Below are 43,567 nucleotides of genomic sequence, written 5' to 3'. Positions count from 1 at the left end.
GCCTATGTGCTGCGCGAAAGCGAAGGACCGGCGCAGGTAACCTTACTCGCCACCGGTTCCGAGGTGGAAATCGCGGTCGCGGCGCGCGACATATTGCAGCGCCAGAACATCGGCGCGCGGGTGGTTTCGATGCCGTGCTGGGAATTGTTCGAGCAACAGGACGCCGCCTATCGCGCAGGCGTGCTTGATTCTTCCAGCGTTAAGGTGGGAATCGAAGCGGCTTCGCCCTTTGGTTGGGACCGCTATCTGGGCGTTAAGGGTACTTTCATCGGGTTAGACCATTTCGGTGCAAGCGCCCCTTATAAGGAGCTATACAAAGCCTTCGGTATTACCGCGGAGGCTGCGGTTCAGGCCGCTCTCGCCCTTCTGAACAAGAAGGCCAATTAGAAGGATTGCGTTTTATGGCCGTTCGGGTGGCGATCAATGGGTTTGGTCGGATTGGGCGCCTGGTCCTGCGTTGCATCATCGAAACGGGTCGCAAAGACCTGCAAGTGGTCGCGATCAACGATCTGGGCCCGCCCGAAACCAACGCACACCTGCTGCGCTACGACAGCGTGCACGGCCGCTTCCCCGGAACCGTCACCGTGGACGGCGACACGATCGACGCCGGGATGGGCAAGATCAAGGTCACGGCGATCCGCAATCCCGCCGACCTGCCGCACAAGGACCTGGGCGTGGACATCGCCCTGGAGTGCACCGGCCTCTTCACCTCGCGCGACAAGGCTTCCGCCCACCTGGAAGCCGGCGCCCGGCGCGTGATCATCTCGGCCCCGGCCGACAACGTCGACAAGACCATCGTCTACGGCGTGAACCACGAGACCCTGACCCGCGACGACCTGGTCATCTCCAACGCCTCCTGCACCACCAACTGCCTGGCCCCGGTGGCCAAGGTCCTGCAGGAACTGTGCGGGATCGAGCGCGGCTACATGACCACGATCCACTCCTACACCGGCGACCAGCCGACCCTGGACACCCTGCACAAGGACCTCTACCGCGCCCGCGCCGCCGCCATGTCGATGATCCCGACCTCCACCGGCGCGGCCAAGGCGCTGGGCCTGGTGATCCCGGCGCTGGCCGGCAAGCTGGACGGCTCCTCGATCCGCGTGCCGACGCCCAACGTCTCGGTGGTGGACCTGAACTTCGTGCCGGGCCGCAAGGTGACGGTGGAGGAGATCAACGCCGCTCTCGAGGCCGCCGCCGCCGGCGCGCTGAAGGGCGTCCTGGCCGTGACCAGGGAGCCGCTGGTCTCGATGGACTTCAACCACGTGGCGGCCTCGTCCACCGTGGCGCTGCCGCAGACCCAGATGGTCGACGGCGGCCTCGGCCGGGTGCTCTCCTGGTACGACAACGAATGGGGCTTCTCGACCCGGATGAGCGACACCGCCGTCCACATGGCCAGCCTGATCTGAGCCCGACCGTGAACTTCCGCACGCTCGACGACGCCGACCTCGCCGGCAAGCGGGCGCTGGTCCGCGTGGACTTCAACGTGCCGGTAGCCGACGGGCGGGTGAGCGACGACACTCGCCTGCGCGCCGCCCTGCCGACCATCGCGAAGCTGAGGAAGGGCGGCGCCAGGACCATCCTCATCGCCCACTTCGACCGGCCGAGGGGCAAGCGCGTGCCCGAGATGAGCCTCAGGCCGCTGGTCGAGCCCCTGTCCGTGCTGCTGGGCGCGCCCGTCGCCTTCGCCGACGACTGCGTGGGCGAGGCGGCCGCCAAGGCGGTGGCGGCCATGAAGGACGGCGACGTGCTGCTCCTGGAGAACGTCCGCTTTCACGCAGGCGAAGAGAAGAACGACCCGGACTTCGTCAGGGCGCTGGCCGCCAACGGCGACCTCTACGTCAACGACGCCTTCTCCGCCGCCCACCGGGCGCACGCCTCCACCGAAGGCCTGGCGCACCTGCTGCCGGCTTATGCGGGCGAGCAGATGCGCCGCGAGCTGGAGGCGCTGGACGCCGCGCTGGGCAACCCGCAACGGCCGGTGATGGGCATCGTCGGCGGCGCCAAGGTCTCCACCAAGCTCGAGCTCCTCGACAACCTGGTGGACAAGCTGGACTACCTGGCCATCGGCGGCGGCATGGCCAACACCTTCCGCTTCGCCCAGGGCTATGGGATCGGCGGCTCGCTCTGCGAGAAGGACATGGCGGAGACCGCCCGCGGGATCCTGCAGAAGGCCGAGGCCAGGGGCTGCCGCCTGATCCTGCCGTCCGACGCGGTGGTGGCCAAGGCGCTCGTCCCCGGCGCGGCCGCGCGCACCACGACGCTGTCCGCGGGCGCAGGCCTGGCGGACGACGAGAAGATCTTCGACGTGGGGCCTGCGACCCTGAAGGAGATCCTGGACGCCGTGGCCGCGAGCAGGACCCTGGTCTGGAACGGGCCGCTGGGCGTCTTCGAGGTCCCGCCGTTCGACAAGGCGACCATGGAAGCGGCACATCGCGCGGCGGAACTCGCCAAAGCCGGGAAGCTGGTGGCGGTGGCGGGCGGGGGTGATACGGTGGCGGCCCTGAACGCGGCCGGCTGCGCGGACGACTTCACCTTCGTCTCGACGGCGGGCGGCGCGTTCCTGGAATGGATGGAGGGTAAGACGCTGCCCGGCGTGGCGGCGTTGGTCCAGTAACGGACGGATTGAAGGAGCTGAAGGCATGGCTCGCATCACCTTGCGGCAACTGCTCGACCACGCGGCGGAGCACAACTACGGCGTTCCGGCGTTCAACATCAACAACATGGAGCAAGGCCTGGCGATCCTGGAGGCGGCCGACGCGGCCGACGCCCCGGTGATCATCCAGGCCAGCCGCGGCGCGCGCTCCTACGCCAACGACATCGTGCTGAAGCACCTGATCGACGCCCTGGCCGAGATGTACCCGCACATCCCGATCTGCATGCATCAGGACCACGGCAACAACGAAGCCACCTGCGCCACCGCCATCCAGTACGGCTTCACCTCGGTGATGATGGACGGCTCGCTGAAGGCCGACGGCAAGACGCCGGCCGACTACGACTACAACGTCCGCGTCACCCGCGCGGTGGTGGACATGGCCCACTGGGTGGGCGCCAGCGTCGAGGGCGAACTGGGCGTGCTGGGCAGCCTCGAGACCGGCATGGGCGAGAAGGAGGACGGCCACGGCTTCGAAGGCAAGCTGGACCACGACCAGCTGCTGACCGATCCCGACCAGGCCGTGGACTTCGTCAAGGCCACCGAGGTGGACGCGCTGGCCATCGCCATGGGCACCAGCCACGGCGCCTACAAGTTCACCCGCAAGCCCGACGGGGCGGTGCTGGCCATGAACGTGATCGAGGAGATCCACCGGCGGCTGCCGAACACCCACCTGGTGATGCACGGCTCCTCCTCGGTGCCGCAGGACCTGCAGGACATCATCAACAGGTACGGCGGCGAGATGCCCCAGACCTGGGGCGTGCCGGTGGAGGAGATCCAGCGCGGCATCAAGCACGGCGTGCGCAAGATCAACATCGACACCGACAACCGGATGGCCATGACCGGCGCCATCCGCAAGGTGTTCGCCGAAAACCCCGGCGAGTTCGACCCGCGCAAGTACCTGAAGCCGGCCATGGAGGCCATGCGCGCGGTCTGCAAGCAGCGGTTCGAGGAGTTCGGAACCGCCGGCTGGGCCTGCAAGATCCGCCCGTTGCCGCTTTCGGCGATGGCCAAGCGCTATGCGGCGGGCGAACTGACGCCCAAGATGGGCCTCACTCGCGAAGCGGCGGAATAGCGCCCGGCGGGGCGCGCCAGGCCGGCAGCCACGTGGCGCAGCGGGCGGCCGCGGCTGTCGGCCAGGCTGTCGACGGCGTTCCTGACCGACTCGACCTGCATCTGACAGCCTCCTCGCTGGAACCGGAGTCCTGGAAATCTCCGCCGGTTCCCCTGGTTCCTAGCCCTCCAGCTCGCCGATGGCGCTTTGCAGGTAGTTCTGCTCGCCGACGGCCGCCAGCAGGGCGATCTGGGTTTCCAGGAAGTCGATGTGCTCTTCGGTGTCGTCGAGGATCTCCCGCAGGATCTGGCGCGAGACGTAGTCGGCGCCCTGCTCGCAGAGGCGGACGCCTTCCACCAGGGTGATGCGCCCGCCCGCCTCGATCGACAGGTCCGCCGCCAGGCCCTCGGAGACCGTCTCGCCGATCTTCAGCTTGTGCAGGTCCTGCAGGTTGGGCAGGCCCTCGAGGAACAGGATGCGCTTGATCAGCTTGTCGGCGTGCTTCATCTCGCCGATCGATTCCTCATAGGTGATCTTGCCGAGGCGCCTGAACCCCCAGTTCTCGTACATCCGGGCATGCAGGAAATACTGGTTCACCGCCGTCAGCTCGTTGGTGAGCACGGTGTTCAGGATGCGGATGATCGCGACGTCGCCTTGCATGGCGCACTCCTTTGGGAATCGCGTGTAGCGTCAGGCGCGCGAGGGGCCAAGTCAAAGTCTATGTGAGAGCGTCGGCTGCCCCGCCGCTTCCGCCGCGCGATCGGCCTATTCGGCGGCGAACCGCAGGGCTTCGCTCTGTGCGTCGAGCATCGCGCGCATGTCGCAGACGCAGCGGGCGCATTGGGGCCTGGCCCCGCAGGACTTGAACACTTCGGCCGGGCGCCGGGCGCCCGCGGCGATGGCGGCCCGCACCTGACGCTCGCGGATCCCGTTGCAGTTGCAGACGTACACGACCGGCCCACCCTCCCTGAGAGGCGTTTGAGAATTAATAGCAGGTACAGACGCCTTTGCAACTCGTTTGCAACTGAGCGCGCGGATTTCCTGTCGCAGGCCTGAATCCCGTTGCGCGCCGGCGCGTCCCGCCGTGAAGTGCGGCGCGGCTGGCCGGCCGGCGCCGGGGCCGGCAGAGGCCCGCCATGGACGCCCTGATCCTGTCTCGGCTGCAGTTCGCCTTCACTATCGCCTTCCACATCATCTTCCCCAGCTTCACCATCGGGCTGGCGAGCTTCCTGGCGGTGCTGGAGGGGTTGTGGCTGGCGACCGGGCGGCCGGCCTTCAAGACGCTCTACATGTTCTGGCTCAGGATCTTCGCCATCTCCTTCGGCATGGGCGTGGTGACCGGGGTGGTGCTGAGCTACGAACTGGGCGCCAACTGGAGCGCGTTTTCCGCCGCGGCCTCGCCGGTGATCGGGCCGCTGCTGGCCTTCGAGGTGCTGACCGCCTTCTTCCTGGAATCGAGCTTCCTGGGCGTCATGCTGTTCGGCTGGCGCAAGGTCGGGCCGGGCCTGCATTTCACCGCCACGGTGGTCGTGGCCCTGGGCACGCTGTTCTCCGCCTTCTGGATCGTCTCGGCCAACAGCTGGATGCAGCACCCGGCCGGCTTCACGCGACTGGCGGACGGATCGTTGCGCGCCGTCGACTGGCTGGCGGTGATCTTCTCGCCGACCTTCCCGGCCCGGTTCGCGCACATGACGCTCGGGGCCTACCTCACCACCGCCCTGGTGGTGGGCGCAGCCTCGGCCTGGCGGCTGCTGCGCGACGCCGACGAGGGCGAGGCGCGGTTGGGCTTGCGGATGGCGGTGGGGATGTTCGCGCTGGCGGCGCCGCTGCAACTCGCGGTGGGCGACCATTCCGGCAAGCTGGTGCTGCACTACCAGCCAGCGAAGCTCGCGGCCATCGAGGCCTTCTGGGAGACCAGGGCCGGCCAGGCCTTTCACATCGCCGCCTGGCCGGACCGCAGCGTCGCCGCCAACCGCTGGGAGATCTCGATCCCCAGGCTGGGCAGCCTGATCACCGCCGGCGACGCCGACGCCACCGTCAAGGGCCTGAAGGACTTCGCCCCCGCCGACCGGCCGCCGACGGCGGTGGTGTTCTGGGCCTTCCGGGTGATGGTGGGCCTGGGCCTGGCGATGATCGGCCTGGGGCTCTGGGGCGCCTGGCTCTGGTGGCGCAGGGGCGGGCCGGAGCGGTCGCGGCTGTTCCTGATGGCCTGCGTCGCCATGGGACCGGCGGGCTTCGTCGCGGTGATCTCCGGCTGGGTGGTGGCCGAGGTGGGGCGGCAGCCCTTCGTGATCTATGGCGTCATGCGCACGTCGCAAGGCGTGTCGCCGGTGGCGGCCGGGCCGGTCTCGGTCTCGCTGCTGGCGTTCATGGCGGTCTATGCGGTGATCTTCAGCGCGGGCCTGCTCTACATCCTGCGCCTGATCGGCCAGGGGCCAGGCACGGGCGCCCGGGAGCCGCCGCCCGACGTCGGCCGCGCCCCCGGCTCGGCGCTCGCCGCCGCGCCCGAGGACCCGGCGCCGGAGGCCGCGCCATGAACGGGCTCGACCTGCCGCTGATCTGGGCCGGGGTGATCGCGGGCGCGGTGCTGCTCTACGTGCTGCTGGACGGGTTCGACCTGGGGGTGGGCGTCCTGTTCCCCTTCGCAGGCTCGCCCGCCGCCCGCGACGTGATGATGGACTCCATCGCCCCGGTCTGGGACGGCAACGAGACCTGGCTGGTGCTGGGCGGAGCCGGGCTGATGGCGGCCTTCCCGGGCGCCTACGCCGTGGTGATGCCGGCGCTCTACGTGCCGGTGCTGACGATGCTGATGGGGCTGATCCTGCGCGGCGTCGCCTTCGAGTTCCGCCTGCACGGACGCCGGCGCAGCAAGGCCTTGTGGACCGCCGCCTTCGCCGGAGGCTCGCTGATCGCCACCCTGGCGCAGGGCTGCGTGCTGGGCGGGTTCATCCAGGGGATCAAGGTGAAGGACGGCGCGTTCGCCGGCGGCCCGTTCGACTGGCTGACGCCCTACGCGCTCACGGTCGCCGCGGGCCTGGTCGCCGGCTACGCCCTGCTGGGCGCCGCCTGGATCATCTGGCGGGCGGAGGACGACCTGCACCGGCGCGCCCGCCGCTGGGCCTGGATCGCGGCCATCGCCGCCGCCCTGCTGCTGGCCGTGGTCAGCGTCGCCACCCTCCACGTCGATCCCCGCGCCGCCGCGCGCTGGGGCCTGGCCGCAGGCCGGATCGACGTCGCGGCGCTGGCCCCGCGACTCGCCATCCCCGGCCTGGGCGCGGCAGGCTTCGCAGTGGTGGCGGCCGGCCTGGCCCGCCGGGCGCACGCGGCGCCGTTCGCGGGCGCGGCGCTGGTCTTCCTCTCCGGCTACCTCGGCCTGGCGGCGAGCTTCTTCCCCTACGTCGTGCCCTACAGCCTGACCTTCCGCCAGGCGGCGTCGGCGGAGAATGCGCTGGCCCTGATGCTGGCCGTGGCGGGTGTGCTGCTGCCGCTGATCCTGGGCTACACGGTCTGGGTCTACTGGCTGTTCCGCGGCAAGGTGGGCGCCGATGCGGGCTATCATTGAGCCGCCGCCGGACCCGGGGGCGCCGGCCACGCCGCTCTGGAAGCGGCTGGCCTGGTTCTTCGGCCTGGCGGCCGCCTCCATGCTGGCGGTCGCCGGCGCCGCCTACCTGCTCAAGGCGCTGTTGCGATAGGGGTCTCTGTTCTAGAAGCGCCGCATGTCTCCGCCACTCTGCCGCCTCTACCTGATAACTCCGCCGCGCCTCGACGACCTGGCCGCCTTCGGCCGCACCCTGGCCCATGCGCTGGACGCCGGCGACGTGGCCGCACTGCAGATCCGGCTGAAGGGCGCGCCCGACGACGTCGTGGCCGCCGCCGTCGACGCGCTGTCCCCCATCGCCCAGGCCCGCGGCGTGGCGGTGATCCTCAACGACCGGCCGGACCTGGCCGCGAAGCTCGGCTGCGACGGCGTGCACGTGGGCCAGTCGGACGCTTCCTACGCGGAAGCGAGGAAGGCCATGGGCCGCGACCGGATGGTCGGCGTCACCTGCCACGCCAGCCGCCACCTGGCGATGGAGGCGGCGGACGCGGGCGCGGACTATGTGGCCTTCGGCGCCTTCTTCCCGACGACCACCAAGGATGTCGCCGAGGAGCGTCCGGAGCCGGAGCTGCTGTCCGACTGGCAGGCGATCATGCAGACGCCCTGCGTGGCGATCGGCGGGATCACCGCGGAAACCGCCGCGAGCCTCGCGGCGGCCGGCGCCGACTTCCTGGCCGTCTGCGGGGGGGTCTGGACCCATCCGGAGGGACCGGCTGCGGCGGTCGAGGCGATCAATGCGGCCATCGCCGCGGGCGTGGCCGGGCGGACGACGGAGGGCTGAGGCGGCCCGCCTTGCCTTCCCGGGGCCGTCCCACTAGGTTCCGCCCCCGTTCCGCCGCCCCTCGGAAGACTAGATGTCCACCCAATCCGCGCTCCTGAAGGTCATGTCGGACGCCGCGCGCAAGGCCGCCCGGGGCCTGAACCGCGACTTCGGCGAGGTGGCCGAACTGCAGGTGTCCCGCAAGGGCGCCGCCGACTTCGTCTCCGCCGCCGACCTCAAGGCCGAGCAGACCCTGTTCGAAGCCCTCGAGAAGGCCCGCCCCGGCTACAGCTTCCTGGGCGAGGAGCGCGGGCTGATCGAGGGCACCGACAAGACCCACACCTGGATCGTCGACCCGCTGGACGGCACCACCAACTTCCTGCACGCCATCCCGCACTTCGCCATCAACATCGCCCTGCAGCGCGAGGGCGCGATCGTGGCGGCGGTGACCTACAATCCGATCACCAACGATCTCTACTGGGCCGAGAAGGGCAAGGGCGCCTTCGTCAACGACAAGCGCCTGCGGGTCGCCGCCCGCACCCGGCTGGACGACGCGATCATCGCCACCGGCATTCCGTTCCTGGGCCACGGCCAGCACGCGCGCTTCCTGAAGGAGCTGCACCAGGTGAGCCAGAAAGTGGCGGGCGTGCGCCGCTTCGGCTCGGCGGCGCTGGACCTGGCCTTCGTGGCCGCCGGCCGCTTCGACGCCTACTGGGAGCGGGACCTGAAGCCCTGGGACCTGGCGGCGGGCGTGCTGCTGGTCGCCGAAGCCGGCGGCCTGGTGCGCGACGCCGACGGCGGCGAGGCGGTGCTGGAGACCGGCACGATCTGCACCGGCTCGCAGGACATCCAGCCGCTGCTGGCCGACCGGCTGAGGGCCGCGGCGGCCTAAGCCGCCGCCCCGAACTGCAGGCTGGCCAGCCGGGCGTAGAGCCCGCCGCGGGCGACAAGCTGGGCGTGGGCGCCCTCCTCCACCACCTGGCCCTGGTCCATGACCACGATGCGGTCGGCCTTGAGCACGGTGGCCAGCCGGTGGGCGATGACCAGGGTGGTGCGGCCGATCATCGCCTCGTCCAGCGCCCGCTGCACCAGCCGCTCGTTCTCGGCGTCCAGCGCGCTGGTCGCCTCGTCGAGCAGCAGGATCGGCGCCTCGCGCACCAGCGCCCGGGCGATGGCCAGCCGCTGGCGCTGGCCGCCGGAGAGACTGCGGGCGCGCTCGCCGACGGCGGTGTCGAACCCCTCGGGCAAGGCCTCGAGGAAGGCCTCGGCCTGGGCGGCGCGGGCCGCGGCGCGCACCGCGTCGAGGTCGGCGTCCTCGCGCCCGAAGCGGATGTTGTCGACGGCCGAGCCGGAGAACAGCGGCGTATCCTGGCCCACCAGGGCCATGCGGGCGCGCACCTCGGCGGGGTCGGCCTCGCGCAGGTCGACGCCGTCCACCCGCACCACGCCGCTCTGCGGGTCGTAGAAACGCAGCAGCAGGCGGAAGACAGTGCTCTTGCCCGCCCCCGACGGCCCGACCAGGGCCACCCGCTCGCCGGGCCGCACCTGCAGGGTGAAGTCGCGCAGGGCCGGCAGGTCCGGACGGCCGGGATAGGCGAAGGTGACGTTCTCGAAGGCCGCCTCGCCCCGCGCCGGGACCGGCAGCGGCCGGGGCCGCGCCGGGGCGGCGATGCCGGGCCGGGCGTCCAGCAGGGCGCCCACGCGGTCCATGGCGCCGGCAGCCTTCTGCACGTCGCCCCAGGTCTCGCCCAGGGCGCCCACCGAGCCCGCCGCCATCACCGACAGGAAGGCGAACTGGAACAGCGCGCCCCAGCTCATGTCGCCACGCAGGCCCGCGTGCACCCCCAGCCAGAACACCGCCACCACGCCGCCGAACACCAGGGCGATGACCATCGCGGTCATCACCGCCCGGGCGCGCATGCGCTGCAGCGAGGTGCGGAAGGACTCCTCCACCGCCGCCCCGAACCGTCCCGCCGCCGAGGCCTCCCGCCCGAAGGCCTGCACGGTCTCCAGCGCGTCCAGGGATTCCGAGGCGTGGCCGATGGCGGCGGCGAAGGTGTCCTGGGTGCGCGCCGTCAGCTTGCGCACGCGGCGGCCGAACAGGAACAGCGGCGCCAGCACCACCGGGAAGATCAGCAGCACCAGGCCCGTGAGGCGCGGGCTGACCACCACCAGCAGCGCCAGGGCGCCGATCAGGGTCAGCAGGTTGCGCAGCGCCACCGAGATGGAGGCGGAGAGCAGGCTCTCGACGATCTGGATATCGGTGGTCAGGCGCGAGACCACCTCGCCGGTCTTGTTGACCAGGAAGAACAGCGGATCCAGCGTCAGGATGTGGGCGTAGGCCGCCTTGCGCAGGTCCGCCACCACCCGCTCGCCCAGCTTGGTGACGAAGAAGTAGCGAAGCGCCGTGGAGAAGGCGAGCAGCAGCGCCACCCCGCCGATCAGCAGGAACCAGCCGTCCACCGCGCCGGCCGGGGCCCTGGCGCCCTGCGCCTTGGTCAGGTGGTCGACCAGCAGGCGCACCGCCCCGGAGAGCCCGAGGGTCGCGCTGGTGGACAGCAGCAGGAACACGCCCGACGCCGCGGCGTCGCCCCAGTGGTTCCGCGCGAACGGGACCAGCCGGCCGAGCGAGGCCACGTTGCGGCTGCGCGGCCTGCGTCCGGCCGCGGCGCCGAGCGCCTCGGCCAGCTCCGCGCCCGCACCCGGCCGTCCCCGGACGGCGGCCTCGGCTGCTCCATCGGTCATGCCCGGCGCCCGTACACTTGATTTTTGACTGTCACTTCGCGTATACGCCCGGCTTCCTTTGCGCCCCCCTTCGGAGGCGCTGGCTTACGGCCGCTCCTTCTACGGCTGTTCGTTTACTTCAGGCGCCTCTGCGATGAAACCCGAGACCCATCCCGACTACCACTTCATCACCGTGGTGATGACGGACGGCAGCAGCTACCGCACCCGCTCGACCTACGGCAAGCCGGACGCGACCCTGAACCTGGACATCGATCCGAAGACCCACCCGGCCTGGACCGGCGGCAACCAGCAACTACTGGACCGCGGCGGCCGCGTCTCGCGCTTCAACGCCAAGTTCGGCGCCTTCACGCGCAAATAGGGCGCAGGAGCGACCGACCCTTACGTCGGTAAACACTTTTCGTACTGGCGGCCAACACCTCTGCGGGCGGTTGTCTGCGGCCGCGGTCTGATGATTCCTCTCATCATTTCATAGCCTTGCAAGGCGCCGGCAGCGGGTTCGCCCCGGCCCGAGGCGTTGACCGGGGGGTTGACCGGTAAACACCCCGCGCCCCTGACTCTTGGCGGTCCTCCCTTCCCCCCAGGGAAGAGAATCGGCGAGTTCGTGTCGGCGGGCTTGCGGCGAAGTCCGGCGTCATTAAAGGCCGGCCCGGCCAGCACCGGGTTTCCCCCAGGATAACGCGGCAGCGCCGGGGTGACAAGAACAAATATAGAACATTATGGGGCGCCATACGGACCGCTCGCCAGGCCCAGGCGGACGTTGCGAAGGAGGGTTCGGGGCGAAGGAGGGTTCGGGGGGAATGCGGCGGCCATAGGTCCTCGACGTCTGAGAGGAGGATGGGCCGGGGTGTCGAACGGGCTCAACCCGGAGACGCCGTGCTCTATTTCGGTGACGCTTCGGCCGGTAGCCCTATGCCCCGAAGGCCGTCCGCAGGCGGTCATACTGGGCCAGCACCGGATGGGCGCCTTCCGGCGCGGTCTCGACGTACATCCGGCGGTCGAGGTGGCGCACGCGGTCGTAGAGGCGCTCGGAGCGGTCCAGCAGCAGCAGCAGGCCCGAGGGCAGGTCCTCGCAGGATTCGGAGCCCGTCGCGCGGCAGACGTCCTCGGCGCCCAGGCGGTAGCGGTCCTCGCAGGCGGCCTCCGGCGGCATGTCGCCCTCGCGCACGGCGCGCTGCACCAGCAGCCAGGACGCCACCTGCATCAGCCGGGTGGTCAGCCGCATGCTTTCCGACGCATAGGCCAGGGCCGCATTGCGGGACAGCAGCTTGGATTCCTGACGTCCGCCGCCGTCCAGGTAGGTCGCGGTCTCCTCCACCAGCTCCATGCCCTCATGGAACGTGCGGTCGAACAGCTCGGAGCGCGCGAAGTCCTGAATCACATGCGCGCCTTGCGACGCGCCTGTGGCGATACCGTCGGTCATCATTCCCCAACCTTATCATGCCGTCCGCGGACGGCGGACTGAACTCGAGGTCGCAGGTGCAACCCCCGTGCCAGACGACGGAATTTCCCTCACATAGCCTCGGTTTCAGCCTTTCGGCCCCCCGAACAGCGCATCCGCAGCGGCCCGCCCCGCGCGCTTCCTGTCAATTTGCGCCCGAACCCTTTCGATTTCCGCCTCGAGGACGGCGATACGCCCTTCGAGTTCGGCGACGGCGTACAGCTCCAGATCCTCGCGCACGGCCTCGGCCAGGCGCTGGCCGCGCGAGGTGCGGATATCCGCGGGCTCATCCATGGCGTTCCGAGAGCATGCTTTGCCCAGTCCCCTGCCGCCCTGTATCTGATCGCGGACCATGACGGCGCGCAAGACGGGAGAATGCGGTGAGCGGATCAAACGGCGGTGAAACCATGCAGGCGGTCGCGGTGGAGGGCGGCAAGGGCGCGCCCGCCGAAGCCCTGCGCCTCGTCACCGCGCCGCGGCCCGCGCCGGGCCCCGGCCAGATCCTGATCCGCGTGCGCGCCGCCGGGCTGAACCGCGCCGACACGATGCAGCGCAAGGGCTTCTACCCGCCGCCGCCCGGCGTGCCGGCCACCCTGGGGCTGGAAGTCGCCGGCGAAGTCGCCGCGCCCGCCGGCCGCTGGAAGGCGGGCGACCGGGTCTGCGCGCTGCTGGGCGGCGGCGGCTACGCGGAATACGCCGTGGTGGACGCCCGCCACGCCCTGCCGATTCCCGAGGACATGGACTTCGTCCAGGCCGCCGCCCTGCCGGAGACGGTGCTCACGGTGTTCGCCAACGTCTTCGAGCACGCCGGCCTGAAGGCGGGGGAAACCCTGATGGTGCACGGCGCCACCTCCGGCATCGGGACGACCGCCATCCAGATGGCCAAGGCGGCGGGCGCCCGGGTGATCGGCACGGCGCGCGGCGCGGCCAAGGCCCGGGCGGCGCGCGAGCTGGGCTGCGACCTGGCGATCGACTCCACCGCCGAGGACTTCGCCGCCGTGGTCAAGGCGGCCGGCGGCTGCGACGTGGTGCTGGACATGGTGGGCGGCGACTATTTCGCCAAGAACCTCGATGTGCTGAAGACCGGCGGGCGGATCGTCCACGTCGCCGCCCAGGCCGGCGGGGAGGTCACGCTCAACATCAACAAGCTGATGATGAAGCGCGCCGTGGTCACCGGCTCCACCCTGCGGCCGCGCGACGCCGACGAGAAGGCGCGGATCACCCGCGCCGTGGAGGAGAAGGTCTGGCCCTGGGTCCGCTCCGGCCTGGTGCGCCCGCCGGTGGACCGCACCTTCCCGCTGGCCGAGGCCGGCAAGGCGCACGCCCTGATGGAGAGCGGCGACTTCGTGGGCAAGCTGATCCTGGTCGCGTGAGCGGCAGCTCAACCGGAGACGCCGGGTACTGTTTCCGGCGCCGCTGAAAAGCCCGGAGATTTTGGGTGGCGTGGGCCAGGCCGCCCCTGTAACCAGCGTGTGAATCCGGCCGCCGGACCCGTCCGGGCGCCGCCGCAAACCCCTTAGAGAGGATGCGCCGATGACCGCCGTAAATCCCGTCACCGACCTGACCCTCGAGGGCGACGTCGCGGTGGTCACCGTGAACTCCCCGCCGGTGAACGCCCTGTCCGCCACCGTGCGGGACGGCCTGCGCCAGGCGCTGAAGCAGGCCGGCGAGGATCCAGCCGCGAAGTCGGTGGTGCTGATCTGCGCCGGCCGCACCTTCATCGCCGGCGCCGACATCAGCGAGTTCGGCAAGCCGCCGAAGGGCGCCGCCATGGCCGAGGTGCAGGCCATGCTGGAGGGCGCGCCCAAGCCCACGGTGGCGGCGATCCACGGCACGGCGCTGGGCGGCGGGCTGGAGGTGGCGCTCTGCGCCCACTACCGCGTGGCCGTCCCGTCGGCCAAGCTCGGCCTGCCGGAAGTGAACATCGGCCTGCTGCCCGGCGCCGGCGGCACCCAGCGCCTGCCGCGCATCGTCGGCGTGGAGAAGGCGCTGCAGATGGTCACCTCCGGCGAGCACGTGCCGGCCAGGCAGGCCCTGGAGATGGGCCTGATCGACGAACTGGCGGAGGAAGGCAAGCTGCGCGAGGCGGCGATCGCCTTCGCCCGCAGGATGGCCGCCGAGAACCGCCCCCTGCGGAAGATCCGCGACCAGGACGAGAAGCTGCAGGCGGCCAGGGGCAAGCCCCAGATCTTCGCCGATTTCCGCAAGGCGGGCGCCCGGAAGTTCCGCGGCTTCGTGGCCCCGGAGAACAACATCAAGGCCGTCGAGGCGGCGGTGAACCTGCCCTTCGACGAGGGGATGAAGGAAGAGCGGCGGCTGTTCACCGAGCTGGTCGCCGGCCCGCAGTCGGCCGCCCAGCGCTACGCCTTCTTCGCCGAGCGGGCGGCCCAGAAGGTGGCCGACGTGCCGGACGACACGCCGCTGCGCCCGATCAGGCGCGTCGGAATCATCGGCGCCGGCACCATGGGCGGCGGCATCGCCATGAACTTCGCCAACGCCGGCGTGCCGGTGACGCTGGTGGAGGTGAAGCAGGACGCGCTCGACCGCGGCCTGGGCGTGATCCGCAAGAACTACGAACGCACCGCCTCGCGCGGCGGCGTCACCGCCGCCCAGGTCGAGGAGCGCATGGGCCGCATCGCCGGCACGCTGGACCTGGAGTCGCTGAAGGACGCCGACCTGGTGATCGAGGCGGTCTTCGAGCGGATGGACATCAAGAAGGACATCTTCAAGCGCCTGGACGCCGTCTGCAAACCGGGCGCGATCCTGGCCACCAACACCTCGCGCCTCGACGTCGACGAGATCGCCGGCGTCACCGGCCGGCCGCAGGACGTGATCGGCCTGCACTTCTTCTCGCCGGCCAACGTCATGAAGCTGCTGGAGGTGGTGCGCGGCGCGAAGACCGCCAAGGACGTCATCGCCACCGCGATGAAGCTCTCCAAGACCATCGGCAAGATCCCGGTGCTGGTGGGCGTCTGCCACGGCTTCGTCGGCAACCGCATCCTGGCCCAGCGGCAGGACGAGGGCCAGGCCATCGCCTTCGAGGGCGCCGCGCCCTGGGACGTGGACAAGGCCCTGACCGACTTCGGCTTCGCCATGGGCCCCTTCGCCATGAGCGACCTGGCCGGGCTGGACGTGAGCTGGGTGCGGGCGGAATCCACCGGCGCCACCCTGCGCGACATCCTCTGCGAGATGGACCGGCGGGGACAGAAGACCGGCGGCGGCTACTACGACTACGACGAGAAGCGCAACGCCACGCCCTCGCCCGTCACCGAGAAGATCCTGGCCGACATCCGCGCCAAGGCCGGGGTCAGGCCGCGGCAGGCGAGCCAGGAGGAAATCCTGGAACGCACCCTGTTCCTGATGGTCAACGAAGGCGCCAAGATCCTCGAGGAGGGCATAGCCCAGCGGGCCTCCGACATCGACGTGATCTGGGTCAACGGCTACGGCTGGCCGATCTACCGCGGCGGCCCCATGTACTACGCCGACCAGGTCGGTCTGGATAAGGTCCTGGCCCGGCTCAAGCACTACGAGACCGAGCTGGGGCCCCGCTTCAAGCCCGCGCCCCTGCTGGAAAAGCTGGCGGCCGAGGGCAAGACCTTCACCCAGTCCTGACGACACACCCGCCCCGCGAAGGGCGCACAACAAGGAACCGTTCATGCGCGAAGCCGTCATCGTCTCCACCGCCCGCACCCCCCTCGGCAAGTCGTTCCGGGGCGCGTTCAACAACACCTACGGCGCCACGCTCGGCGGCCACGCGATCCAGGCGGCGGTGGCGCGGGCCGGCGTCGACCCCGGCGAGATCGACGACGTGGTGATGGGCTGCGCCGCCCCGCAGGGCACGACCGGCAGCAACACCGCCCGCCAGGCGGCGCTGCGCGCCGGCCTGCCGCAGACCGTCTCCGGCATGAGCCTCGACCGGCAGTGCGCCTCGGGCCTGATGGCCATCGCCACGGCCGCCAAGGAGATCATCAACGACGGCGCGCCCATCGCGGTCGGCGGCGGGGTGGAGTCGATCAGCCTGGTGCAGAACGACAAGAAGAACACCTACATGAGCCAGGACCCGTGGCTGACGGAGCGGATCCCCCAACTCTACATGACCATGATCGAGACCGCCGAGATCGTCGCCGAGCGCTACGGGATCAGCCGCGACGCCCAGGACGAGTATTCGCTGCAATCGCAGCAGCGGACCGCCCTGGCCCAGTCGGAGGGCCGCTTCGACGCCGAAATCGCGCCGATGACCACGGTCATGAAGGTGACCAGCAAGGAGACGGGCGAGACCTCCGACCGGGAGATCACCATCCGCCAGGACGAGTGCAACCGCCCGCAGACCACCCTGGAGGACCTGAAGAAGCTGCCGCCGGTGTTCAAGAACGGGCTGCAGGTCAAGGAGGGCCGATTCATCACCGCCGGCAACGCCTCGCAGCTTTCCGACGGCTCGGCCGCCGTGGTGCTGATGGAGGCCAAGGAGGCCGAGCGCCGCGGGATGCAGCCGCTGGGCGTCTACCGCGCCATGGCGGTGGCCGGCTGCGGACCGGAGGAGATGGGCATCGGCCCGGTCTTCGCCATCCCGAAGCTGCTGGAGCGCACCGGCCTGAAGATGGACGACATCGGCATCTGGGAGCTGAACGAGGCCTTCGCCTGCCAGGTGCTCTACTGCCGCGACAAGCTGGGCATTCCCAACGAGCTGCTCAACGTCTCGGGCGGCTCGATCTCCATCGGCCACCCCTTCGGCATGACCGGCGCCCGCTGCACCGGCCACCTGCTGATCGAGGGCAAGCGCCGCGGGGCGAAGTACGGCGTCGTCACCATGTGCGTCGGCGGCGGCATGGGCGCGGCGGGGCTGTTCGAGATCTTCTGAGCCGATGCCGTTCCGGATCCGCCGGATGGACGTCCTCCACAAGGGGTGGTCGACGTTCTATCTGGCGACCCTGGCGGACGACGACGGCGTCGAGATCCGGCGTGAGATCGAGCACCACGGCAGCGCCGCCGCGGTGCTCCCTTACGACCCCGGGCGCCGCACGGCGCTGCTGGTGCGCCAGGGCCGCCCGCCGGTGATCTGGCAAGGCGGGCCGGACGAGTTGCTGGAGGCGCCGGCCGGCATGCTCGACGCCGACGACCCCGAGACCGCCGCCCGCCGCGAGGCGATGGAGGAGACCGGGGTGCGGCTGACCGACCTGGAGTTCGTGGGCCGGCCCTACGCCATGCCGGGGGTCTCCACCGAGCGCATCGACCTGTTCCTGGCCCCCTACGCGCTCGCCGACCGCATCGGCGCGGGCGGCGGGGTGGCGCACGAGCAGGAGGCGATCACCGTGGTGGAAACCCCGCTGGCCGAGCTCTGGCGGCAGGTGGAGTCCGGGGAGATCGAGGACATGAAGACGCTGGTCCTCACCCTGGCGCTCAAAGTCCGCCGGCCCGAGCTCTTCTGACGCCGACCGATTCGCAGCGTCTTTTCGGCCCCGATCAAACTCTTGCGCCGGGCGCCCGTTTTCATGGCGACAGGTTCATCCGCGCGCGGAGGACGCCCGATCTGGCAGCAGTAGCGTTTGTTGAGTGCTAGATATTTGAATTCATGAAGCATTCAGAGATGGAGGCGCTAGATTTCCAAACAGGCGGGTGATTCCCGCTCGCCAGGAGACGTAAGACCCCGAGGTCCTCGATGAGCGTTTCGTCCGGGTTCGTTAAGCAAATCCAAGGCTATGGCCTGACCACGGCCGAGATCGTCTACCGCATGCCGGACCATCCGGCCCTGCTGCAGAGCTACGTCTGGCAGGACTACGACCTGTTCCCCAAGTTCCCCGAGCTGCGCCGCTTCCTCGATTTCTGGACGCGGACGCTGGACGGCGCCCTGTTCTCCGTGCGGGTGGCGCACGACCGGCTGATCAAGCCGGCCGAGCTCAAGACCATGGGCGAGTTCCGCATCCACTGAGGCGCCGGTCGACAAGAGGGCGCACGGATGGGACTTATCCGCCCATCGTGTCGAATCTGGCCGCGTCTCTCCTCCGGATCGCATTTCAGCGCGCGGGCCTGGCCGTCGTGGCCTGCGCCGCCGTCCTCGCCGTCTGCGCCTGCCAGGGCAAGCCGGAGCGCCCGGCCTGCGCCGCCGGCCAGGTCTGCCTGGAGTACGGCAACAGCTCGGAGCCCTCGACCCTGGACCCCCAGACCAGCCAGCTGGTCGACGAGGCGGTGGTCATCGGCGACCTGATGATGGGGCTGACCACCGATGCGCCGGACGGCTCGGCGGTCCCCGGCATGGCGACCTCCTGGGAGACCAGCCCCGACGGCCTGGTCTGGACCTTCCACCTGCGCGAGGCCCGGTGGTCGGACGGCGCGCCGGTCACCGCCGGCGACTTCGTCTACGCCTACCGCCGCATCCTCGATCCCGCCACCGCCGCCACCTACGCCTACCTGGTGGCGGTGCTGAAGAACGGCCAGGCGGTGAACGCCGGCAAGGCGGCCCCCGAGACCCTGGGCGCCCGGGCGCTGGACGCGCGCACGCTGCAGCTCACCCTGGAGCATCCCGTCCCCTACCTGCCGCAGCTCGCCAAGCACCAGAGCTTCTTCCCCGTGCCCAGGCATGTGGTGCAGCGCTGGGGCGAGGGGTGGACGCAGCCCGGCCGCTACGTCTCCAACGGGGCCTACCGGCTGGTGAGCTGGCGGCTGGGCGACTACCTGCGCGTGGAGAAGAACCCGCGGTTCTGGGACGCCGCCCAGGTCTGCGTCGACCGCATCGACTACTACCCGACCACCGACTCCGTCGCCGCCGAGCGCCGCGTCGCCCGCGGCGAGCTGGACCTGAACACCTCGTTCCAGTCGAACCGCATCGGCCGGCTGAAGGCGACCCTGGGCGGCTATGTGCGCACCCACTCGACGCTGGCCACCGTCTACCTGATCTTCAACACCGCCGATTTCGCGCCGTTCAAGGACGTGCGGGTGCGCCGGGCGCTGTCCCTGGCGGTGGACCGCGAATTCATCACCGGCAAGCTGATGCGCGCCGGGCAGATCCCGGCCTACGCTTTCGTCCCGCCCGGCATCGCCAGCTATGCGCCCGTCGCGCCGCCGCCCTGGGCGGCCCTGCCCTTCGCCTCGCGGCAGGCCGAGGCGCGCCGGCTGCTGGCGGCGGCGGGCTATGGCCCCGGCCGGCCGCTGAAATTCGAGATCAAGGCCGCCAACAGCCCCGACACCCAGCTGATCGGCCAGGCGCTGCAGGCGGACTGGAAACTGGTCGGCGCCGAGGCCAGCCTGCTGCAGAACGAGGGGCAGATCGCCTTCGCCGCCTATACCGCCCGCGATTTCCAGGCGGCGCCGATCAGCTGGTACGCCGACTACGACGATCCGCTGACCTTCCTGGCGCTGTTCAAGTCCGACACCGGCGCCCAGAACTACGGCGACTACCGGAACCCGGCCTACGACGCCCTGCTCGCCGCCGCAGACCGGGAGCCCGACGTCGGCCGCCGGGCGAAGATCCTGGGGCGGGCCGAGCAGATGATGCTGGACGATGCGACCATCGCGCCCGTCTACTATGTGGTGAACCGCGCCCTGGTGAGCCCGCGGATCACCGGCTGGGTCGACAACGCCACCCACACCCACCGCGCCCGCTGGCTGTGCGTGAAGGGGCGGTAGGGGCCGCCGGTCCCCGCGGCGCGTTGCCAGCCGGCGCGGCGCGGGCGATGGTCCGCCGATGACGCCGACCCTGCTCGCCGCCCTGCTCTGCGTCGCAGCCGCCCCCGCCCGAGCCTCGCCCGCCATGCCCGATCCCAACGCCTATCTGGAAGAGATCGAGGGCGACCGGGCGCTGGCCTTCGCCCGCGCCGAGAACGCGCGGTCCCTGCCGGTGCTGCAGAACGACCCGCGCTACGCCGGCCTCTACGCCGACGCCCTGGCCATCGTCACCGCCAGAGACCGCATCCCCGGCGTGGACTTCGCCGGCGACAGGACCCTGCGCTCCTTCTGGCAGGACGCCGACCACGTGCGCGGCGTCTGGCGCAGCGCGACGCCGGACGACTACCGCAAGCCCGAACCCGCGTGGCGCACCCTGCTCGACCTCGACGCCCTGGCCAAGGCGGAGAAGGCCAACTGGGTCTGGAAGGGCGCCGCCTGCCTGCCCCCCGCCGATCGCCTGTGCCTGGTGCAGCTCTCCGACGGCGGCAAGGACGCCGTGACCGTCCGCGAATTCGACGCGAGCACCGGGACCTTCCCGGCCGGCGGCTTCGTCTCGCCGCAGAGCAAGCAGGACGCAGCCTGGCTGGACGCCGACACCCTGCTGATCGGCCGCGACTGGGGGCCGGGGACGCTGACGGACTCCAGCTATCCCTACATCCTCAAGGCCTGGACGCGGGGGACGCCGCTGTCGGCCGCCAGCGAGGTGTTCCGCGGGTCGAGGACCGACGTGACGGCCGCGCCCATGGTGCTGCGCGACGCCGACGGGCGGGTGGCCGCGGCCCTGGCCGTGCGCGCCGTCAGCTTCTTCGAGAGCGAATACCACCTGCTGACCGACAAGGGCCCGGTGAAGCTGCCCCTGCCGCTGAAGTCGACGATCCAGGGGCTGGTAGACGGCCAGCTGGTCTTCACCCTGGAGCAGGACTGGGACGCGCGCGGGTTGAAGACCGGCGACCTGGCCGCCTACGACCTGGCCACGCTGAAGGCGGACCCCGCCGCGGCCCGGCCGCAGCTGATCCTGCGGCCCGACGCCAGCCAGTCCATCGAGCAGGCCGCCGCCACCCGCGACCGCCTCGTGGTCGCGCTCTACGAGAACGTGAAGGGCGCGGTGCTCAGCTTCCGGCACGGCCCGGCCGGCTGGACCGCCAGCAAGCTCGACCTGCCGAAGGAGGCCTCCATCGGCATCGCCTCGGCCTCGCACGACGACGACCGGCTGATCCTGGGCGTCACCGGCTTCCTGACGCCCAACACCCAGTGGCTGGCCGACGCCGGCTCCGGCGCGCGCGAGGTGCTGAAGACCATGCCCGCCCGCTTCGACGCCTCGAAGCACGTGGTCGAGCAGTTCTGGGCGACCTCCAGGGACGGGACCCGGGTTCCCTACTTCGTGGTCCGGCCGAAGGACCTGAAGTTCGACGGCCAGGCGCCGACCCTGCTCTACGCCTACGGCGGCTTCCAGGTCTCGCAGACGCCGGCCTATTCCGGCGCGGTGGGCAAGCTCTGGCTGGAGCGCGGCGGGGTCTATGTGGTGGCCAACATCCGCGGCGGCGGGGAGTTCGGGCCGGCCTGGCACAACGCCGGGCTGAAGCTCAACCGCCAGAAGGTCTACGACGACTTCTTCGCGGTCTCGGAAGACCTGATCGCGCGGAAGATCACTTCGCCGCGCCGGCTGGGGATCATGGGCGGCTCCAACGGCGGCCTGCTGATGGGCGTGGCCCTGACCCAGCGGCCGGAGCTCTACCACGCCATCGTCATCCAGGTGCCGCTGTTCGACATGCTGGGCTTCACCCACATCGGCGCCGGCGCCTCCTGGGTGGGGGAATACGGCGACCCGGCCGATCCGGCGGAGCGGGCGGTGCTGGAGAGCTATTCGCCCTACCAGAACCTGCGCGCCGGCCGGCCCTATCCGGAGGTCTACATCGAGACCTCCACCAAGGACGACCGCGTGCATCCCGCCCACGCCCGCAAGGCCGCCGCCCGGCTGAAGGCCTTCGGCTATCCCTACCTCTATTACGAGAACATCGACGGCGGCCACGCCGCGGCGGCCAACCTCAACGAGACCGCCAAGCGGCTGGCGCTGGAATACGCCTATCTCATCCGCAAGCTGATGGACTGAGCGGCCGGCGGCTCAGGCCGTGGCGGCGGCCGGCTTGCGGGCGTGGGCCTGGATGATCCGCTGGCTGTCGCCTTCCAGCCGGACGGCGGTCAGCACGCCGGTGGCGTAGGCGCCGGTGTCGATCCCCAGGCGGCGAAGCGTCAGCTGCGGCTGCTCCATGGGCGTGTGGCCATGGACGACGATCTTCTCGAAGGGTCCGGGCGCGTCCAGGAACTCGTAGCGGATCCACAGGAGATCGTGCTCGCTCTGCCGGTCCAGCGGGACCCCGGGCCGCACGCCGGCATGCACGAAGGCGTAGTCCCCGACCGTGGTCATCAGCCCGAGCCCCTGCAGGAACGCCAGGTGCGTCGCGGGCAAGGCCCCGGCGAAGGCCTCGCGGATCTCGGCCCACGCCTCCGGGTCGGTCCGCGCGGCCGGCGGCTGGACGCCGTAGGAGGCCAGCGTCGCCGCCCCGCCGTGCGCCATCCAGGTGGCCCCGAAGGCCGGGTCGTCGAGGAAGGCCAGCATCGCCTCCTCGTGGTTGCCCTTCAGCGCGCGCACCTCGATGTCAGCTTCGGTGGAAAGCTCCAGGATCAGCTCGATCACCCCGGCGCTGGCCGGCCCCCGGTCCACATAATCGCCCAGGAACACCAGCAACGGCCGCTCCGCGAAGGCGCTCTGCGCCATGTCGGCCGTGAGGCTGGCCGCCAGCGGCTGCAGCAGGTCGAGGCGTCCGTGCACGTCGCCGACGGCGTAGACCAGCCGTCCGGCCGTGGACGGCGGAGCCGGGGCCGGAAGCGGTTTGCCGAACAGTCGGGAAAACAAGCGGGACATGCTCCTGATCGTATTGCAAAATAGGCGCCGCGCGCCGGCGCATCAACGCGAAGCGGCGCGTAGGGCTGCGTTCTCCGCGCGGACCCGCACCCATAGCACACCGGCGTTGAGCGCCGAGAACACCGCCGCATAGGCCGGCAGCCCCAGGGCCAGCGGCAGCACCGCGATCTCGCCGGCCACCACCAGGTAATTGGGATGCGGCAGGAAGCGGTAGGGCCCGCACCGCACCGGCGCCTCGCCCGGCAGGGTGATGATCCGCGTGGTCCAGCGCCCGCCCAGGCTGGCGATCACCCAGATGCGAAGGACCTGCAACGCGAGGAAGAGGCCCAGCCAGGGCAGGCTCACCGGCCGGTCCCGGCCCAGCGCCCAGAGGCCGGCCAGCCAGGCGGCGTGCAGGCCGACGATCACGGGATAGTGCCGCGGGGCGCTTTCCACGCCGCCGCGGGCCAGCAGCCGGCGCGTGTTGCGGTTGGCCAGCGCCAGTTCCCCCAGGCGCTGCAGCGTCACCAGCGCCAGGACGGCGAAGGCCGGCGTCATGCGGTCAGGCCGCGCGGGCGAGGGTGACCGCGCTGGCGGTGAAGCCGGGCCCCAGCGCCGTCACCACCGAACGTTCCGGCAGGCCGGCGCGACGGGCGCGGTCGAGGACGTAGAGCACCGTCGGCGCCGACATGTTGCCGTGGGCGGCCAGCACCTCGCGCTCGTGGTCCAGTCCGCCCTGGCCGAGCGAGAGCGACGCCTCCAGCGCCTCGATCACCTTGGCCCCGCCGGGGTGGCAGAGGAACCGGCCGACGTCCTCCAGCGCCAGGCCCTGGCGCTGGAGGATGGCGGTCAGCGCCGGACGCAGCCTGCGCCGGGCGAAGGGCGGGATGGCGCGGGCGAACACCACGCCCAGCCCCTGCGGATCGACCCGCCAGCCCATGATGTCCAGGGTGTCGGGCCAGGTATGCTCGCCGAAGCCGGTGACGTGGGCGAACCCCTCGGCGCCGGCCCGCAGGACGCAGGCCGCGGCCCCGTCGCCGAACAGGCAGGTGGCGACGATGTCGGCCTTGCCGGGGGCGTCCAGGCGGAAGGCCAGGGAGCAGAGCTCCACCACCACCAGCAGCACCGTGGCCCCGGGCGTCGCCGCCGCCAGCCGCGCGGCCAGCGCCAGGCCGGTCGCCCCGCCGGCGCAGCCCAGGCCGAACACCGGGATCCGCGCGATGTCGGCGCGGAAGCCCAGCCGCCGCATGGCCCGCGCCTCCAGCCCCGGGGTGGCGATGCCGGTGGAGGAGACGGTGACGACGATGTCCACCTCGGCGCCGGTGCAGCCGGCCTCGTCCAGCGCGGCCTGGGCCGCTTTGGCGAACAGGGCGTCGCCGCCTTCGAGATAGGCCTGGGCCCGGTCCGGCCAGCCGTGCGGCTCCGCATACCAGGAGAGCGGCATCACCGTCTGGCGGGCGCGGACGCCGGCGTTGCCGAACACCGGCGCCAGCCGGTCGAACCAGGCGCCCCGGCTTTCGAACAGGCGGTAGGCGGCGGCCAGGGCGTCGGCCTGGGACAGCATGTGCGGCGCATCCGCCGTCGCGAGGGACATAAGGGCGACAGGCGAAGACATGGCGCGGCTCCGGGGGCCGGACGGGCGCGCACAATGGCGCACATCCGGCCTCCCGGGAAGCCGGCTCCGTTCAAGGCCAGCGCGCCCGGCCAGCAGATGACGTGCGCCGATACGACGCATTCGACGCCGCCCCGTCCGATGTTAAAAGTTAACGTATTGTTAACGAATACTATTGAACGCGCTCATCGAAATAGGATTGGCGGTTCTTCACCGATTTTAGCGGGACAATAACGTGACGGGATATCGACTGTATTTCCTTGATGGTCACGGCCACGTTCGACGTGCAGTTGAAATCGAATGCGAGACTGACGCCCAGGCGGTGCGCGTGGCTGAGGAACAGCAACCGAACGGCCCGATGGAGCTTTGGAGTCTGGCGAGGGTCGTGGCCAAGTTCGCGAAATCCTGCGAGCCCGCATAGGCTTGCGATCCTGCACGTAGAGCCTTGCGATGGCCGCGCGGCGCCGGCTTCCAGGCCCCGACGGGTTCCATCGGATACGAGCGGCGCTCGTACCCCGCTTAGCCCGACCTGGATCAGGCGAACGTCGTTCGCAATCCCAAGCGGGGCCGCCCAGAGAATCGGCAGCCGGACTCCCGACGAGCGATTTGTCAACGATCGAATGACAATCTGGGCCACGCACGCTATCTTTGTGGACGCTTGGTTGTCGGCGGAACGAGGCATTCAGGTGAACGCGAGCACCATCTATAAGGTCCGGGTGAGCTTCGAGGCTCGCGAAGATGGCGGCCTTCGGGTCTGGAGCGACGATCTCCCCGAACTGGTCCTTTCGCATGCGAACGCCGACAAGGTGATCGCCGACATTCCGAGGGCGATGGAGGTGATCCTGTCCGAGCGCCTGGGCGCGAAGGTCCGCGTCGAGGAGTTGGCGAGTCTCCCTCCCTATGGCGTCCCCGCCGGCATTGTCGAGGATCGCCGGCAGGTCCCCATGAGCCGCGAATTCGCGGCCCTCGCCGCCTGACGGATGCTCCCGGGGCGGTTTGTTGATCGCCCCACCTGGGAGCGCATGTTGCGTGAGCTGGGCGCGGAGCCCTTGGCCGGCAAGGCCCCGCTGAACACCGCCGAATGGTGGCGGCGTCCTGGTCATCCGCCTTTCACCCTACCCGTCGAGGACGACGGAAAGTGTGATTTCTGGGCCTTCCGACGCATCTATGAGGCCCAGGGTGAGCGGCCCCTCTCGTCGCCGCCGGCCTGACATCGTTCGCACGCCCGATTACATCAAGGCGTCGCTACGACACAGTCACGAGGCAGGCGCGCCCGACTTCGGGCTGACCCGTCGAATTCCCTAAAAGCCTGGTGGAGCCGAGCGGAATCGAACCGCTGACCTCCTCATTGCGAACGAGGCGCTCTACCAACTGAGCTACGGCCCCAGGCGGCGCGGAATAAGGGGTCAGACGGCTTCCCTGTCAACCCACGGCGCGCAGGCCGCGGCGCCGCGGCGGCGGCTTCCGCAGGTTGCCAGCGGCCCGGGCGCCCCGTAGAAGCGCCACGAACCGCACAAGGACGCCCGAATGGCCGCCATCATCGGCTTTGTCTTCTCGATCGTGGACGGGCTGCTTCAGCTGCTCATCTGGGCGATCATCGTCAACGCGGTGATGTCGTGGCTGGTGGCCTTCGACGTGATCAACCTGCGCAACAAGTTCGTCTACGGCGTCGCCCACTTCCTCGAGGCGGTCACCCGCCCGGTGATGGCGCCGGTGCAGCGGATCATCCCGCCGCTGGGCGGCGTCGACATCAGTCCGATCGTCGTGATCCTGGTCCTGCAGGGCGTCCACAGCTACCTGCTGCCGGCGCTGCAGGGCTTCCTGCTGCAGTTCGCCTGACCCCGCGGCCCTGGCGGTGCGCCTTGCGGTGCAGGTGACGCCACGCGCCGGCCGCGACGAGATCCTGGGCTGGGCCCGCGATCCGGCGGGACGGCCGGTGCTGAAGGTCCGCGTGGCCGCGGCGGCGGTGGACGGCGGGGCGAACGCGGCGCTGACGGCGCTGGTCGCCAAGGCGCTGGGACGGCCGAAGTCGGCGGCCCGGCTGGTTTCCGGCCAGGCGGCGCGGTTCAAGCGGCTGGAGATCGACGGTGTAGAGGCGGCGGACCTGGCCGCAGCGTTCGGGCCGCCGCCGGGGCAGGGCCTCAGCCCGTGATCGCGGCGGCGTCCTTGTCGCCGGTGCGGATGCGCAGGGCCTGTTCGAGGTCGAGCACGAAGACCTTACCGTCGCCGATCTTGCCGGTGTTGGCGGTGCGGGCCACGGCCTCCACCACCGCGTCGCAGATGTCGGAGGGGACGGCGATTTCCAGCTTCACCTTCGGCAGCAGCTTCACCTCGTACTCGGCGCCGCGGTAGACCTCGGTCTTGCCGCGCTGGCGGCCGTAGCCGCGCACCTCGGTGACGGTCAGGCCCGAGGCGCCGGCTTCCGTGACGGCCTCCAGCACCGCGTCGAGGCGGCTCGGCTTGATGACAGCGACGATCATCTTCATGGCGCTTCATCTCCCGAGAATGCGCGGACGGCGAGAGTCGCTTGCAGGCTAAGGCGTTCGGGCCCCCGCTCCAAGGGGGCGCGTGCCGGCGAACCCGCAGGCGCCCTGGAAACGGGCGCCCCGCCCAGGGGGGCCGGAGCCAGGGCCGGGCGAAGCACCCGGGCGCGGACCCGCACCCCCTTGGGCTTGACCGCGAAGGTCTGTTTCACCGCTTCCATCAGCATCAGGCCGGCGAACCCAGGCCACAGGCGCGAGCCCACCTGCTCGAAGCCCTCCGCCCAGCGGGCGAGCCAGGGCGCCGGCGGGACGTAGAGGGCGCGCGTCCAGCCGGAGGGCTCCAGCTCCGCCTCGCGCAGCAGCTCGCCGAGCTGGCGGCGGCTGTAGGGCCGGCCGTGGCCGAAGGGGGTGGATTCCGCAGCGCCCCAGACCCCGTTGCGGGCGGCGACCGCGACGATCACCCGGCCCGAGGGGGCCAGCACCCGCCACACCTCGCGCAGCAGGGCGGCGGGATCGGGGCTCTCCTCCAGGGCGTGGACGGCCAGGATCCGGTCGAACAGGGCGTTCTTGAACGGCAGGGCGTCCTCCGCCGTCAGGCAGGCCAGGTTGCGCTCGCCGTGCGGCCAGACCTCCACCCCCTGCTGGGCCGGCATGGCCGCCACCACCCGGCGGGCGGCGGGCCGCAAGGGGTGGAGGAAGGGCGTGGCGTAGCCCAGGCCGAGGATGTCGAGGCCGCGCCCGTCGCCCCAGCTCTCGACCACCTTGCGGACTACCATGGCGCGCGCGGCGCGCCCCAGTTCGGAGGCGTAGAACTGGCGGAGTTCCAGGACGTCGCGGCGCATGCGCTAGGGGAACGCTCGACTTCGGGGTTCGCGCAACCTAAATCGCAAGGGCCGAAACCAGAAGTCGGGCGTGACGGACGCCGTTTCCGGCCGCCACGCGCCAGGAGACGCCCATGCCGCTCACCGTGCATCAGTTCCCCTGCCTGGAGGACAACTACGGCTTCCTGATCCGCGACGAGGCCACCGGCAGGACCGCCTGCATCGACACCCCGGACGCAGGCGCGATCCTGGCGGAGCTGAAGCGGCTGGACTGGGGCCTCGACTTCATCCTCAACACCCATTGGCACCCCGACCACGCCGGCGGCAACGCCGAGATCCAGGCGGCGACCGGGGCGAAGTCGGTGGGCCCCAAGGAGGTGGAGCGGCTGGTCCCGGTGGACCGCGTGGTGGCCCACGGCGACCAGGTGGAGCTGGGCGAGACCCGCTTCGAGGTGATCGACACCGGCGGGCATACCCTGGGACACGTCACCTTTTACGACGCCGCCGACGCCGTCGCCTTCGTGGGCGACACCCTGTTCGCACTCGGCTGCGGCCGGCTGTTCGAGGGCACGGCCAAGCAGATGTGGAGCAGCCTGCAGCGGCTGAGCGCCCTGCCCGACCGCACCACCGTCTACTGCGCCCACGAGTACACCGCCTCCAACGCCCGCTTCGCCCTGTCGGTGGACGACGACCCGGCGCTGCAGGCCCGGGCCCGGCAGGTGTTCGACGCCCGCGAGCAGGGCCGGCCCACCGTGCCCACCACCATGGGGCTGGAGAAGGCCACCAATCCCTTCCTGCGCGCGCCGCGGCTGGCGGCGCGGGTGGGCGCCGGCGGCCGGCCGGACGACGAGGCGTTCGGGGCCGTGCGGGCGGCGAAGGACGGCTTCAAGGGGTGAGGGCGGCCCGCACCTCCGGATGCTCCCCCTCTGAGGGATCTGCCGGCGAAGCTGACTGAGGGGGCCTTTTCGGCCACGCCGCTTTCCCCTTCCGCCGCCTGCGGCGGTCCCCCTGCCCCGCAGGGGGATTTCCGGCGGTTGCACCGCTACTTCGACGCGGCGGCGACGATGCGGTCGGAGGACGGACGGCCGGCGAAGCCGTCGGCGGGCGTGACCGTGATCAGCATCGCGCGCTGCCGCACCACCACGTCCACCCTGCGGCCCTCCACTAGGGTGACCTTGGTGATCTGGGTGAGCAGCAGGTTGCCGTTGGACCGGCGCGAGATGCGGGCGACGGCCTCGGCGGTGACGATGGCGGCGTCGGCGATCAGGGCGGAGGACTCCGGGGCGGCCTCGGCCTCGAACTGGATCAGCCGCCGGGCCGAGCGGCTGGCCCGGGCGCTGGCCTGCAGCAGGCGTTCGGCCAGCGCCTGGGGGCCCAGCGGCGTCAGCCGCACGGGCGCGCCGGCGCCTGAGAGCGACACCGCCGAACCGGAGGGCCGCAGATCGGTGAACAGGGTCAGGCCGCCCAGGCGGGTGGCGCGCAGCATCGGCCGCCCCAGGTCGTTCTTGTAGATCAGGTCGCCGCGCGGCGCCGGGTGGGGCGACAGCGCCCAGACCTCCTGGCTGTTGTCGAATTTCAGCAGCGCGCGCTTGCGCGTGCGGTCCAGGGTGAACCCCTGGCCGTCTTCCGAGACGTAGCGGGCGACCGGGGGCGCGTCGGGCGTGCGGCCTTCAGATGGCCTGGCTCCGAACAGGCCCTCGCGCAAGGTTTCAGGCCCTGCCATAGCGCTTGTGGCAAGTCCTGCGGACACCACAAGACAGGCCGCGCCCAGCATCGCCTTCACGAACGCGGATCTCTCTCTCGCCATGACTCCGTGGGTGATGGCTTTGGACTGGGGCGGTTTTTGGACCCGGAGCCCGGGCTCAGCCCGCCATGAACTGGCCGCCGTTCAGCGTCAGCGTCGAGCCGGTGACATAGGCGGCGTGCTCGCCGGCCAGGAAGGCCACCATGTCGGCGATCTCCTCGCCGCGGCCCAGGCGGCCCACGGGGATCTGCGCCACGATGCCCTCCAGCACCTCCGCCGGCACCGCCTGCAGCATCTCGGTGTCGATGTAGCCCGGGGCGATGCAGTTCACGGTCACCCCCTTCTTGGCGTTCTCCAGCGCCAGCGCCTTGGTGAAGCCGATGACGCCGGCCTTGGCGGCGGAGTAGTTGGCCTGGCCCACCTGGCCCTTCTGGCCGTTGATCGAGGAGATGTTGATCACCCGGCCCCACCCGCGCGCGCGCATGCCCTCGATGACGTGGCGGGTCATGTTGAACAGCGAATCCATGTTCACCCGGATCACCTCCGACCACTGCTCCGGCGACATGCGGTGAAACACCGCATCGCGGGTGATGCCGGCGTTGTTGATCAGGATCTCGACGGGGCCGAGTTGCTCGGTGACCTCGGCCACGGCGCGGCCGCAGTCCTCGAAGCTGCCGACGTTGCCCTTGACGATCATCACGCCGAATTCCTCGGCGCAGGCCGCAGCGGCGCCGACGTTGCCGGAAAAGCCGGCGGCCACCTTGTAGCCGTCCGCAGCCAGGCGCTTGCTGATCGCGCGGCCGATGCCACGGGTGCCGCCCGTGACGAACGCAACCCTCGCCATATTCGCTCGCCTCCCTAGCCCGACGCGGTTGCAGCCCGCGTCCGTCCTTAGATCGCCTCGACGCACATGGCGACGCCCATGCCGCCGCCTATGCATAACGTCGCCAGGCCCTTGCCCGCTCCCGACCGCCGCATTTCGTGCAGCAGGGTGGTCAGGATGCGCGCGCCCGACGCCCCGATCGGATGGCCGATGGCGATGGCGCCGCCGTTCACATTGGTCTTGGCCGGGTCCAGGCCGAGGTCGCGGACCACGCAGAGCGACTGGGCGGCGAAGGCCTCGTTGGACTCCACGAGGTCGAGGTCGGCCACGTTCCATCCGGCCCGCTCCAGCGCCCGGCGGCTGGCGGGGATCGGGCCCGTGCCCATGATCGCCGGATCGACGCCGGCCTGCGCCCAGGAGGCGATGCGGGCCAACGGCTCCAGGCCGCGGCCGGCGGCGTCCTTCGCGCTCATCAGCACCAGGGCCGCGGCCCCGTCGTTGATCCCCGAGGCGTTGGCGGCGGTGACGGAGCCGTCCTTGCTGAAGGCGGCCCTCAGGCCCGCGACGCTCTCCAGCGTGGCGCCGTGGCGGATGTACTCGTCGTCGGCCACCACCGTGTCGCCCTTGCGGCCCTTGATGGTCACCGGGACGATCTCGTCCTTGAACCGGCCGGCCTTCTGGGCGGCCTCGGCGCGGTTCTGGCTGGCGACGGCGAACACGTCCTGGTCCTCGCGGGTGATTTGCCAGCGGGCGGCGATGTTCTCGGCGGTCTGGCCCATGTGGTAGCCGTGGAAGGCGTCCAGCAGGCCGTCCTTCAGCATCGAGTCCATCAGCGCCAGATCGCCCATCTTGGTCCCGTTGCGCAGGTGGGCGACGTGGGGCGACTGGCTCATGCTCTCCTGGCCGCCGGCGACGACGATCCTCGACGCGCCCTCGGCGACCTGCTGGGCCGCCAGCGCCACGGCGCGCAGGCCCGAGCCGCAGAGCTGGTTCAGGCTCCAGGCCGGCGCCTCCGCCGGAATCCCCGCATTGATGGACGCCTGCCGCGCCGGACCCTGGCCCGCGCCCGCCTGCAGCACCTGCCCCAGGATCACCTCGTCGACCTCGCCGACGCCGACGCCCGCCCGTTCCAGCGCCGCCTGGATCGCCACCCGGCCCAGCTCGTGCGCCGGCAGGCCGGAGAGCGCCCCGTTGAACGCGCCCACCGGCGTGCGGGCGGCCGAAACGATGACGATGTCGCTCATCGGAAACTCCTGTGACTCACCGCGTTCATCTATCGGGACGCAGATCCTGCGCGGCAAGCTGTTCGCCATCCGCAGGCTTGAATCAACTCCGATTTGCCATTGCGCTCGCATCCGCGATACTGCGCTGCGGAAAGGGACCTGCAGCCAGGCGGCGGCGGGCCCGCAAAAGGGACTGGAATGGTCGACGTCCAGGACAAGACCGGAACGCCGGAAGGCGAACGCGTCGTCATCAAGAAGTATGCGAACCGACGGCTCTACAACACCGCGTCAAGCTCCTACGTGACGCTCGAGCATCTCTCCGAGATGGTGAAGCAGAACGTCGACTTCGTAGTCTATGACGCCAAGACCAACGACGACATCACCCGCTCCGTCCTCACACAGATCATCTTCGAGGAGGAGAGCCAGGGGCAGAGCCTGCTGCCGATCCAGTTCCTGCGGCAGCTGATCGGCTTCTACGGCAACTCCCTGCAGTCCTTCCTGCCCAGCTACCTGGAGCTTTCGCTCGCCAGCTTCACCCAGCAGCAGGAGCGGATGCGCAGCCAGATCGGCGGCCTGGGGACGACGCCCGGGCTCGGTCCCTTCGACGATCAGGTGCGCCAGAACCTCGCCCTGTTCGACCGGGCGATGAAGATGTTCTCGCCCTTCGCCTACGCCGCGCGGCCCGAGGAGCCGCCGGCGCCCAAGGCGGAGCCCGCCGCCGCGCCGGCCGCCGAGGACGCGCTCGCCGACCTGCGCAAGCGGATGGAGGAGATGCAGGCGCAGATCGAGAAGCTCGCCAAGCGCTGAGCGATTCTCGCTCCCGGGGGGAGCGCGGCTCGGCGTTTTTTAACGAAGCCGCGGCATGATCGCGCAGCCATGACCTCGCCTGTCGATCCGATCCGCCGCACCGGCCGCGTCCGCGCGTCCGAGGCCCGCCCCGCCCAGGACGCGCCGGACTTCGACGAGCGCAGCCTGCCCGTCCCGATCGAGCCGCAGGCCGAGGCCGCTCCGCCGCTCTCCGGGGCGCGCCCCGCCGCCGCCGGGTTCGCCGCCCACCTGCTGGGCCAGGACGGCCAGAAGCGCGGCCTGCGCGGCGGGCCCGCGACCCTGGACGCCGCCAAGAGCAGCTACGTCCGCACCGAATGGTCCGGCGCCGCCGACCGCCGCGCGAAGGCGGGGCGGGCGACGAAGACCGAGATCTGAGGAACTCGGGAGAGATACCCGAGCCAAAATCCACACACCGCTCACCCCGGCGAATGCGGCTTTCGCCCAGCCAAGGCGGCCGCGTCGGCGGAATTTGCCTAGGGACGAGGCCCCCCGCGCCCTGCGCCACAGTGGCGCCCATCTTGCTTAACCAGGTCTGAATCGCCGTCAGCCGGGTCAAGCCATGGTTCTGTTCGCCAGTCGCTTCTTCGAGGTCGCCATGGTCGCCCTGATCCTGACCGCCCTGACCTGAGGCTCACCGCTCGTTGGTGAACTCCATGTCCCGGCGCGCCGAGACGATGGTGACGATGAACCCGGCCAGCACGTCCAGCAGCACCATCAACCCCAGGAGGAAGAAGGTGGAGGTGGCGCAGGCCGGCGCCAGCAGGAACTCCACCAGGCAGACGATGAACAGCACCAGCGACAGCGAGTGATTGACGATGGCGATCCGCCGGCTGGTGGTGGACTTCAGGAGCTCGACGAACAGCACCACCAGCGCCGCGGCCAGCAGCAGGTCGCCCAGGGTGACGTTCCAGTCGATGTGCGACGTCATGTGCACGGAGAACAGGCGCTGGTCCATGCGCACGTCGGCGTCCACCGCCGTGAACCCGCCCGAGAGGGTGAGCACGATCAGGTTGTAGACCAGCACCGGCAGCAACAGCAGCGGCAATGCGGCGAACATGGCGGCCCTCCCCCCGCCGACCGGATCGGCGGGCTTCAGGCTTAGCCGCTTTGTCCGGGGCCGCAAGGGGCCGGGCTCAGGCCTCGTCGACGCCTTGCGGACTGCGGCTGCGCCGCTGCAGCCAGACCACCCCCAGCAGGTCCGAGGCCGAGGCCCAGAGGCGGCCGAGGTTGGTGTACTTCGACGCGCCCGTCCGGCGATGGCGGTGGTTCACCGGCTGGAAGGCCACCTGATAGCCCTCGCGGATCATCAGGGCCGGCAGGTAGCGGTGGATGTGGTCGAAGTAGGGCAACCGCAGGAAGGCCTCCCGGCGGAAGGCCTTCAGCCCGCAGCCGGTGTCGTTGGCCGTGTCCTTCAGCAGCCGCTTGCGCACCCCGTTGCCGAGCCGCGAGGCGACGCGCTTGGCCGCCGAATCCTGGCGTTTGACCCGCTCGCCGCCGACCAGGGCGAGCTGCGCCGGGCCGGCCGCCAGGGCGTCGGCGAGGCCGGGGCCGTCGGCGGGGTCGTTCTGGCCGTCGCCGTCCAGGGTGACGACGATCGGCGCGCGGGCCGCCAGCACCCCGGAGCGAATCGCCCGGCTCTGGCCGGCGTTGGCCCGGTGGCTCAACACGCGGAGCTGGGGGATGTCGGCCTTCAGGGCCGAGAGCGCCGCCAGCGTCCCGTCCCGGCTGGCGTCGTCTATGAACAGGATTTCGAAGTCACGGCCGGCGAAGGCCTGGGCGATCTCGCGGGCGAGCGCCGGCGCCGCCCCCTCCTCGTCGAAGACGGGCACGACGACGGAGATGTCCGGCAGGGGGGCCATGCCCTCCCATAGCGGAAAAGTCGGTGCGGGAAAGGATCGTGCTATCTGTCGCGCCATGAAGCTGGAAGCCTTCCTCAGGCGGTGGAGCCAGGGATGGCGCGGCCCGTTCCTGGCGGCGCTGATCGCCCTGGCGGCGGGCCTGCCGGGCCTGCTGGCCGTGCCGCCCCTGGACCGCGACGAATCACGCTTCGCCCAGGCGACGGCGCAGATGCTGGAGGACGGGGACTTCGTGGTCATCCGCTTCCAGGACGCGCCGCGGTTCAAGAAGCCGGTGGGCATCCACTGGATGCAGGCCGCCAGCGTGCGGGTCTTCTCGGACCCCGAGGCCCGGCAGATCTGGGCCTATCGCCTGCCCTCGCTGGCGGGCGCCATGCTGGCGGCCGCGGCCTGCGCCTGGGGGGCGGCCGCCTTCTTCGGCGGCGGGACCAGCCTGGCGGCCGGCGCGATCCTGGGCTCGACCCTGCTGCTCTCCACCGAGGCCTTCATCGCCAAGACCGACGCGGTGCTCTGCGGGACCACGACGCTGGCCATGGCGGCGCTGGGCCGGATCTATGCGGCCCGCGACGGGCCGGGGAGCGGGCGGCGGATCAAGCTGCTGTTCTGGCTGGGGATCTCCCTCGCCACCCTGGTGAAGGGGCCGGTGGGGCCGATGGTGGTGATGCTGGCCGCCCTGACGCTCGCGGCCTGGGACCGGCGGGCGGGATGGCTGAAGACCATCGGCTGGGGCTGGGGCCTGATCCTGCTGGCGGCGATCTGCGGGCCCTGGGCCGGCGCGGTGACCATCGCCACCGACGGCGCCTTCTGGACCACGGCGCTGGCCAGCGACCTGGCCCCGAAGCTGGCCGGCGGGCAGGAGACCCACGGCGCGCCGCCCGGCTACCACACGGCGATGGCGCTGATCCTGTTCTTTCCGGCGACCCTGCTGCTGCCGGCGGCGGCCGTGACCGCCTGGCGCGAGCGGCGGCAGCCCGGGGTGCGGTTCGCGCTGGCCTGGCTCGCGCCGGCCTGGCTGGTGTTCGAGCTCGTGCCCACCAAGCTCGCCCACTATCCCCTGCCCGCCTACGGGGCGCTGGCCTGGCTGGCCGCGGCGGCGCTGCGGGACGTGCGGGGCCCGGGCGAGCGTTGGACCGGGGCGGCGCTCTCGGCGCTGGCCGGGCTCGCCCTGGCGGCGGGGGTCTTCTACCTCACGACCCAGTACGGCGACGCGGGCGACGTGAGCGCCGCGGCCGTGGCGGGCGGCCTGCTGGCCATGGCCGGCCTCGCCGGCGGCTTCCTGCTGATCCGCAAGGCGCAGCACGGCGCGCTGGCCGTGGCGCTGGGACTGGGGATCGCCGGCCACGCGGCGCTGGCGGCCCTGTTGCTGCCCAGGCTCGGACCGCTCTGGCTGTCGCACCGCACCGAGGCGGCCATGGCGGCGGCCAACCTCCTGCCCCGCCAGGGCATGGCCTCGGCGCCCGTGGCGGTGGCGGGCTATGCGGAGCCCAGCCTGGTCTTCGCCCTGGGCACGCCCACCGAGCTGGGCGGCGCCGACGAAGCGGCCGCCGCCATCGCCGACGGCCGGCCGGCCGTGGTGGAGGCGCGCGAGGAGCCGGCCTTCCGCCGGGCGCTGGCCGCCGTCGGCGCCCAGGCGCTGGCGACGGGCGAGGTGAAGGGCCTCGACTATTCCAACGGCGACCGCGACGTCCTGCGCATCTACCGCCCTAAGGAGCCGCCCGGGGAATGAGCCGCCCCCGGCGGCTCCGAAGAGGCGGGGCTCAATATCCGACGCCGGTGAGATAGAGGCCCTGCGCCGGGGCCACAGTTCCGCAGGCGTCGCGGTCTCGGGCCTCCAGGGCGGCTTCCAGGTCCGCCGCCGTCCACCGACCGAGGCCCACCTCCACCAGGCTGCCGGTCATCGAGCGCACCTGCCGGTGCAGGAAGGAGCGGGCGGCGAAGGTCAGCCGCACCTCGTCCCCCTCCCGGGCGACGCTCACCGAATCCAGGGTCTTGACCGGCGACTTCGACTGGCAACGCACGTCGCGGAAGGTGGTGAAGTCGTGCAGCCCCACGAGCGCCTGCGCCGCGGCGTGCATCGCCGCGGCGTCCAGGGCCCTGCGCACGTGCCAGACGCGGCCGCGGTCGAGGCCGGGCGGGCTCGGCCGGTTGAGGATGCGGTAGAGGTAGCGCCGCTCGCGGGCGGAGAAGCGCGCGTGCCAGCCGGCGGGCGCCACGGCCGCCGCCAGCACGGAGATCGGCTCGCGCCCCAGGTGGGCGTTCAGCGCCTGGCGCACCGTCTCCGCCGGCCAGTCCCGGGTCAGGTCCACGTGCACGCACTGGCCGGTGGCGTGGACGCCCGAGTCCGTGCGGCCCGCAGCGTGGATCCGCACCGTCTCGCCGCAGAAGGCCGCCACCGCGCGCTCCAGCGCGCCCTGCACCGACGGCTGGTCCGCCTGCGCCTGGAAGCCGTTGTAGGGGCCGCCGTCGTACTCCACCACGAGCCGGTAGCGCGGCATCAGCCGACCACGGCGCCAGCCGCCAGCGGAAAGCCGCGCAGGAAGACCTCCGCGTCCTGCGGCCCGCGCCCTTCGCGCTGCACCCGCAGCAGGCGCACCGCCCCCTCGCCGCAGGCCACCAGCAGCTTGTCGTCCAGCAGCGCGCCGGGCGCGCCGCCGGCGTCCTCCTGTTGCGACAGCAGCGCCTTCACCCGCACGGGGCCCTTGTCCGAGGGCGCGGTGAACCAGGCCCCGGGGAACGGCGACAGGGCGCGGATCTTGCGGTCCACTTCGGCGGCGGGCCTGGCCCAGTCGAGCTTCGCCTCCTTCGGCCGGATCTTCCTGGCGTAGGTGACGCCCTCCGCGGGCTGCGGCGTCGCCACCGCCGTCCCGTCGGCGATGGACGGCAGGGTGCGGACGATCAGCTCCGCGGCGGCGGCGGCCAGCCGGTCGTGCAGGGTCCCACCGGTGTCCAGGGCGTCGATCCGCGTGGCGGCGGCAGCCAGCACCGGGCCCTCGTCCAGCCCCTCGGTCATGCGCATCACCTGCACCCCGGTGATCCGGTCGCCGGCCATGATCGCTCGCTGGATGGGGGCCGCGCCCCGCCAGCGCGGCAGCAGCGAGCCGTGCAGGTTGTAGGAGCCGAGCCGGGGCGCCTCCAGCACCTCGCCCGGCAGGATCTGGCCGAAGGCGGCCACCACGGCGGCGTCCAGGTCCAGCGCCGCAAAGGCCGCGATCTCCGCCGGATCGCGCATGGAGGCCGGGGTGCGCACCTCGACTCCCAGCCGCTCGGCCAGCGCCTGGACGGCCGAGGGCCGCAGGGCCTGGCCGCGTCCCCGCGGAGCGGGCGGCTGGGAATAGGCCGCCGCGATCTCGTGCCCCGCCTCGGCGAGGGCCGCCAGCACGGCGGCGGCGAAGGGGGGGGTTCCAAGGAAGGCCAGGCGCATGCCCTTCGTTTAGCGGCGCCGATCCTTTGCGGGAAGCGCCGCCGCCGGGCTAAGGTCCGCCCGGGGCCGGAAACCGCCAAGGAGACCTCATGCGCAAGATCCTCATCGTTGGCCTGGCCCTGGCCGGCCTGACCCTCGCCGGCTGCTCCAAAGCCGAGCAGGCGGACGCCAACCAGAAGGCCAAGGAGGCCGGCGACAAGGTCACGTCCAGCGTCCAGGAGGGCGTGAACAAGGTGGCCTCCGACGAGGACGTCCGGAAGGCCAAGGCCGAGGCCGAGCAGGCCGCCAAGGAGGCCGGCGCCGCCGTGAAGGCCGCCGGGGCGGACGCCAAGCTCGCCGCCGCCGACGCCGCCAAGGACGTCGCCCGCGATACCAAGGCCGCCATCCACCAAGCCACCGCGCCGACGCCGGAGGAAAAGGCGGCGGAGAAGAAGTAGGAAGAGGGACGGACGCGGCTAGATCCGCGCATCCAAATCATGGACGTCATCCCCGGCTGGAGCGCGGCGCGCGCGGAATGCCGGGGCCCCATGAACACCGCGGTCCAGAATCGATCCGAGAGCCGGTGTGCATGGGTCGCCGGGACAAGCCCGGCGAGGCCGTCATAAAGGGAAGTGGTCGGCGGCCTTAAGCCGCCTTCGCCTGCTTCTTCACCTTTTTCACCGCCTGCTCGCGCTTCAGCCGCGACAGGTGGTCGATGAACAGGACGCCGTCCAGGTGGTCCATCTCGTGCTGGACGCAGACGGCGAAGATCCCTTCGGCGTCCTCCTCGACGGCCTTGCCGTGATAGTCGAGGTAGCGGATCCGCACCCGGGCCGGGCGCTCCACCTCGTCGAAGATCTCGGGGACCGAGAGGCAGCCTTCCTCGTAGGGGACGGTCTCCTCGGACGTCCAGAGGATCTGGGGATTGACCAGGAAGCGCGGCGCCTTCTCCTCCTCCTGCCGGGCGAGGTCCATGACGATCACCCGCTGCGGTACGCCGATCTGGATCGCGGCCAGGCCGATGCCCGGCGCGGCGTACATGGTCTCCAGCATGTCGTCCATCAGCGCGCGAAGCTCGTCGTCCACGCCTTCGACGGGGGCGGATTTCTGCTTCAGCCGGGGGTCCGGAACGATCAGGATTTCTCGTAAAGCCATGCCGGGGAGGTAAGTCCCAGCGCCTGCGGCGTCAAGGCGGCGGCCTGTCGCTTAGCGGCCGGTCGTTTCAGGCGTCCTCGCCGCCCACCACCCGGATCTGCGGCTCGGGCGCCGACGTCAGCTTGGCCAGCGGGCGCACCGCCGTCTCGATCGGCGCCAGGATCTCCAGCTTGCGGCCCTCGTGGTCGACCTTCAGCTCCTCGAAGCGCCGGGCCTGGGTGATCACCTGGGTCTCCAGCGAGGCCACCATCTTGTTGTAGTGCCCCACCGCCTGGTCCAGCGAGCGGCCGGCGGCGTGGGCGTGCGAGCCCATCACCGACAGGCGCTTGTAGAGCTCGCGGCCCAGCTCGGCGATCTTGCGGGCGTTGAGCGCCTGCTCCTCGCCCCGCCAGCCGTAGGCCACCGCCTTGCACAGCGCGAACAGGGTGGTGGGGGTGACGATCACCACGCGGCGGTCCATCGCCTCGCTCATCAGCTCCGGCGCCCGCTCCAGCGCCGCCGACAGGATGGAGTCGCCGGGCACGAACATGGCCACGAAGTCGGGCGAGGCCTCGAACTGGTCCCAGTAGGCCTTGGCCGACAGCCCCTGCATGTGCGCCCGCACGCTCTGGGCGTGGCGCGCCAGGCAGCCGTCGCGGACCAGGTCGTCGGTGGCGTCCTGGGCGTCGAGGAAGGCGTTCAGCGAGCACTTGGCGTCGACCACGAACACCCCGCCGCCCGGCAGGCGAACGGTGACGTCCGGCCGCCGGCGGCCCTCCTCCGTCTCGGTGGAGGTCTGTTCCTCGAAGTCGTAGCGGTTGTTCAGGCCCGCGGCCTCCAGCACGTTGCGCAGGGTCTGCTCGCCCCAGCGGCCCTGCACGCCGGCCCCGCGCCGCAGGACGGCGGACAGCTTGCGCGCCTCGTCCTGGGTCGCCATCGAGGCCGCCAGCATCTGCGCGATCTGCGCCTTCAGCCCGCCGGAGTCCTCGGCCCGCGCCTTCTCGGCCGCGGCCGTCTGCTCCTGGAACTTCAGCAGGGTGTCGGCCACCGGCTTCAGCTGCGCCTCCAGCCGCGCCTGGGCCAGCAGCTCGCGGTTCCTGAAGCTCTCGTCGGCCCGCTTGACCAGTTCGTCGGCCACCGCGCCGGCGGACTGCGCGGCCTGCGCCCTGAGGAAGTCGCCCTGCTGCGCCGACTGCTCCTCGATCAGCCGCAGCCGCACCTTGTTCTCGGCGGCCTCGGCGCCCATCGCCCAGGCCCGCGCCTCGGCGCCGGCCGCGCGGGCCCGCTCCATCAGGGCCCAGCCGATGGCGGCCAGGGCCAGCAATACGCAGGCGGCGAGGGCGATCAGCGTAGCGTTCATGCTCCGTTCCTTTACCCCCGCCGCCGATTCGCGGCCAGCCTCAATCCTCCTGCGACCAGGACTTCAGAAGCTGGTGGGCGATGGCCATGGGGCCGGGGATCGAGGTTCCGGCCAGGGTCCCGGCGATCAAGGCGCGGGCCTGCGCCTTGGTGAACCAGCGCACCTCCGCCAGCTCGGTCTGGTCGGGGGCGGCCTGGTCGTTGGCCACCTCGGCGATCAGGCCGATCATCAGCGACGATGGCCAGGGCCAGGGCTGGGTGGAGTGGTAGCGCACGCTCACCGCCTCCAGGGCCGCCTCCTCGAAGAGCTCGCGGGCGCAGGCCTCCTCGATGGATTCGCCGGGCTCGAGGAAGCCCGCCAGCGCCGAGAACAGGCCGGCGCGCCAGGCCTCCTGGCGGCCCAGCATGCAGCGGTCCTGGTGCACCGCCAGCATGATCACCACCGGGTCGGTGCGCGGGAAGTGCTCGGTCTCGCAGGCGGGGCACTTGCGCTTCCAGCCGCCGTCGGCCACCTCGCTGGGCTCGCCGCAGCCGGCGCAGTGGCGATGGCGGCGGCGCCACTCGAACATCTGCTTGGCGGTGGCGGCGATGGCGGCCTCGTGGGGGGACAGCGTCAGGGCGGCGCCGCGCAGGTCCTCGAAAGCGCCCATGCCGGCCAGCGGCCCCTCGGTGGGATCGGCGGTCCCCTCCAGGTCGACGGCGAAGATCGCGGCGTCCTTCCACAGGCCCAGGAACAGCAGCCGCTCGGGCCCGCCGGACAGCTCCTCGGCCATGCCGGCGGGCAGGTAGGCGACCTGCGGCCCGTCGGGGCCCGGTTCCAGCAGCGGCCTGCCGTTCCAGACGGCCAGCGCCCGGGAGTCCCGGGCGGCGAGCTTGGCGGCGATCCAGGCGGGGTCCACGCGGCGGTCGCTGGCGCGGTCCAGCGGGTTGCCGGCGAAGGTGTTGAGGAAGGACTTGAGGGGCATATGCAAGTTCTAGCCGCGCCCACGCTTGCGCGCGACCCCCGAGAACGCGATATTGGGGGCGGAGATCGGCGACGGGCGGACGCCTCGCCAACCCGGTCAGGTCCGGAAGGAAGCAGCCGCAACGAGTTTCGCTCCGGGTCGTCTGCCGGTCTCCACCCGCTCCTCCGACAAAAGCCGCCGATGGCCGACGAAGACCTCACGCTCGAACAAGAGACGCCCGAGCGTGATCCCGACACCGCGGACATGTTCGGCGCGCCCGCGCCCGCGCCGGTCGAGGGGCCGTCGGCCGCCTACACCGTCATCGCGCGGAAGTACCGCCCGCGGACCTTCGAGGACCTGGTGGGCCAGGAGGCGATGGTCCGCACCCTGAAGAACGCCTTCGCCAGCGGCCGGATCGCCCACGCCTTCATGCTGACCGGCGTGCGCGGGGTGGGCAAGACCACCACGGCCCGCCTGCTGGCCCGGGCGCTGAACTACGAGACCGACGCGGTCCACGCGCCCGCCCTCGACCTCGCGGTGATGGGCCGCCACTGCCAGGCGATCATCGACGGCCGGCACATGGACGTGCTCGAGCTGGACGCCGCCAGCCGCACCAAGGTGGACGAGATGCGCGAGCTGCTGGACGGGGTGCGCTACGCCCCGGTCGAGGCGCGCTACAAGGTCTACGTCATCGACGAAGTGCACATGCTCTCGACGGCGGCGTTCAACGCCCTGCTCAAGACGCTGGAAGAGCCGCCGCCGCACGCCAAGTTCATCTTCGCCACCACCGAGATCCGCAAGGTGCCGGTGACCATCCTGTCCCGCTGCCAGCGCTTCGACCTGCGCCGGGTGGAGCCGGACGTGATCGTCGCTAACCTGGAAATGGTGGCCGAGGCCGAGGGCGCGCGGGTGGACGGCGAGGGGCTGATGCTGATCGCCCGCGCCGCGGAGGGCTCGGTGCGCGACGCCCAGTCGATGCTGGACCAGGCCATCGTCCAGGCCGAGCCCGGCCAGACGGTGGGCGCGGCGGTGATCCGCGACATGCTAGGCTTGGCCGACCGGGCGCAGACCATTGGCCTCTTCGAGCAGGTGATGCGCGGCGAGGCGGGGCCGGCCATCGAGACCTTCCGCGCCCTCTACGGCTACGGCGCCGATCCGGGCCAGGTGATGCTGGACCTGCTGGACCACTGTCACGGGGCGGCGGTGGCCCGCGCGGTGGGGCCGCAGGCGCTGACCCTGCCGAAGGACCAGGCGGCGCGGCTGACGGCGGTCGGGGCGGCGGTGTCGCCCGGCGTGCTCTCGCGGCTGTGGCAGATGCTGCTGAAGGCCGCCGACGAGGTGCGCCGGGCGCCGGACGCGGCGGCGGCGGCCGACATGGCGCTGATTCGCCTGGCCTACGCCGCCGACCTGCCGGGGCCGGAGGAGGCGCTGAAGCGGCTGCAGTCCGGCGGCGAGGCGGGCGAGCCGCCCGGCGGCGGTCCGGCGCCTGCGCCGTCCGGCGGAGGCGGCTCCGGCGGGGGAGGCGCCGGCCTGGCCACGGCGCGTATGGTCGCGCCCCAGGTCTCCCTCAGCGAGCCGCTGGCCAATCCGCAGAGCTTCGACGAGGTGCTGGCGCTGATCGACAAGCGCCGCGACATCGCGCTTCGGCTGGACGTCGAGCGCTATGTGCGCCCGATCAGCTTCCGGCCGGGCGCCATCGAGTATGAGCCGGCGCCGGGCGCGCCCGGCAACCTGGCCCAGCGGCTGGTCAACCGGCTGAAGGAATGGACCGGCCAGCCATGGCTGATCGCCCAGGGCGGCGGCGGGGCCGAGAGCCAGTGGGAGCGGCAGAAGCGCGAGGAGCGCGAGGTCCGCGCCGACGTGGAGCAGGACCCGTTCGTGCGCGCGGTGATGGCCGCCTTCCCGGGCGCCGAGATCATCGGGGTCCGCAGCCTGCCGCAGCCGGAGGCCGCCGCCCCCACCGAAGACGACCCCGAGGACGACGAGGACTGACCGCCGATGAAGGATTTCGGGAACCTGATGAAGCAGGCCCAGGCCATGCAGCAGAAGCTGGCCGACGCCCAGGCCAAGCTCGCCGAGATGAAGGTGGAAGGCTCCTCGGGCGGCGGCATGGTCAAGCTGACCCTGAAGGGCTCCGGCGAACTCTCCGGCGTGGAGATGGACGAGAGCCTGCTGGCCCCCGGCGAAGGCGAGGTGCTGGCCGACCTGATCGTCGCCGCCCACGCCGACGCCAAGCGCAAGCTGGACCAGAAGCAGCAGGAGATGATGGCCGAGGTCGCCGGCCCTCTCGCGGGCATGCCCGGGATGCCGAAGTTCTAGGTGGCCGCCTCCGCCGGACCCGAGATCGAACGCCTGATCTCCCTGCTGGGCAAGCTGCCGGGGCTGGGGCCGCGCTCGGCCAAGCGCGCCGCCCTGGCCCTGCTCAAGCGCCGCGACCAGCTGCTGGCTCCCCTGGCCCAGGCCCTCGCCGAGGCGGCGGACAAGGTGCGCGCCTGTTCGGTGTGCGGCGCGCTGGACACCACCGATCCCTG

General features: G+C 71.3%; 47 protein-coding genes, 1 tRNA gene, 1 other RNA gene and 1 pseudogene. 29 read left to right on the top strand and 21 right to left on the bottom strand.

Annotation, left to right across the window (positions count from 1 at the left end; all coding sequences use genetic code 11):
• The 4 genes from VGL30_RS12385 to fba form a co-directional block, all read left to right on the top strand.
• Window positions 1-387 (top strand): transketolase-like TK C-terminal-containing protein (locus VGL30_RS12385; RefSeq protein ID WP_331540299.1); only part of this gene is annotated, 387 nt, incomplete at its 5' end.
• A gap of 14 nt (window positions 388-401) precedes the next feature.
• Complete coding sequence (gap, locus tag VGL30_RS12380) at window positions 402-1,409, top strand: type I glyceraldehyde-3-phosphate dehydrogenase (protein WP_331540298.1); 1,008 nt, start codon at window positions 402-404, stop codon at window positions 1,407-1,409.
• 8 nt (window positions 1,410-1,417) lie between these two features.
• Window positions 1,418-2,617 carry a phosphoglycerate kinase gene (locus VGL30_RS12375; protein WP_331540297.1) on the top strand — a complete coding sequence of 400 codons (1,200 nt, stop codon included), beginning with the start codon at window positions 1,418-1,420 and terminating at the stop codon, window positions 2,615-2,617.
• 25 nt (window positions 2,618-2,642) lie between these two features.
• Complete coding sequence (gene fba, locus VGL30_RS12370; RefSeq protein ID WP_331540296.1) at window positions 2,643-3,728, top strand: class II fructose-bisphosphate aldolase; 1,086 nt, start codon at window positions 2,643-2,645, stop codon at window positions 3,726-3,728.
• A gap of 159 nt (window positions 3,729-3,887) precedes the next feature.
• Here the strand turns inward: fba and bfr are convergent, their stop codons facing one another.
• On the bottom strand, window positions 3,888-4,367 hold the full coding sequence (bfr, locus tag VGL30_RS12365; RefSeq protein WP_331540295.1) for a bacterioferritin: 480 nt from the start codon (window positions 4,365-4,367) through the stop codon (window positions 3,888-3,890).
• Window positions 4,368-4,472: 105 nt separating this feature from the next.
• The gene (locus VGL30_RS12360) at window positions 4,473-4,658 is read right to left on the bottom strand and encodes a (2Fe-2S)-binding protein (protein ID WP_331540294.1); all 186 of its coding nucleotides are present in this window, start codon (window positions 4,656-4,658) and stop codon (window positions 4,473-4,475) included.
• A 185-nt stretch (window positions 4,659-4,843) separates the two neighbouring features.
• Between VGL30_RS12360 and VGL30_RS12355 the strand changes: the two genes are divergently transcribed.
• From VGL30_RS12355 to VGL30_RS12335, 5 genes are all read left to right on the top strand, one after another.
• Entirely contained in the window at window positions 4,844-6,244 is a 1,401-nt protein-coding gene (locus VGL30_RS12355; RefSeq protein WP_331540293.1) for a cytochrome ubiquinol oxidase subunit I, read from the top strand.
• A complete protein-coding gene (locus VGL30_RS12350) occupies window positions 6,241-7,269 on the top strand; it encodes a cytochrome d ubiquinol oxidase subunit II (protein ID WP_331540292.1) in 1,029 nt (342 codons plus the stop codon). The genes VGL30_RS12355 and VGL30_RS12350 overlap by 4 nt, the downstream gene beginning before the upstream one ends.
• Window positions 7,253-7,399, top strand: a complete 147-nt coding sequence (locus VGL30_RS12345; RefSeq protein WP_331540291.1) for a DUF2474 domain-containing protein — start codon at window positions 7,253-7,255, stop codon at window positions 7,397-7,399. The genes VGL30_RS12350 and VGL30_RS12345 overlap by 17 nt, the downstream gene beginning before the upstream one ends.
• A gap of 24 nt (window positions 7,400-7,423) precedes the next feature.
• Window positions 7,424-8,086 carry a thiamine phosphate synthase gene (gene thiE, locus VGL30_RS12340; protein ID WP_331540290.1) on the top strand — a complete coding sequence of 221 codons (663 nt, stop codon included), beginning with the start codon at window positions 7,424-7,426 and terminating at the stop codon, window positions 8,084-8,086.
• A 73-nt stretch (window positions 8,087-8,159) separates the two neighbouring features.
• Window positions 8,160-8,957: an inositol monophosphatase family protein gene (locus tag VGL30_RS12335; RefSeq protein ID WP_331540289.1), complete on the top strand. Its 798-nt coding sequence runs from the start codon at window positions 8,160-8,162 to the stop codon at window positions 8,955-8,957.
• Here the strand turns inward: VGL30_RS12335 and VGL30_RS12330 are convergent.
• Window positions 8,954-10,810 (bottom strand): ABC transporter transmembrane domain-containing protein, encoded by a 1,857-nt coding sequence (locus VGL30_RS12330; RefSeq protein ID WP_331540288.1) that lies wholly within the window; start codon window positions 10,808-10,810, stop codon window positions 8,954-8,956. The genes VGL30_RS12335 and VGL30_RS12330 overlap by 4 nt on opposite strands.
• Window positions 10,811-10,943: 133 nt before the next feature.
• Here VGL30_RS12330 and rpmE point away from each other — a divergent pair, with 133 nt between their 5' ends.
• Window positions 10,944-11,168, top strand: a complete 225-nt coding sequence (gene rpmE / locus VGL30_RS12325) for a 50S ribosomal protein L31 (RefSeq protein ID WP_331540287.1) — start codon at window positions 10,944-10,946, stop codon at window positions 11,166-11,168.
• A 549-nt stretch (window positions 11,169-11,717) separates the two neighbouring features.
• Here rpmE and VGL30_RS12320 read toward each other — a convergent pair.
• Both VGL30_RS12320 and VGL30_RS12315 read right to left on the bottom strand, forming a co-directional pair.
• Window positions 11,718-12,230 carry a DUF1465 family protein gene (locus VGL30_RS12320; protein ID WP_331540286.1) on the bottom strand — a complete coding sequence of 171 codons (513 nt, stop codon included), beginning with the start codon at window positions 12,228-12,230 and terminating at the stop codon, window positions 11,718-11,720.
• A 105-nt stretch (window positions 12,231-12,335) separates the two neighbouring features.
• Window positions 12,336-12,542 (bottom strand): DUF1192 domain-containing protein, encoded by a 207-nt coding sequence (locus VGL30_RS12315; RefSeq protein ID WP_331540285.1) that lies wholly within the window; start codon window positions 12,540-12,542, stop codon window positions 12,336-12,338.
• Window positions 12,543-12,655: 113 nt separating this feature from the next.
• Here VGL30_RS12315 and VGL30_RS12310 point away from each other — a divergent pair, with 113 nt between their 5' ends.
• From VGL30_RS12310 to VGL30_RS12280, 7 genes are all read left to right on the top strand, one after another.
• Window positions 12,656-13,621 carry an NAD(P)H-quinone oxidoreductase gene (locus tag VGL30_RS12310; protein ID WP_331540302.1) on the top strand — a complete coding sequence of 322 codons (966 nt, stop codon included), beginning with the start codon at window positions 12,656-12,658 and terminating at the stop codon, window positions 13,619-13,621.
• 160 nt (window positions 13,622-13,781) lie between these two features.
• Window positions 13,782-15,860 carry a 3-hydroxyacyl-CoA dehydrogenase NAD-binding domain-containing protein gene (locus VGL30_RS12305; protein ID WP_331540284.1) on the top strand — a complete coding sequence of 693 codons (2,079 nt, stop codon included), beginning with the start codon at window positions 13,782-13,784 and terminating at the stop codon, window positions 15,858-15,860.
• 43 nt (window positions 15,861-15,903) lie between these two features.
• Complete coding sequence (locus tag VGL30_RS12300) at window positions 15,904-17,106, top strand: acetyl-CoA C-acyltransferase (protein WP_331540283.1); 1,203 nt, start codon at window positions 15,904-15,906, stop codon at window positions 17,104-17,106.
• A 25-nt stretch (window positions 17,107-17,131) separates the two neighbouring features.
• Window positions 17,132-17,674, top strand: a complete 543-nt coding sequence (locus VGL30_RS12295) for an NUDIX hydrolase (protein WP_331540282.1) — start codon at window positions 17,132-17,134, stop codon at window positions 17,672-17,674.
• A 230-nt stretch (window positions 17,675-17,904) separates the two neighbouring features.
• Window positions 17,905-18,174: an usg protein gene (locus VGL30_RS12290; RefSeq protein WP_331540281.1), complete on the top strand. Its 270-nt coding sequence runs from the start codon at window positions 17,905-17,907 to the stop codon at window positions 18,172-18,174.
• 47 nt (window positions 18,175-18,221) lie between these two features.
• Window positions 18,222-19,868 (top strand): peptide ABC transporter substrate-binding protein, encoded by a 1,647-nt coding sequence (locus VGL30_RS12285; RefSeq protein ID WP_331540280.1) that lies wholly within the window; start codon window positions 18,222-18,224, stop codon window positions 19,866-19,868.
• A 58-nt stretch (window positions 19,869-19,926) separates the two neighbouring features.
• Window positions 19,927-22,017 carry a prolyl oligopeptidase family serine peptidase gene (locus VGL30_RS12280; RefSeq protein ID WP_414694990.1) on the top strand — a complete coding sequence of 697 codons (2,091 nt, stop codon included), beginning with the start codon at window positions 19,927-19,929 and terminating at the stop codon, window positions 22,015-22,017.
• Window positions 22,018-22,029: 12 nt separating this feature from the next.
• Here VGL30_RS12280 and VGL30_RS12275 read toward each other — a convergent pair whose 3' ends face one another.
• The 3 genes from VGL30_RS12275 to VGL30_RS12265 are packed head-to-tail and all read right to left on the bottom strand — an operon-like array spanning window position 22,030 to window position 24,424.
• The gene (locus VGL30_RS12275) at window positions 22,030-22,830 is read right to left on the bottom strand and encodes a metallophosphoesterase family protein (protein ID WP_331540279.1); all 801 of its coding nucleotides are present in this window, start codon (window positions 22,828-22,830) and stop codon (window positions 22,030-22,032) included.
• Window positions 22,831-22,872: 42 nt separating this feature from the next.
• Window positions 22,873-23,367, bottom strand: a complete 495-nt coding sequence (locus tag VGL30_RS12270; RefSeq protein WP_331540278.1) for an isoprenylcysteine carboxyl methyltransferase family protein — start codon at window positions 23,365-23,367, stop codon at window positions 22,873-22,875.
• 4 nt (window positions 23,368-23,371) lie between these two features.
• Window positions 23,372-24,424: a type III polyketide synthase gene (locus VGL30_RS12265; RefSeq protein ID WP_331540277.1), complete on the bottom strand. Its 1,053-nt coding sequence runs from the start codon at window positions 24,422-24,424 to the stop codon at window positions 23,372-23,374.
• A 617-nt stretch (window positions 24,425-25,041) separates the two neighbouring features.
• Between VGL30_RS12265 and VGL30_RS12260 the strand changes: the two genes are divergently transcribed.
• Window positions 25,042-25,398 (top strand): hypothetical protein, encoded by a 357-nt coding sequence (locus VGL30_RS12260; RefSeq protein ID WP_331540276.1) that lies wholly within the window; start codon window positions 25,042-25,044, stop codon window positions 25,396-25,398.
• Between the two features lie 333 nt (window positions 25,399-25,731).
• On the opposite strand, the gene VGL30_RS12255 is transcribed toward VGL30_RS12260, so the two are convergent.
• Window positions 25,732-25,807: transfer RNA gene (locus tag VGL30_RS12255), tRNA-Ala, on the bottom strand.
• Window positions 25,808-25,948: 141 nt separating this feature from the next.
• On the opposite strand from VGL30_RS12255, the gene VGL30_RS12250 reads away from it, so the two are divergent.
• Window positions 25,949-26,260: a YggT family protein gene (locus VGL30_RS12250; protein ID WP_331540275.1), complete on the top strand. Its 312-nt coding sequence runs from the start codon at window positions 25,949-25,951 to the stop codon at window positions 26,258-26,260.
• A 16-nt stretch (window positions 26,261-26,276) separates the two neighbouring features.
• Window positions 26,277-26,573 (top strand): DUF167 family protein, encoded by a 297-nt coding sequence (locus tag VGL30_RS12245; protein ID WP_414694989.1) that lies wholly within the window; start codon window positions 26,277-26,279, stop codon window positions 26,571-26,573.
• Here VGL30_RS12245 and VGL30_RS12240 read toward each other — a convergent pair.
• Window positions 26,563-26,907, bottom strand: a complete 345-nt coding sequence (locus tag VGL30_RS12240; RefSeq protein ID WP_331540274.1) for a P-II family nitrogen regulator — start codon at window positions 26,905-26,907, stop codon at window positions 26,563-26,565. The genes VGL30_RS12245 and VGL30_RS12240 overlap by 11 nt on opposite strands.
• Window positions 26,904-27,746: a class I SAM-dependent methyltransferase gene (locus VGL30_RS12235; protein WP_331540273.1), complete on the bottom strand. Its 843-nt coding sequence runs from the start codon at window positions 27,744-27,746 to the stop codon at window positions 26,904-26,906. Before VGL30_RS12235 ends, VGL30_RS12240 begins: the two co-directional genes overlap by 4 nt.
• Before the next feature lie 113 nt (window positions 27,747-27,859).
• On the opposite strand from VGL30_RS12235, the gene gloB reads away from it, so the two are divergent.
• Window positions 27,860-28,621: a hydroxyacylglutathione hydrolase gene (gene gloB, locus VGL30_RS12230; protein ID WP_331540272.1), complete on the top strand. Its 762-nt coding sequence runs from the start codon at window positions 27,860-27,862 to the stop codon at window positions 28,619-28,621.
• 146 nt (window positions 28,622-28,767) lie between these two features.
• Here the strand turns inward: gloB and VGL30_RS12225 are convergent, their stop codons facing one another.
• The 3 genes from VGL30_RS12225 to VGL30_RS12215 all read right to left on the bottom strand — a co-directional run bounded on the left by VGL30_RS12225 (window position 28,768) and on the right by VGL30_RS12215 (window position 31,536).
• Window positions 28,768-29,448, bottom strand: coding sequence for a DUF4908 domain-containing protein (locus VGL30_RS12225; RefSeq protein ID WP_331540271.1), 681 nt, complete (start codon window positions 29,446-29,448; stop codon window positions 28,768-28,770).
• Between the two features lie 139 nt (window positions 29,449-29,587).
• Window positions 29,588-30,313 (bottom strand): acetoacetyl-CoA reductase, encoded by a 726-nt coding sequence (gene phbB / locus VGL30_RS12220; protein WP_331540270.1) that lies wholly within the window; start codon window positions 30,311-30,313, stop codon window positions 29,588-29,590.
• Window positions 30,314-30,360: 47 nt separating this feature from the next.
• Window positions 30,361-31,536 (bottom strand): acetyl-CoA C-acetyltransferase, encoded by a 1,176-nt coding sequence (locus VGL30_RS12215; protein ID WP_331540269.1) that lies wholly within the window; start codon window positions 31,534-31,536, stop codon window positions 30,361-30,363.
• Between the two features lie 177 nt (window positions 31,537-31,713).
• On the opposite strand from VGL30_RS12215, the gene phaR reads away from it, so the two are divergent.
• Both phaR and VGL30_RS12205 read left to right on the top strand, forming a co-directional pair.
• On the top strand, window positions 31,714-32,322 hold the full coding sequence (phaR, locus tag VGL30_RS12210) for a polyhydroxyalkanoate synthesis repressor PhaR (RefSeq protein ID WP_331540268.1): 609 nt from the start codon (window positions 31,714-31,716) through the stop codon (window positions 32,320-32,322).
• A gap of 69 nt (window positions 32,323-32,391) precedes the next feature.
• Window positions 32,392-32,718 carry a hypothetical protein gene (locus VGL30_RS12205; protein WP_331540267.1) on the top strand — a complete coding sequence of 109 codons (327 nt, stop codon included), beginning with the start codon at window positions 32,392-32,394 and terminating at the stop codon, window positions 32,716-32,718.
• Between the two features lie 256 nt (window positions 32,719-32,974).
• On the opposite strand, the gene VGL30_RS12200 is transcribed toward VGL30_RS12205, so the two are convergent.
• Window positions 32,975-33,400 (bottom strand): hypothetical protein, encoded by a 426-nt coding sequence (locus VGL30_RS12200; protein WP_331540266.1) that lies wholly within the window; start codon window positions 33,398-33,400, stop codon window positions 32,975-32,977.
• Window positions 33,401-33,476: 76 nt separating this feature from the next.
• The gene (locus VGL30_RS12195; protein WP_331540265.1) at window positions 33,477-34,202 is read right to left on the bottom strand and encodes a glycosyltransferase family 2 protein; all 726 of its coding nucleotides are present in this window, start codon (window positions 34,200-34,202) and stop codon (window positions 33,477-33,479) included.
• Between the two features lie 55 nt (window positions 34,203-34,257).
• On the opposite strand from VGL30_RS12195, the gene VGL30_RS12190 reads away from it, so the two are divergent.
• Complete coding sequence (locus tag VGL30_RS12190) at window positions 34,258-35,925, top strand: glycosyltransferase family 39 protein (protein WP_331540264.1); 1,668 nt, start codon at window positions 34,258-34,260, stop codon at window positions 35,923-35,925.
• A gap of 31 nt (window positions 35,926-35,956) precedes the next feature.
• Here the strand turns inward: VGL30_RS12190 and truA are convergent, their stop codons facing one another.
• Window positions 35,957-36,694 (bottom strand): tRNA pseudouridine(38-40) synthase TruA, encoded by a 738-nt coding sequence (gene truA, locus VGL30_RS12185; protein ID WP_331540263.1) that lies wholly within the window; start codon window positions 36,692-36,694, stop codon window positions 35,957-35,959.
• Window positions 36,694-37,620, bottom strand: coding sequence for a methionyl-tRNA formyltransferase (gene fmt / locus VGL30_RS12180; RefSeq protein ID WP_331540262.1), 927 nt, complete (start codon window positions 37,618-37,620; stop codon window positions 36,694-36,696). Before fmt ends, truA begins: the two co-directional genes overlap by 1 nt.
• Window positions 37,621-37,709: 89 nt before the next feature.
• Here fmt and VGL30_RS12175 point away from each other — a divergent pair, with 89 nt between their 5' ends.
• Complete coding sequence (locus VGL30_RS12175; protein WP_331540261.1) at window positions 37,710-38,057, top strand: hypothetical protein; 348 nt, start codon at window positions 37,710-37,712, stop codon at window positions 38,055-38,057.
• Between the two features lie 187 nt (window positions 38,058-38,244).
• Here VGL30_RS12175 and VGL30_RS12170 read toward each other — a convergent pair whose 3' ends face one another.
• The 3 genes from VGL30_RS12170 to nudC all read right to left on the bottom strand — a co-directional run bounded on the left by VGL30_RS12170 (window position 38,245) and on the right by nudC (window position 41,057).
• Window positions 38,245-38,754, bottom strand: a complete 510-nt coding sequence (locus tag VGL30_RS12170; protein WP_331540260.1) for a peptide deformylase — start codon at window positions 38,752-38,754, stop codon at window positions 38,245-38,247.
• A gap of 67 nt (window positions 38,755-38,821) precedes the next feature.
• On the bottom strand, window positions 38,822-40,093 hold the full coding sequence (locus VGL30_RS12165; protein WP_331540259.1) for a DNA recombination protein RmuC: 1,272 nt from the start codon (window positions 40,091-40,093) through the stop codon (window positions 38,822-38,824).
• A 40-nt stretch (window positions 40,094-40,133) separates the two neighbouring features.
• The gene (gene nudC, locus VGL30_RS12160; protein WP_331540258.1) at window positions 40,134-41,057 is read right to left on the bottom strand and encodes an NAD(+) diphosphatase; all 924 of its coding nucleotides are present in this window, start codon (window positions 41,055-41,057) and stop codon (window positions 40,134-40,136) included.
• Window positions 41,058-41,119: 62 nt separating this feature from the next.
• Between nudC and ffs the strand changes: the two genes are divergently transcribed.
• The 4 genes and pseudogenes from ffs to VGL30_RS12140 form a co-directional block, all read left to right on the top strand.
• Window positions 41,120-41,212: signal recognition particle sRNA small type (gene ffs, locus VGL30_RS12155), an RNA gene on the top strand.
• 25 nt (window positions 41,213-41,237) lie between these two features.
• Complete coding sequence (locus tag VGL30_RS12150; protein WP_331540257.1) at window positions 41,238-43,028, top strand: DNA polymerase III subunit gamma/tau; 1,791 nt, start codon at window positions 41,238-41,240, stop codon at window positions 43,026-43,028.
• A gap of 6 nt (window positions 43,029-43,034) precedes the next feature.
• Window positions 43,035-43,355, top strand: coding sequence for a YbaB/EbfC family nucleoid-associated protein (locus VGL30_RS12145; protein WP_331540256.1), 321 nt, complete (start codon window positions 43,035-43,037; stop codon window positions 43,353-43,355).
• Window positions 43,356-43,567, top strand: a pseudogene (locus tag VGL30_RS12140) (recombination protein RecR); the annotation flags it as partial. It abuts the gene before it with no gap.

The sequence above is a fragment of the Phenylobacterium sp. genome, from assembly GCF_036502675.1.
Lineage (GTDB): Bacteria > Pseudomonadota > Alphaproteobacteria > Caulobacterales > Caulobacteraceae > Phenylobacterium.
This window is presented reverse-complemented; position numbering and strand designations above follow the sequence as displayed.

Excerpts from the sequence above, each read along its gene's own strand:
- VGL30_RS12225 (WP_331540271.1), bottom strand. The coding sequence starts at position 29,448 with ATGGCAGGGCCTGAAACCTTGCGCGAGGGCCTGTTCGGAGCCAGGCCA.
- VGL30_RS12240 (WP_331540274.1), bottom strand. The coding sequence starts at position 26,907 with ATGAAGATGATCGTCGCTGTCATCAAGCCGAGCCGCCTCGACGCGGTG.
- phaR (WP_331540268.1), top strand. The coding sequence starts at position 31,714 with ATGGTCGACGTCCAGGACAAGACCGGAACGCCGGAAGGCGAACGCGTC.
- VGL30_RS12270 (WP_331540278.1), bottom strand. The coding sequence starts at position 23,367 with ATGACGCCGGCCTTCGCCGTCCTGGCGCTGGTGACGCTGCAGCGCCTG.
- VGL30_RS12190 (WP_331540264.1), top strand. The coding sequence starts at position 34,258 with ATGAAGCTGGAAGCCTTCCTCAGGCGGTGGAGCCAGGGATGGCGCGGC.
- VGL30_RS12355 (WP_331540293.1), top strand. The coding sequence starts at position 4,844 with ATGGACGCCCTGATCCTGTCTCGGCTGCAGTTCGCCTTCACTATCGCC.
- VGL30_RS12235 (WP_331540273.1), bottom strand. The coding sequence starts at position 27,746 with ATGCGCCGCGACGTCCTGGAACTCCGCCAGTTCTACGCCTCCGAACTG.
- VGL30_RS12150 (WP_331540257.1), top strand. The coding sequence starts at position 41,238 with ATGGCCGACGAAGACCTCACGCTCGAACAAGAGACGCCCGAGCGTGAT.
- VGL30_RS12290 (WP_331540281.1), top strand. The coding sequence starts at position 17,905 with ATGAGCGTTTCGTCCGGGTTCGTTAAGCAAATCCAAGGCTATGGCCTG.
- VGL30_RS12280 (WP_414694990.1), top strand. The coding sequence starts at position 19,927 with ATGACGCCGACCCTGCTCGCCGCCCTGCTCTGCGTCGCAGCCGCCCCC.
- VGL30_RS12195 (WP_331540265.1), bottom strand. The coding sequence starts at position 34,202 with ATGGCCCCCCTGCCGGACATCTCCGTCGTCGTGCCCGTCTTCGACGAG.
- gloB (WP_331540272.1), top strand. The coding sequence starts at position 27,860 with ATGCCGCTCACCGTGCATCAGTTCCCCTGCCTGGAGGACAACTACGGC.
- VGL30_RS12345 (WP_331540291.1), top strand. The coding sequence starts at position 7,253 with ATGCGGGCTATCATTGAGCCGCCGCCGGACCCGGGGGCGCCGGCCACG.
- VGL30_RS12170 (WP_331540260.1), bottom strand. The coding sequence starts at position 38,754 with ATGGCTTTACGAGAAATCCTGATCGTTCCGGACCCCCGGCTGAAGCAG.
- VGL30_RS12275 (WP_331540279.1), bottom strand. The coding sequence starts at position 22,830 with ATGTCCCGCTTGTTTTCCCGACTGTTCGGCAAACCGCTTCCGGCCCCG.
- VGL30_RS12320 (WP_331540286.1), bottom strand. The coding sequence starts at position 12,230 with ATGACCGACGGTATCGCCACAGGCGCGTCGCAAGGCGCGCATGTGATT.
- phbB (WP_331540270.1), bottom strand. The coding sequence starts at position 30,313 with ATGGCGAGGGTTGCGTTCGTCACGGGCGGCACCCGTGGCATCGGCCGC.
- VGL30_RS12145 (WP_331540256.1), top strand. The coding sequence starts at position 43,035 with ATGAAGGATTTCGGGAACCTGATGAAGCAGGCCCAGGCCATGCAGCAG.
- VGL30_RS12315 (WP_331540285.1), bottom strand. The coding sequence starts at position 12,542 with ATGGATGAGCCCGCGGATATCCGCACCTCGCGCGGCCAGCGCCTGGCC.
- VGL30_RS12300 (WP_331540283.1), top strand. The coding sequence starts at position 15,904 with ATGCGCGAAGCCGTCATCGTCTCCACCGCCCGCACCCCCCTCGGCAAG.
- fmt (WP_331540262.1), bottom strand. The coding sequence starts at position 37,620 with ATGCGCCTGGCCTTCCTTGGAACCCCCCCCTTCGCCGCCGCCGTGCTG.
- VGL30_RS12205 (WP_331540267.1), top strand. The coding sequence starts at position 32,392 with ATGACCTCGCCTGTCGATCCGATCCGCCGCACCGGCCGCGTCCGCGCG.
- VGL30_RS12335 (WP_331540289.1), top strand. The coding sequence starts at position 8,160 with ATGTCCACCCAATCCGCGCTCCTGAAGGTCATGTCGGACGCCGCGCGC.
- VGL30_RS12310 (WP_331540302.1), top strand. The coding sequence starts at position 12,656 with ATGCAGGCGGTCGCGGTGGAGGGCGGCAAGGGCGCGCCCGCCGAAGCC.
- VGL30_RS12350 (WP_331540292.1), top strand. The coding sequence starts at position 6,241 with ATGAACGGGCTCGACCTGCCGCTGATCTGGGCCGGGGTGATCGCGGGC.
- VGL30_RS12250 (WP_331540275.1), top strand. The coding sequence starts at position 25,949 with ATGGCCGCCATCATCGGCTTTGTCTTCTCGATCGTGGACGGGCTGCTT.
- VGL30_RS12175 (WP_331540261.1), top strand. The coding sequence starts at position 37,710 with ATGCGCAAGATCCTCATCGTTGGCCTGGCCCTGGCCGGCCTGACCCTC.
- thiE (WP_331540290.1), top strand. The coding sequence starts at position 7,424 with ATGTCTCCGCCACTCTGCCGCCTCTACCTGATAACTCCGCCGCGCCTC.
- VGL30_RS12215 (WP_331540269.1), bottom strand. The coding sequence starts at position 31,536 with ATGAGCGACATCGTCATCGTTTCGGCCGCCCGCACGCCGGTGGGCGCG.
- VGL30_RS12200 (WP_331540266.1), bottom strand. The coding sequence starts at position 33,400 with ATGTTCGCCGCATTGCCGCTGCTGTTGCTGCCGGTGCTGGTCTACAAC.
- truA (WP_331540263.1), bottom strand. The coding sequence starts at position 36,694 with ATGCCGCGCTACCGGCTCGTGGTGGAGTACGACGGCGGCCCCTACAAC.
- VGL30_RS12260 (WP_331540276.1), top strand. The coding sequence starts at position 25,042 with ATGACAATCTGGGCCACGCACGCTATCTTTGTGGACGCTTGGTTGTCG.
- nudC (WP_331540258.1), bottom strand. The coding sequence starts at position 41,057 with ATGCCCCTCAAGTCCTTCCTCAACACCTTCGCCGGCAACCCGCTGGAC.
- bfr (WP_331540295.1), bottom strand. The coding sequence starts at position 4,367 with ATGCAAGGCGACGTCGCGATCATCCGCATCCTGAACACCGTGCTCACC.
- VGL30_RS12295 (WP_331540282.1), top strand. The coding sequence starts at position 17,132 with ATGGACGTCCTCCACAAGGGGTGGTCGACGTTCTATCTGGCGACCCTG.
- VGL30_RS12165 (WP_331540259.1), bottom strand. The coding sequence starts at position 40,093 with ATGAACGCTACGCTGATCGCCCTCGCCGCCTGCGTATTGCTGGCCCTG.
- gap (WP_331540298.1), top strand. The coding sequence starts at position 402 with ATGGCCGTTCGGGTGGCGATCAATGGGTTTGGTCGGATTGGGCGCCTG.
- VGL30_RS12265 (WP_331540277.1), bottom strand. The coding sequence starts at position 24,424 with ATGTCTTCGCCTGTCGCCCTTATGTCCCTCGCGACGGCGGATGCGCCG.
- fba (WP_331540296.1), top strand. The coding sequence starts at position 2,643 with ATGGCTCGCATCACCTTGCGGCAACTGCTCGACCACGCGGCGGAGCAC.
- VGL30_RS12305 (WP_331540284.1), top strand. The coding sequence starts at position 13,782 with ATGACCGCCGTAAATCCCGTCACCGACCTGACCCTCGAGGGCGACGTC.
- VGL30_RS12330 (WP_331540288.1), bottom strand. The coding sequence starts at position 10,810 with ATGACCGATGGAGCAGCCGAGGCCGCCGTCCGGGGACGGCCGGGTGCG.
- rpmE (WP_331540287.1), top strand. The coding sequence starts at position 10,944 with ATGAAACCCGAGACCCATCCCGACTACCACTTCATCACCGTGGTGATG.